We start from the raw sequence: 55,343 nt of genomic DNA, 5'->3' as shown, positions 1-55,343 counted from the left end.
GACTCGGCCCCTGGCCCTGGACCTGTTGCAGGTCCTCCAGCGCGAGTGTGCGCTCACCGAAGGACTGCACCAGTTCGGCCCTGCCGCCTCCCGGAGCAAGGAGCAGGCCGAGGCCGTCCAGACCCAGCATGTCGGCGCAGGCCGCGAGTGGCAGCGATGCCAGGCCGGGGCCTGTGTGAGAGCTGAGGGTGCGCAGGTAGTCGGCCATCACCGGATGGGTCACCGAGGTCGCCCCCTTTCGGGCGCAGCGCAGATCGTCCGGCGGTCGGCCCACCGGTCAGCACCGATGGGCCGACGCTTCACCGATCGCGCCGTGTGAGGAGAGACGCGTCGGCCGTGCCCTGCAAGACCTGGCGAGCGATCTCGGTGAGGCGCGTTCGGTGATCGCGTGCATAGTGGCGCATGAGGTTGAACGCCTCCTCGACGTCGGTGTCGCGGCGGTTCGCCAGATAGCCCTTGGCCTGCTCGATGATGACGCGGCTGTCCAGAGCGGCCTGCAGTTGTGCGGTCACCGTCATCTGCTCACTCACCGCCCGCTGCTGCAGTACGCCGATGGTGGCGGTGTCGGCCAGCGCCTGACCCAGCCGCAACTGGGAGTCGTCCAGCGGCCCCGGCCGGTCCCGGAACAGGTTCAGGGCTCCGATCACCTGGTCGTGCAGCCGGAGAGGCGCAGCCACCACCGAGGTGAAACCGGCTTCCACGGCCCGCGGCGCGAACCGGGGCCAGCGCACCTTCGCCACCTGCGTCGCCAGTGGTACGTCGGGAACCTGTTCCCTGGTCCGGAAGCAGTCCCGGCAGGGGCCCTCGCCCCACTCGATGCTGGCCAGCTCCAGCCGGCGGGTGCGCTCGTCCGAGGCTGCGGCGTCCACGAGCTGGCCGCTAGGAGTGGCGAGCAGGACACCGGCTGCCGCCACATCCAACAGGTTCACGCAGTGCTCGGCGAGCGTGTGCAGGAATCCGATGACATCGAAGTCCCGCACCAAGGTGTCGGCGAGATCGACGAATGCGGCCGCCAACCGCTCCTCACGTGGCAGCTCAGGCATACCCCACCCACCTCCAAGAGAGATCCGGGGACACCCTCCCACAGGCTGCTGTCTCCTGCTGTCACCCAGTTTCGTCCTGATCGCGCGCTTTTACGAGGGCACCTGTGAAGCTTCCGTGCCGACACAGCCGGAAACCGGGCGGGAGCTGCCACGCCTGTGGGGTTCGCGGTTCTCAGGTTCGCCGGTCCTGTCGTGGGCTGGACTGACCGAGTGGGTGCAGCCCGTCGTGGGCCGGAGTCAGGTGATACGCCGGCGGGTGGCCGCCCCCGGTCAGGGGGATGGTGAACCCACCCGCGAGGTCGGGAACCAAGGTGCCGGAGAACAGGGTGCACAGGCGGACGCCGACGGTCCGGTCCGGATTCGGCGTCCGTCATCGTGCACCCGCCGACAGGGGCGCAGGGTAGTCCTGGACTCGCCGGTGCGGGAGACGGGGAAGAGCCCTCAAGTCCCGTTTCCGCGCCAGTAGTTCAGGTCCGGCGGGCCGCGACGCGATCCGGCGTCGGCCAGCGTACGTCGTGTACCCAGCCGAGGCGCTCAAGGAGGCGGATGACGGCGGCGGAGGGGTCGATCTGGCCGCGGTCCACGCCGTGGCGGGCGCTGGTGGGGTCGGCGTGGTGGAGGTTGTGCCAGCTTTCCCCGAAGGAGAGCAGGGCCAGCGGCCACAGGTTGGTGGCTCGGTCGTGACGCCGGGTGCGGAACGGGCGCCGTCCGATCACATGGCACAGGGAGTTGACGCTCCAGGTCACATGGTGGAGCAGGGCGATGCGTACAAAGCCCGCCCACAGAAGGGCGGTTGTGGCGTGCACCCAGGTGCCGCCGATCGCCCAGCCCAGGGCGAAGGGGAGGGCCAGGGTGAGGACGCACAGGGCCGGGAAGGCCCGGGAGACGGCGCGGATGTCGCGGTCGGCGAGCAGGTCGGGGGCGTAGCGCTCGGCGGGGGTGGGGTCGTCGCGGAAGAGCCAGCCGACGTGGGAGTGGGCAAGACCGCGCAACTGGCCGCGCAGGTGCGTGCCGTAGCGGTAGGGGGAGTGCGGGTCGCCAGGACGGTCGGTGAAGGCGTGGTGGCGGCGGTGCGTGGCGACCCAGCCGATGACGTCGCCCTGGAAGCTCATCGACCCGGCCACCGCGAGGGCGATCCGCAGGGGCCGGGCGGCCCGGTACCCGCCGTGGGTGAGACCGCGGTGGAAGCCGACCGTGACCCCGAGCCCCGTGACGACGTACAGGGAGAGGGCGAGCAGCACGTCAGTGGAGTGGATGAGACGTCCCCACAGCAACCAGCCGACCAGGCCGAGCGCGAGGAACGGCAGGACGACGATCGCCGCGGTCACCACCACGTACAGCCGCTCGCCGCCGCTGCGCGCAGGCGCCGGGTGCTCGTCGACGGGGAAGGGGGCCGTCCCGTCGTACGTCTGGGATGCGGTGACGTCGTGCGGCGGGGCGGGGGCTCGGGAAAGGGGGGAACTGGTGGTCATGCAAGGCTCCTTGACCTCGGTCCGGAAGAGGTGGCCGGGGTCCGGGGCCAGGGAATCGGTGGTGGGCGGCCCGGGAGTCACTCCGTTTCGCCGGCGTGGACGCGCCGTGCCCGTGAGCGGCTTACGGCAAGCCGGGACCTGGGCGCCGGGCCGGGCACTCGGGTGGGCAGGGTGTCCACTGTCCGGCGGGGCCGGGTGCCGCCTCTGTGTCGGGGGCGGCGACGACGCGGGCCTCGACGCACCCGTCGGCAGGCTGTTCCTGGCAGCTCGGCCCGGTCGGGCCGAACTGCGTCGCCGTACGTCTGGTCATGTCCTGCGCCCCTGCGCGGCTCTGTTGGTCCTGCGCCGCGGACGGAAGCGCCCGCGCCCACCGTCCCGGTGGTCGCGGCGGGGGCGGACGGCGGGTGGTGCGGTGCCGTCGGGTTGCGGCCGAGTGGGGCTGTGGGCGCCACGGCGTCCGGACAGACGACGGCTGTACTGGTGCAGTGGGATCCGTTCGGAGTGCTGGTCGTCGAGGAGGTGGATCACGAATGCCCCCGGAGCGATCATCGCGAGCATGACGGCGACGGTGATGCCGGTGTCCATGGCCCCTCATCTCCCGCCGTCGGCCGCGCCGACGGGCGTGGCCATGGCGCCGCCCTCCGCCTCCCACGCCTCCTGCGTGCGGCCCGGAGGGTCCGCCTGGGCCGGGGCTGCGGGGTGACGGCCCAGCTCGTCGGCGATGAGAGCGCTGCCGGTGCGTACGACCCGAGGATCGCAGGCGGCGGCCATGAGGCGCCCGGCGGCCTCCGCACCGGTCTCCGGGGGAATGATCAACAGGTCCCAGCGCCCTACATGGTAGGAACGCAGCATGAGTTGGTGCGGGTCCTGCTCGGCGCGGAACCAACCCACCTTGACCACATGTCCGTTGACGGAGACCTTGCGCGGTATGACGGGCCAGTGCGTCGGGTTGACCGTGGCGCGCGTGATGCGACCCCACAAGGGATCCAACAGGTCGGTCAGAGCGGGAAGTTCACGAGCGAGATCTCGAGAGCGCGGCCACCAGGCGCCGTCGAGCAGACCGGAGGGCGGGCCCGGAGGTTTGACGGACAGCCGCAACGGCGTGTCGTCGGAGGGTTCGGCGGTCGGTGCGGTCGGCGGGGGTCGTGCGGTGAGCACCGTCATGGTGTCGACCTGTCCCCGGGCTGTCGTGCCGGCCCGGTGCGATGGAACCGAGCGAGAAACCGGCGCGGAAGCCGGTCAAGAGATTCTCTCGGTGCTGCCGAGCCTACTCCTGCGGCGGCCCCGACCGCGACTGCCCGGCTGCTCGCCAGGCAGCGGAGGCAGCGGAGGCGGCGTACCGGCGTCGTTCGGTTCGACGGAAGGTCGGCGGGCGCAGGACGAGCCTGGCGGTTGGGTACGTGGCGGGTCGTCCGGGGTCGGCTGAACTGCGGTGGACGATGGGTGCGTTCATGACGCACGCCCCTCTTCGGGCCTGTGGCGGTGCGGCCCGCTGTCATGGTGCGCCGGAAGCGACGCCGAGCGGAGTCGGCGTACGAGGAGCGTCCGGCGGCCCCAGCGTACGTCCCGGTCGTTTTCCGCCCGACAGGAGTACGGTGAAGGGGCGAGGGCGTTCACATGCCGGTGCCCGACCGCTTGGAGCACTCCTCCCTCGCCGTTCGTCCACTCAGTGGCAGCCCTGGACCTTGGCCGCGCCATCCGCAACCAAGGCGAGGAGCCCGCGCATGTCCCGGACATCCGCCACGTGTGCCTCCCCGAATCCCCGCAGGACGCAGCCCCGTTCCTGGGCTCACGACGGGAACCGTTCTTGTCCACAGGGGAGTTCGATGCCTCATGGGACGGTGGGGAGCGCCGGCAGGTCCTCGCGATCGCACCCGACACGGTGTGGAACGTGGTCGGCTCGACGCGTCGGCCACCCGCATCCGTCTCTCTGGCGCGCCTCGGCCGCATGCGACGGCCTCCATGAACCACCCGCGAACCACCCGTCACGCCCCCGTGAACGCCCCGTCTGAGCACAGCAGTCGGCAGGAGCCGCACCCATGACCCTCACACCGCAACCCCTGGTTCCCTCCCCACCTCTGCTCCGCCTGTGCCTGGCGCCTCACGCTGGCGGGCCCCGCGCCATCGACGGAGCATGGTGGCCGCGCTCGTACGACCTGCTCGCCGAACTCCCCTGGCTGCTCGCCGGGTTGCCCCGCACCTGGGGGCACATCACCAGCGTCATGCTCAACGGTGCGGTGTGGTCATCGGCTCCGGGACGGATGTTCGTCGCCGGCCAGGTCGTCCGTCTGCGCAGGAGCCTGACGGCCACGGCAGCGCACACCGTCGTCCTTCTCGCCCCCGGCCATGGGCGCTGGGACCTGCTCGTCGTCCCGCCGGACACGACCGAGGAGGCCGCGAAGCCGATCATGGAGAGCGTGGCGGGAGCACGGAGCGTCGTGGCGTCGGCACCCCTCAGGGCGGTCCCTCGGGCGCGGTCCTGAGAACGGCCGGGCCCGCGACGCCGACACGCGCGGTTCCGGTCCGTGAGCGGCCCGACCCGTCGCCATCGGGTCATTCTCGGGCGCGTCGGCGGTGTCGCACGCTGGGCACCGGCGCGTCCCACCTGGCAGAGGCCGTGCGAGGGACGGCGCAAAGCGTGCCGTGCGGCGGTGTGGTCCGCCGCACGGTGTGTTTCGCTCGGTGCCGGGTCCAGGGTCATGAGGGGAAGGGACCGTGAGGGGGGGGCACCCGCATGTCCGTACGTCCATGGCTGTCGCCGGGAGCGTTGCGGCCCGGCGCCCGTGCCGCGCTGACGGCCGTGTCCTGGCTGACCAGTCCGCTCTCGCCCGACGACTATCTCGGCCTGATCGATCCTCTGTGGTCGGCGCGGCATCCCGCGGGCCGGGTGAGCGCCGTGCGGCGGGAGGCGGCCGGCGCGGCCACGCTGGTGATCCGGCCGGGCAGGGGCTGGAACGGCCACCGGGCCGGGCAGTATCTGCCGCTCGGAGTCGAGATCGACGGCGTACGGCACTGGCGTACGTACTCGATCACCTCGCCGCCCGGCGACACTCCGGGCAGCGAGATCACCGTCACCGTGAAGGCCCGTACCGACGGCCGAGTGTCCCCGCACCTGGTACACCGGACCGCCCCCGGCGCAGTGCTCCGACTCGGCCCGGCACAGGGAGAGTTCGTGCTGCCCCGGCCGCTGCCCGGGCGGCTCCTCTTCGTGACGGCGGGCAGCGGCATCACGCCTGTCGTGGGGATGCTGCGCACGCTCGCACGGCACGGCGGTGTCACTTCGGACACCCTGCTCCTGCACAGTGCGCCGTCACCGGCCGAGTGCCTCTTCCGCGCCGAACTGGTGGCACTGGAGCGCCGGTTGCCCTGGTTGAGCGTCCGCCTGACGCATACGCGTACGGAGGGGCGGCTCACCACCGGGCGGATCGGCGAACTCTGTCCGGACTGGCGCCGTCGGGAGACCTGGGCATGTGGTCCGGCCGGACTCCTCGACGCGGCCGAGAGGCAGTGGGCCGCCGCGGGCGTGCGGGAACGGCTGCGGGTGGAGCGTTTCCACCTGGTACCCGTGCGGGCGCCGGGGGCGGGTGCCGTCGGCGGCCGGGTGCGGTTCGACCGCAGCGCCGTGGAGGCGGACGCGACGGCAGCGTCGTCCCTCCTCGCGGTCGGTGAATCGGCGGGCGTACCCATGCCCCACGGGTGCCGGCGCGGCCTGTGCTTCGGCTGCCTCGTCCCGCTCCTCGACGGCCGCGTGCGCGATCTGCGGACCGGTGAACTGCGAGGTAATCCGGGCGAGTTGATCCAGACCTGCGTCAACGGTGCCGCAGGGCCGCTCGTCCTCGACCTGTGAGAACCAGAGCTCTGCGAGGAGACTCCCATGCCCGTACCCATGTCGATGCCCGCAGCGGCTGCCGCCGGAGCCGGCGGAACTTCACCGCCCGTGGTGTCGCACGCCGACCGAGCCGAACAGCTGGGCCGGGAGCTGGACCGGCTCCGCGCCGAGATCGTGGCGGCCCGCGGACCGGACGACGCCCACTACGTCCGTACGGTGATCGCCGTGCAGCGCGGCTGCGAACTCGGCGGCCGCCTCGCGCTGGCCGTCTCCCTCTTCCCACCCGCCTGGGCGGCGGGCACCGCCCTGCTCGCGCTCGCCAAGACGCTGGAGAACATGGAGCTGGGCCACAACATCCTGCACGGCCAATGGGACTGGCTGGGCGACCCGGCGATTCACTCGACCACCTGGGAGTGGGACTTCGCCACCCCCGCCGCCGCATGGAAGCGCACCCACAACCACCTGCACCACACGTACACCAACGTCGTCGGCCGCGACCGGGACCTCGGCTACACGATCCTGCGCATGAGCCCGGAACAGCCCTGGCGCCCGGTCCATCTGCTGCAACCCTTGTACGCCGCCCTCCTCGCGCCCGTCTTCGAGTGGGGCATAGCCCTGTACGACCTGGAGGCCGACGCGGTGCCGTCGGGCCGCAAGAGCGTGCGCGCCTTCCTGAGTGAGGCAACCGGTCTGGCACGCAAGGCGATCAGGCAGGCGGCCAAGGACTACGCCCTCTTCCCGCTCCTTGCCGGCCCTTCCGCCCTGCCCTGCCTCCTGGGCAACCTCACCGCCGCCACCGCCCGCAATGTCTGGGCCCACACGGTCATCTTCTGCGGCCACTTCCCCGACGACGTGCAGACCTTCACCGAGGACCGGCTCGACGGCGAGAGCCGCGGGGAGTGGTACGTGCGCCAGATCCAGGGGTCGGCGAACATCGAGGGAGGCCCGCTCCTGCACATCCTCACCGGCAACCTCAGCCATCAGATTGAGCACCACCTCTTCCCCGACCTGCCCAGCAATCGCTACGCCCAGCTGGCACCGCAGGTGAGGGAGATCTGCGACCGCTACGGCCTCCCGTACGTCACAGGGCCGCTGTGGCGCCAGTACACATCGATGTGGAAGCGCGTACTGCGTCATGCCCTGCCCGCACGGGGGCACCCGAACCCGGCGTGCCAGAACTCGGCTCCCAAACGGCTCCCGAACTGGCCCCCGAACGCAGGTCAGGCCCGGCACTGATCTCTCAGTACCGGGCCTGACCTGGTGTTTCAACTGTCGGGGTGGCGGGATTTGAACCCACGACCTCTTCGTCCCGAATGAGGTTCGGCAGAGATCGTCACCGGCTCTGATGGAATTTACCTAGACCGGGACGAACTAGCAAAGGGATCAGCAGCGCTCAGATCACTGACCGGTTCAATAAGGCGCTTGAACGCCTTGGCTCCGAGCATGAGTACGTGCGTATCGGAGGGGTCCTCAACCTGGAGCAGATTGTGCAGGATGCCCCAGAGCAAGCTGCCCCGGACGCTGCCCGCGTCCTTGTGTATTTCATTCGTGACAGGGCGCCGAAGGCAAAACATGGCAGTCGCAACTGGATGGCGCGCATACGCACTGGGGGTAATGTCTCCCTGCCCCTGGAACCAACAGCTGATGTACAAGCTGCCCTCACGGCCCTGACTAGCGATGTGATGCGCCTTCATTCCGATCCGCGTGTAGTCGTTCTCGACCTTCACGGCTTGCACCCGGCGGGGGCCCGGCTGCCTGGCGTCGATCTCACGGATGTCCACTTGGAGGGTGTCGACCTGACTGGTGCTGACCTGAACGGTTCGACGCTGACGATAGCTAACTTGAACGGAGCACGGCTCGCTTCTGCCAACCTGATTGAGGTGGATCTGACCTATACGGAGCGATTCGTCACTTGACTCCTCGAAGAGGGCCGAAATGCGATGGCGCATCGAGCCATTCATGATCTTCATGCCATTTGCAGCCTCCGGCGTAAATTTTCCCAATTCCGCCGTTGATCAGGAAAAGCTTGCATGGAACGCCGTACTCGATGGAAGCGCCTGCAGGTAGGTCCTTCTCCGAGACCGGGAGCTCGTCAATGGTGAGCTCATTCAATTCATACGGGAGCTCCATGTGGAGAACTCTCGAAAATAGCACGTCGATTCGGCTGTCCATGTCATCTCGCTGCCCACTTCGCAGCAAAAGCTGCGAATAGCTGAATGTGTAGTGCCAAACCTGAAAGTTGCGTTCCCAGCTAGCGATCTGCATTCTCGATGCTCCGTATTCATTCGCGCGCGCTCATTCGCGTGCTGCACGGACTTGCGGTGCCCTAAACTATCCCCGCGGCGCGGCGCGGCAAAGGTCCCTGTCGCCGCGTCGCACAGCTTCTCCCAGGATGTTCATCTCGCGCCGTGTCGTGATCCAATTTCCGCCGACTCGCCCAGCCTTATAGAAGTCCTCAAATAGCTCCTGCGGCGCCGCACTACGGCCAACACATCGTTTCTGTCAGGGCCGAGCGGGTCGGGTATGAGATAGCGGGCGGTGGCAGGGTCGTAGTAGCGGTGAACGTTGTAGTGATGGCCAGTTTCCCGGTCGAAGTATTGCCCCGGGAAACGCAAGGGGGTGTATGCGGAGCTCTGTCGAGACCATGTAGTAGTTCCCCACAGGCTGGTGCGCGTGTGCCACGCTATGTTGCCGTCGGTGCCGATGAGCTCAGTCGGGGTGCCGACGAGGTCTGTGGCTATCGCGAAGAATCGGGCGTCGATCTCTTCCTGCGTGATCGCATCCAGATGGCGTTCTGTCTGCCCGACCGGGTGCAGGCCATCGTGGTCCCAAGTGAGGGCGACGGAGCCCTGCCGTTGTTCCGGAGCGGTGGTGATTTCCTCGATGAGGACCGAGCCGGCCCAGGTGAACGTGGTCTGCTCGACGGTCGAATCGCCATTCTCAGCGAGACACAGCTTCGCCGTTCGCCGCCCGAGAGGGTCGTAGGTATAGCGCCAGCGAGTTCCGTCAGGTGTGGTGACCTCCGTAAGTTGGTTGTCGGAGTTCCAGACGTAGTGCCAGGCGTCGGGCTTGCGGGAGAGGCGAGTCTTCTGCCGCAGCGTAAGGCGGCCGGCGGCATCGTATTCGTAGCGGATACTCCCCGCAGTGATGAGACGGGTGCCGTTGTAGTTCCGCTCGCCGCGGGCGTCGTCGTCTGGGCGGGTATCCGGCCAGGCAGCCGAGGTTTGGTTGCCGACAGCGTCGTAGGCGTAGGTCTCGGACCACTCGCGTGCGCTCACACCCGTGACCCGGCCGAGCGGGTCGAGGTCGTAGCGGCTGGGGCCGCTGCGGCTGTCCTCCAGGAGCGCGAGGTAGCCATCGGCTCGGTAGCTGTAGTCGCGGGTGTGTGAGGTGCCCGTCCCACCGACCAGGCGTTGCTGGGTCAGGCGGCCGGTGGGGTCCCAGGACTGCGCAATGGTCAGGGTGCCATCGTCCAGGGTGCGCAGGAGTTCCTGCCCGGCGAGGTCGTGGCTGGAGCTGAGGGCATGCCCGGTGGGAGTGACCAGTTCGGTGCGGTTACCTGCCGCGTCGTACGCGTAGCTGGTCGTGGCACCCGTCGGCGTCGTGCGGCGCACGGGGCGCCCCACGGCGTCATAGGTGTGCCGGCCGGTACGCCCGTCGGTCGCCTCAGCGGTGAGGCGACCTGCGGAGTCGTACGTAAGAGCCAGCTCGTGGTCCGTGTTGGCGGCTGCCAGCATTCGCCCGGCCGGATCGTAGCTGTACCGAGTGAGGAGTCCGGCGGCGTCCTTCTCCGTGAGCCGACCGAGCGCGTCGTAGGTATAGAGGACGACGTCGCCGAGGGGAGTGGTGCGTGCGGTGGTGCGGCCTGCGTCGTCGTGGCTGTAGGTGATGGTGCGGTCGTCGAAGTCGGTCTCGGCCGTCAGGCGACCAGCCGGGTCGTAGGTGTAATCCCAGTTCAGACCCTGGGGGTTGGTGACCTGGGTCAGGCGTAGCTCGAGGTCGTGGGTGAAGGTGTAGCGGCTGCCGTCGGGGTCGACGCGGGCAGCCAGGAGGTCGAAGGAGGCGTATTCGAATGTGGTTGTCTGGCCGAGCGCGTCGGTGCGGGTCAGGCAGTTGCCTTCGCCGTCGTACGTCCACAGCTGCACCGCGCCGTCTGGATCCTGCTGCCGGGCGAGCTTGCCCTCGGGTGTCCATTCCAGGCGGGTCATCGAACCGAGCGGGTCCGTGATGGAGGTCGGGCGGCCGAAGGCATCGCGGGTGTAACTGGTCACCGCGCTCAGAGGGTCGATGACCTTCCGCGGCAGGCCCGCCCTGTCGCACTCGATACGAGTGGTATTGCCAAGCGCATCAATGACGGTGCTGAGGTGGCCTTCGGGCGTGTGGGTGCAGCGGATTGCGGCGCCGGTGGGGTCGGTCACCGCCGTCAGGTTGCCGCGGGTGTCGTACTCGCGGCGCCAGGTGGCGCCGTCGGCGTTGACAGCCTCGACGGGCAAGCCGAGATCATTGTGGGTGACCGTGATCGTGTGGCCGTCGGGGCGGATGACGCCGGTCGGATGACCGCGGTCGTCGTAGGTGTACCTGGCGGTGTGGCCGAGTGGGTTGGTGATCGCGATCCGCCGATGATCCCCGTCCCATTCCTGGTGTGTGGTGTTGCCCAGGGGGTCGGTCTCGCGGATCAGGCGGTATGCGTCGTTGTGCTCGTAGCAAATCGTGTGGCCGAGCCCGTTGGTGACGCGCGTCGTGTGCGCTGCGTCGTCGTAGGACAAAGTGCCGGAGAGGAAGCCGTCGCTGCCCTCAGTGCGGACAACGCGGCCCTGCTCGTCGTAGGTGTACGTGTAGGTGGTGTTGTTGCGGTCGGTCCACGAGGTGATGCGGCCCTCGGCGTCGTAGGTGAACCGAAGCGGCAGGCCGGAGGAGTTGGTGACCTCGGTCAGGTTCCCCTGGGCGTCGTAGCCGTAGGAGACGAGGGTCGTGCCGCGGCCGTCGGGTTGTTCCGGGTCGAGCAGGCGTAGGGCGCTGATGCGGGGCAGGTCGCTGTGGTGGTCGAGCGCGATGCGGTAGCCGCCGCTGTGGGCGACCTCCACCGGGGTGCCGTCGGCGGTGTAGTGGACGGTGATGCGTTGGCCGTTGCGGTCCACGATGGCCTGCAGGGGCAGATCGACCGCCTGGCCGTCATCGGCGGGGCACGGGGAGTGGAAGACGCAGGCGAGGCCGGTGTCGGGATCGGTGAGGCGCAGGGCGCCCTCGACCTCGGTGTCCCAGGTCAGGGGTATTCGAGGGCCGAGCTCGGGGTGGACTGGAGCCTCTCCGTCTGGCGCGGGGAGCGGGTAGCTCAGCCGGGCACCGTCGGGCGCGGCGTAGGTGATCCCGTCCTCGTCGACCTGGAGGCGTTGGTCGAGGGTGGAGGCCCAACTCGGGCCGAACCAGCCGCCCCAGCGGTACGACGAGAGGTGCGTGCGTTCCAGCACCAGGGGCAGGGTGCCCGGCAACTGGACGTCGGTCTGGGGCAGCAGCATGTCGCCGGTGGCGACGTCGATCGGGTCCAGGTCGCATTTCTTGAGGACTGCCTTGATGGAGGCGGGCAGCTTCTCCCATTCCGATGGGCGCAGCTTGAGCCGGGACAGCCCCGAGCCGTCGAGCCCCAACGTCTTGCCGAGCTTGGCGAGTTCGCTGGGCTTGAGCTTGCCCAGGCCCTTGCCGAGGACCTTGCCCAGGCCGCCCATGCCGACCCCGAAGGCGGCGCCCATGGCCAGGGTCTCCGCCAGTTTGCCCGGATCCTTGAACGTCCCCGGATCCTTCAGCAACGCATCGAAGGCGGAAAATTTCATGCCCTCGCCCGCGAGTTTGCCCGCCTTCGCGATGGTCTTGATCTCCCCGAGGGCCTTCAGTGCCCGCTCCAGGCCGCGGATCGCCTCCATCACGGTGCGGATCACCGAAGCCATGCGGGTCCCGGACTTCTCGATCCGGGCGATCAGTGCCGCCACCTTCGCGGCCCGCGCACCGGCGGCGAGACTGCTTGCGATCGCGGAGAGGCCGCCGGTGAGGACCGACAGGGCCAGGCCCGCGATCTCGAACTCGGCGATCTCCGCGAGGATCACACCGATCTCGGTGAGGAGTTCGTGGGCCTCGTCGGCGAAGTCGTCCAGTGCCTTGGCGCCGGTGCGCAGGGAGTCGGCCATGTTGTTGGCCTGCGTGCGGGCGGTCTTGGCCCGCTGGTGGAGGGCCTTGGCTGCCTTGCCCTCCCACTCCAGGTCCGTGAGGGCGCTCTCGGCGTCGTGGGCCGCGGCGTCGAGGCCCTTGGCCAGGGCCCGCCACTGCTTGGCTATCTCGCGGATGCCGTCCGGGTCGACGAGCGGGTCGGTGATGCCGAGGAACTCCAGGCCGCTGGCGAGGGTGTCACCGAAGGCGTGGTTGGCCTTGTTGATCCACTTCAGCGGGTTGAGATCGTCGGCATCGATCCCGGGGATGTCGAAGCCCATGGGCGGCTCAGCCCTTCTTGGCGCGGGCCGCGGCGGTCAGCAGGACATCGAGGAGGTCGAAGGCGTCGGAGACATCGCCCAGGAACTTCGCCTCCGCCTCCCACTCCTTGTGCAGGTCCTTGGTGAGTCTGGCGACGGTGTCCATGCCGTCCTGGATGTCACCCTTGGCGCCCATCAGCGAGCCAAGGACTCCGAACGCGGACAGGTCGTGCGACGCGGCCTTGAAGTCGTGCAGCGGCTTGCGCGTGTGGTGATCGACCTTGCCCAGCGCGGAAGCCGCCTTGTGCAAGGATTCCGCATCCTTCTTCAGGTCCGACATACTGCCCGCCCCCGTGGGTTGAGATGGTCCCGAGCGTGTTGCGTGTGCTGCGTTGAGCGCTATGTGTCCAGGGGCTGACGTCGCGATCAGCGGTTGACGGACTGGACTTCCTGGACGTTCATGTCCTGGGTCGTCTCGAACGTGCCGTCCGGCATGGTCCCCTTCGCATCACCCGTGCCACGCCAGGAGATCTCCCAGGTGACCGACGCCGTCAGCTGATGCGGCTGGCCCTCGGTGGCGCGCAGGTACGTGATGCCGCACGGCGGCTCCTGCTGCGCGCTGCCCTTCACGTACGGGGTGCCGATGGAGCCGTCCTTGTTGAAGGTGCACTCGCCGGATGCCGGATATGTCTGCGCGTCCTCCGTGCCCGGCTCCAGGTGGAGGCTGATCGGCTTGGCGGTGGTCTCCGCCCACAGGCCCGTGCCGGGCAGCTCGGCCCGCACCTTGACTTCCTGAAACGTGCCCTTGTCCAGCCACACCCACGTGGGTAGCTTCACCATCGACTTGACCTCAGGCTTCAACTCGACCTTGGTGTCGGGCACTTCGGTGCGCTGGTAGGCGAGGGCAGCGAGGGTCTTGGGGTCGATGGCCTGCGGCACCTTCGGGGGCTTGTCCTTGTCCGCCCAGAACGGGGGACGAGTGCATGCGCCCGCGGCCGGGTCATCCTTCATGTCCTTGTTCTTGACGGCGACCCACCACATGCCCTTGCCGTTCTTGCCGGCGTTGAAGTCCTTGTAGGGGTGCCCACTCTTGTAGCGTGCCTTGACGTCCGCGAGGTCCTTGGGGTTGCCGCCCGCGGACTTGTGGATCGACCACTTCGCTTCCATGAACGTCTTGAAGTCCTTGGCCTTCCAGTACGGCTCGTACCAGCAGGCAGGAGCCTTCCAACCCACCCCTGTCGGAGTCAGGGACCCGGTGTGCCGTGCCTTCGAGGGTGCGCCCTCCGTGGCGAAGGCAACCCGGGACAACAGCTCCTGTCCGAACGACTCGCCCGATGTCTCCGTCTCCTGGGAACCAGCACCGCCTCGGCCCGCGGCGAGAGCCGCAGGCGTGCCGAACAGGCACGCTGCGGCCGTCAGCACCGCTACCGCCCTGCCCCGCGTCACGACCGGCACTTCTGCGACCCCCGGTCCTCGCTGAGGCTCCAGGTCTGCCAGACACCGTCCTTGTTCTTCTTCAGACCGGTGTTGTAGAAGACGTAGTTGTCCGGGTCGTTGGGCGGGGTGTCGCTCTTGATGACCTTGTTCGTCTTGCGGTTCTTCAGGTTGGTCTTGCTCTCGTCGACGCAGTACGTCACCGCCGCCGAGTTCTTGTCGAACACCGTCACCTGCCGCTTGAAGTAGCGTGCGGTGCCCGTCCAGCTGATGCTCTTGTCAATGTTGTTCTTCGTGTACTTGTAGAGACCGCCCAGCGCTTGGTCCGTTGCGTAGAAGGCGACCGCGGAGTGCTTCAGATCCCCACTCGCGAGGGCCGCGTCCACAGCACTGATGCGCCGCTCGTTGTCCGCGAGGATCGCATCCTTCACCGCGTCTCGGGTCTGGCGGCCCTCGAAGACGTTCTTCATGTCTGTCGGCAGTTCGATCTTCGGGCGGTCCACCCCGTCGGTTGTCGCTGACGATGACGGTGACGCCGACTTGGAGCTGTCGGTGTCAGCCCCGGCGATCTTCCGGTTGTCCTTCTCGTCGTCCGAGCTACCGCCGCAGGCGGTCAACAGTAGGGCGGCGGAAGCCGTGAGCGCGGCCGCCACGAGCCGGGTCGAGCGGTTCACAGTTGTCTCCGGTGAGGTGAGGGTTTACCCGAGCGAAGCAACGCTATCCGTGATCATCTGGTGACCATGACGGCGGGGCTGACTCTGGCTGAGGCAGATCGAGGCATGCCCGCCAGGGCGCCGTACGGAATGTCCGGCTTGCTGGGCGTTGCGCCGGCGAGACGACTAAATGCGTCGCCTGATATCGGTAAATAGGGGATGAGCGTCTACGTCGAGGTGGAGCTCAGCAGATCTAGCGTGTTGTGGTGCCATGTACTCGTACGAGTGGCTTGAAGTGCGTGGCTCGTGCGGGTTCGCAAGTATCCGGGCCAACATGGGTCCGCTCCTTCGCCGACATCCGCCGAGGCCCTGATCTCGATTGGGAACACTCCTCAGCGATGCCTGCCTATACGGCTCCACGTGAGGTTGGCCCAGTTATGACTCCTCGTTGAGCGCTTCCTGGATCTCGGTGGTGCGACGCTGCGTTGCTGCCGCGTCCTTCTGCTGACGAACCAGCATCGCCTCGGCAGCGGTCAACTCCCGGGCAGCCGACGTTCCAGGTGTCGAGGTCCTTCTTGCGCTCCTCGCGCGATGGCCCAGAAGTGAGGATCCTGGCGACGTCCTCGATCTGCTTCGGGCTCATCGGTGGCGGCGGGCAACAAGAACGTCCGTGCCCGCCCACACCAGCGACGTCGAAGAGGAGACGGCCTGGGTGCAGGCCGTCTACGAGCAGGCGCAGGTGTGCGGAATCGTCACCGGACGGATGTGGGACCGCACCACCTGGAACATCGCCCTCGCACCCATCAAAGGCGACGACCACTACGAGATCCACGAACACCTCTTCCGCTCCGGAAACTTCGTCACCGCAACCGCAACCGCAACCGCAACCGCAACTGCGGACGTCAGCGACTTCCGCCGGGGCGAGCGGGCGGCGGACTTCTGGCGCCCGATGATCACCACGCTGCCCCGCGTCACCCGCACCACCGTGGTGGAGTACCTGCCGCTGGACTGGCTCAAGGCCGAGAAGCGGCTGGAGACCGGGGAGATGCTGCGCACCGCGACCGCCCGCGATGAGCAGGACGCAAGGCGGGAGAAGACCTCCACCCGCACTGGACGGCGGGCAGCCGAGCTGCACGAGCAGGACATCTCCGATGGCGCCGCCTACGTGAAGGTCGCCGCCCACGTCATGATCCAGGCCCGCAACCAGCGGGAGCTGAAGGCGTTTCGCCGCGATGTCGAGCAGAGCGCTGTATCGGCCGGCGCCCACCTGATGTGGATGGACCGCGAACACGAGAAGGGCTGGCACGCGGCCCTGCCCATCCCCGGAGGGGAGATCACATGCTGACCACGACCACTCGCCAGGCCGCAGGCCTCTTCCCCGGCTACGCCTGCAAGCCGGTCACCGACGGGGCGCTGATCGGCGCCTCCCTGCTCGACGGCTCCCCCTTCCGCCTGACCCCAGTGGACTGCGACCAGGAGGTACTGCCGTCCACCGGCATGGCCCTGCTGGGCACGCTGGGCAACGGGAAGTCGACCAACACCAAGGTCATGGCCTTGCGGGACATGGCCCGCCCCCGCCGCCGCTACGCCGTGCTGGACGCCAAGGGCGAAGACGGTGTCGGCGAGTGGGACGCGGTTGCCGCGGCCCTGGGCATCACGCCGGTCCGCTTCGGCGAAGGGGTGTGCATGAACCCCCTCGATGAGCGGATCCCCCCGCTGCACCGCGTGCAGCTGGTGGCGGTGCTCGCTGAACTCGGCGGGCACCAGCCACTGTCACCCGGCGCGCGGATGTCCTTGGACGCGGCGATGGAGTCGCCTGCCGCCCGCACCCTGTCCGGGCTGATGGGCGCGGTCACCACACTGGACGCGGACGCGATCCCCGGCCGCTTCAACGCCGGACAGCTGCTCGGCTTCGGGCAGGAAGTGGTGCAGGCCCTCTCGCCGTTCATCCGCTCCGCCACCCGCGGCATGCTCGACGGACAGACGTCGGTATCGCTGGACGAGAAGCTGACCGTCTTCGACTTCTCCCGCATCGACCGCACCTCCATCGCGCTGCCCGCCCTGATGTCGGTGGTCGGAGTGTTCCTGGAATCGGTGTGGCTCGCCCAAGGCGGGGCCGATCACGGCATCCACTCGACGCTGATCGTCGAAGAGGCCTGGCAGATCCTCAAACACCCCGCCACAGCCGCGCTGTTGCAGCGGATGATGAAGTACCTCCGCCGCGAAGCCCTCTCCGTCACCTCCGTCGCGCACAGCGCCAAGGACGCCACCTCCGAGGAGGCCAAGGACCTGCTGCGGCTGGCCTCCACCCGGGTCCTGCACCAGATGGACGAGGGCGAGGCGGAGCAGTGCCGGGGTCTGTTCTCCCTGCCCGACTGGGCTGTACGGCAGATCCCGCTGCTCGGTCGGGGACAGGCCATCTGGCAGACCGGACGGCACGTCAACCTCGTGCAGCCCCTGGTCACCGACTACGAGAAGCAGCTCTGCTTCACCTCCCGGCGCCGTGACGCAGCCCAAGGCAAACCGCCCGCCGCCATGCCCGCCGCGAGCGAGGAATGGGCGTGGGAGATGCCGCCCAACGTCATCGACCACGCCGCCTGAGCCGAAGACTGAACGGGATCGAACTGAGTTTGGATCTCCGCACACTCTGAGAAGTGCCACACCCCGAGGTGAAACAGGACGTTTCACCTCGGGGCTCAAGTTAGCGTCGGCCTCTAGTTGCAACCCAGAGGACCAAAAGGGCGCCCGGTACAGCAATGGCCAAGTAGAACAGGGCCGACTGAGCGACGCTTCCGTCATCAGCCACGAACTCGCTACTGATTAGCAGAATGAAGAAGAAGGCGAATGCTGCGACGGTCGTACCGATAGCCGATGGGGCTGGTGTGCGCATGCTCTCCTCCTAGGCGCTTAGTAGCACTTGGCACCCTTGAACTTGGCAAGATAAGTGAACTTAAACTCTACACCCTTCTTGCACTTGTCGATCTTTTCATTGCCCATGGAGACAACTGCGGCGTAGACGCCCGCAGCGACAGCCCCGCCGATCCCTCCGGTGATGGCGCCGATGAGACCGGCCGCAGTGGCCGCAGATCCGGCATTGACCGCTTTGGCCTGCGACTTGTTCAACTTCACGTAGACGTACCAACCAAGGCTGACGCCACGCGGCATGACCTCGGTCGCGTCATCCTCCGGCACTTCGCCCCTTACCACGGTGACGACCGGTGAATCCTTGAATGCCTCGACAGCTTCTTCGTAGGTGTACCCCTGCGAGGCGAGGTCCAGGTAGGCGCCACCATCGTCAACTGCCGCTACTGCGGCGGGCTTTATATCGGGCTGTCCAGCAGTCGAGGCAGACGCCGCGGGAGCAACCGCAGTCAGCAGCGCACCAGCCATGACGGCCGAACAAGTTGCCTTAAAAGTACGGGACTTAATCACTTTTAACCTCCGCGTTCACAACGCATGGGAATTTGCGGGCCACTAGGACCAAAGGACCGTAACATGACCAAATCTTTGCCAAACTGCCCTCAATGATGCGAGTTGACGGAACATCAAAGTCGTCTCTTGCGGGGCCAGTTGCTGCACTTTGCGGTGCGTGCGCATGCGCCAGAGCCGGAGTGCGATTTCATTCCGCGTTGCCCATTCGAGATCCGATCGTCATCTACACGGATGTAGAACAATCCCAAATGGCCTGAAAGCGCTTGGGGTTGAGCTAGTCACGCTTAAGGTGACTTCTAGTGACAGAAGGCAGCTAACCGGGCGTTTACGCATGAACAGGATGCACAGGAACCGATGCGCGATCACTGCGAGCGCGTCAGGTTCGAGGCTCCTGGGCTCGCTGGCCACAGCCCGCCAGGACGCCCGGTCTGGTCCGTGTCCGCTACGACGCCAACGACCGCACGCAGCGGTCCTGAACCAACTCCGGCCGCTCCGCCTGACCTTCGCCCACCCCATCGAGGGGCGAAGGCGGGCAGACACCTCAGGTACATAAGTCGTCAAGCCAGGCCGGTCATCATTCGAATGGACATCGATAGCATCATGGACATGCCTGACATGTGGATCGGCTTCAACTCTGATGACCGCCAGAGAGCTTGGTGGCAGAACGGCCTCGTGACGCTGGCCTTCACTGGTGCGGTGGTCGTGATGATCCTAACCGCGCACGAACCGAACAAATGGTGGTTTGTGAGTGGCCTTGGAGTCCTCGCTGTGGTCGCGTTCGTCGGCACGGTCAATCTGATCTATGGCAGGGTCCTCCTGACCGCAAGGGGATTGGAGTTCCGCACCTTCGTCAGCAGGCGGATCATCCCTTGGAGCGAGGTCGCCGGTATCGAGACGCGGCGGCGGGTGATCCGGAGCAGGATTTTGTGTGATCTGCGAGTCGTCAGGGTTCGCGGGCGGGCGCTCACGATTCCGGGGACGGCCACCAGCCGGGTGATGGATGCCGAGCTTGAGCGGAAGCAGGTAGCCATCCAGGAACGCTGGTCCCGCGCGGTCAACGGCTGATGGACTTCATGCCGCGAGAGCCTCGGCTGCTGCGGGGAAGGCTATGGCCTCGTCGAAGCGGGCCCCGCGCTGGAGGCAGTGGTAGAGCTGTCCGAGCAGGCGGAGGGCGCTCTGCCCGTGCTGATCGGGCAGCTGCGACAGGCCATCAGCGACAACCCGGGATCGAGCGACCTGTCCGGTCTCCTCGCCACCACGTTCCAGACTTCGGCGAGCCTGCTGCTGAAACAGAGCGACCAAGGCAATGCCTGGCTCGCGGTCGGACGCGCCACGGCCGATGGCGAACGCTCCGGCGATCCCGTCGTCCTCGCCTCCAGTGTCCGGGTTCACGCCCACGCCTTGGCCCGCGACAGGCACACGGCCGAGGCCGTCACGCGAGTCCGCCACACTGCCGTCCAGCTCGCGGGCTCGTACGACCAGCGCTCCCCGAAATATCTCGGAGCGCTCGGACTGCTGCCTCTGCGCGGTGTCACGGCCGCCAGCAGCGGCGGGGACCGCGCCGCCACCCAGGACTTCCTCACCGAGACGAAGGAAGTCGCCCGTTACGTCGCGCTCGACAGCCAGGACGCCTGGGCCAACTTCAGCCCGACCAACGTCGCCCTGCACGGCCTCAGCGCGGCGGTCGCCTTCGGTGACGCGGGCGTCACCCTGGACACCGCCCGGCCTCTCATGCGCCGGCACATCCCTGTACCTGAGCGCCGCGCCGCCCTGTGGATCGAGGCAGCCCGCGCCTACAGCCAGCAGGGCCGACTCGCCGACGGGTACCAGGCCCTGCGTATCGCCGAGAGCTGCGCGGCCCAGGACATCCGCCGCCCGGCTGTCCGCGAGCTGGTCGCTGACATGGCCGCCCGAGACCGCCGCCGTACGCTGCCGGAACTGCACCGCTTCAGTCGCCAACTGGGAGTCCCCGCGTGAGTGATCAGCCAGACCAGCAGACCGAGCCGACCCAGAAGAAGCCCTTCCTGTACGTCGTCGTGTGCGCCTCCGGGATCGCCGGCGATGTCGGCAAGCTGATCACCGCGGCCCAGGAGGCGAACTGGGATGTCGGCGTCGTCGCCACCCCGCAGGGCCTCGGCTTCATAGACGCCGAGGCGATCGAGGCCCAGACCGGCTACCCGATCCGCTCGGCCTGGCGGCTGCCCGGTGATCCGCGGCCGCTGCCGCCTTCGGACGCCATCGCGGTGGCGCCGGCCACTTTCAACACGATCAACAAGTGGGCGGCGGGGATCTCGGACACCTTGGCGCTGGGCATTCTGTGCGAGGCGTACGGCATGGGCATCCCGATCGCCGTCTGCCCGTACCTGAACGCGGCGCAGGCCGCCCACCCCGCGTACGCACGCAGCCTCGACGTGCTGCGCGAGATGGGCGTCCTGATCGGCTCGTACGAGCCCCACAAGCCGAAGGCCGGAGGCGGTGCCGACCGCTACCGCTGGGAGGAAGCGCTGGAACTCCTCACTCCCGAGCTGCCCGTACCTGCCTGATCAGCGCCGCCGTGCCGGTGGTGCAGGGGATGGCGGAGGAGTAGCCGCCGGGTGGATCGGGGCAGCGGTGCGTTGTACGGCGCTTCGGGCCCTGGCTGCCTGGGCGCGAGGGCCGGGGGCATGGCGTTCACCGAGGCGGCGGATGCGCCAGGTCAGCGCCCGGGCGGGGCTGTGTGCGTCGTCGGGCGTGCGCTGGCCGAGCGCCTGGTCCAGGACGGTGGCCGCGTTGTGCCCGGCGGCCTCCGCTTCGGCGAGCACGGTGGCGAGCGCGTCCCATGAGGTGTCCCTCAGGATGCGCTCAACGTGCTCCGGCGCTGCCTGCTGGAGGTGTTGGGCGAAGCGGCGCTTCGTCTGGGCGCTGGGGGCGCGTTGTGCGAGGCCAACCAGGACGGGCTCGGCGACCTGCCCGTACGCGATCTGGAGGTGGACGAGGGCCTGTTGGGCTGCCGCTTCCTGCTGGGCGTGCTGATGAGTGCGGTGCCAGTGTGCGGCCATCGCCACCGCAGTGAGCACGGTGTTCAGGAGCATCGCGAACCCGGACCCGTCGCCGTCCGCGGGGTTCTCGCGCCAGATCGCTTGGACGCTGCGGCGCAGGACGCGGGCGCTGTCGAGGTCGGCCGCGATGCGGGAACGGGTGGCGCGCTCGAAGGCGGCGGCGGCTGCGGCTCGGTGAACTCGTAGACGGAGCACGTCGCGGGTGGCTGCCTCCTGGCCCAGGCGCTTGGCCTTGAAGTGCTCCTGGCTGGTGGGGCGCTTGGCGCCTGTGCCCTCGCCCTGTTTCAACCGCCGGAGTCCGTAGTCGACTTCGAATTCGCGGGCCTCCTTCTGGACGGCGCGCTGGTCGTAGCCACGATCGGGGCGGCGGCCGTCCTGGCGTACGAGGGTGGCGGCGATGTGGATGTGGTCGTCGGCGTGGCGGACGGCGACCCAGCGGCAGGTTTCCTCGTCCCCCTCGGGGGGCGATGCCGGCGGCGGCCACGATTCGGCGGGCGATGTCGGCCCACTGGGCGTCGGTGAGAATCGGGTCCTCGGGTGCGACGCGCACGGGGCAGTGCCACACGGTGTCCCTGGGCGCCTTGTCGCCCAGCATCTTCACGGGCTGGTCGAGTTGGGCGACGAGCTGCCGCTCCACCTCCTTCGGGTCACGGTGGGGACTGCGGCCGGGGTCGGGAGCGAAGCCGTTCCAAGAGGCCACCAGGTGTGGGGCGATGTGTTCGTTGGCGCGGCCCTTGCCGAAGAGGTAGCCGATCGTGCGCCGCGTGGCCTCCGGGCCCGCACTGAGGATGATCTTGGGTATCACCCGCTCACCGCCCCTCGGTGACCTGAGCGATGGCGGCGTCCGCTTCGGCGATGACCGCCTCTACGCGGTCCAGGAGACGGAGGGCGACATCGGGGTGGGGCCAGGCGCCGTCCTTGTTGAGATGCCCGGCGAGCTGGTTGAGATTGCTGCCGATCTTGCCGAGCTGCCCGTTGGAGGCCATCAGCGCCTGGATCATGGCGCGGTAGTCAGCGACGGCTGCAGTGGGGTCGTCGGCGCGGGCCGCGGCGAGCGAGCAGTCGGCGACGTAGCCGCCGACTGCCATGCCGGTAAGGGCAGCGGCGTTCTGGACGAGGGAGAACTCGTCGTTGTTGTAACGGGGATGGACGCGGCGCTCGCGCAGCTGCTTGTCGCGCAGACGGCGACGTGGCGCAGGCTGCTGCGGGGTGATCGACGACTTGCTGGTCCCCGTCTCGGCTGGCACCCCCGGGCCGGCCGACCCCGGCGCCGCCTCGGCGCCGGAGACCTCCGCCCCCTGAGGGGCGGAGGTCGGGTAAGGACTCCTTACCCGACAACTTGCTGCGCTGTTGAGGCCGTCATTCATCTCCTGCTGGTGGACGGGGAGTTCGTGGTGCGGGTCTTGCATGGACTGGTTCTCCGTGGGGTGGCAGGGGCGAGAGTTCGTCGGACGAGGGTCCTGTGTCTCCCCGTGCTCGTCGGCACGGGGAGACACAGACGGCGATTGGCGTGAACGCGGGCGTCAGGCGGTGCCGGACGGAGCCGTGGCGGGCTCCCCCTGCTGCGGGGAGGCGTCGTCGTCGAGTACGTCGAGAGGCTCACCCTCGGAGCTGTCGTACGCGACGGGCTCGGGCAGGTTGGTGCGCTCGGCCCGAAGTTGGTCGCGCACTACGCGGGTGCGGTTCTGGCCGACGCGTAGTTCGTTGCGCAGACGCTCGGCGGTCAGCGAGTCGTCGCTCCAGTCGGCGGTCAGGAGCCGTGCCTCCTCCAGGACTTCGACGTTGGTGCGGAGGCGGTCGGCGGTCGGCTTGGGCGCAGCGGGTACCCGACCGGTCGCCTGATGGCGGGCCGTTCCGGTCGACTTCGCCACGGCGGCCGACCGGAGCGACCGGGCAGCGCGTTCCACGAGACCCGGAAGGCCATGAGGACGACGGCCACCAGGCCGAGGACGAGCGTGGAGCGGGCGCGTGCCCGGCGAGCCTCTGCAGGAACGGTGACAGGGCGAGGTCGAGGGCAGGGCGTAGCCGCTGTACGGAGTGGTGTCTCGTACCACTCGTCGCGTGCCTGGTCAGGACAGGTACGAGTGGCGCGGTGATGTCGACTCGACTCGTTGCGGTGTGTTCACTCGTCCCTGCGCTGACCTGCGCGGGGACGAGTGATGCGAGTGGAGTCGGGTCAGGCGGCGGTGCCGGGCAGCGGCTCGTCCGCTCTCTGGGCGGGCCCGTCCACCGGCTTCGGGCTCGTGGCAGTAGCGCGCCCACGTGTCGAGGAATTGGTTGCGGGCGAAGCCCTTGGCCTGGGTGCCGTCGGGGAAGCGGTGGTTGGCCGAGCCGATGCCGTAGGGTTTCAGGAGCAGCTGCAGGCCGCGCGGAGTCAGGCCGTTGGCGCCGTACTCCGCCCAGGGGGCTTCCTTGTCCGCGTTGAGGGATTCCAGCAGCTGCTTCGTGCTGAGCACGGCAGGGTCGCTGACGGCGGCGAAGGCGCGGCGGATGCCGACCAGGAGGCGGGTAGTGCCCATCCTCGGCGAGCCCTGGCCCGGCGTCCCCCCACGGCCTGCGCCACACCCACCGCACGATGATGGAGGACCTCGGTACCGAGAAGGTCCCCATGGACGAACGCATGGGCCACATCGACGGCTCGGTCTCCGCCCGCTACGCCCACGTCACGCCCGGCATGCGCAAGCGCCTCATGGCCGGTCTGACCGAGCAGTGGGAGGCGGCACTCGACGCCCGGCTGGCCATGAGTCCCAGCTCGCCGGTCGCTGTCCTGGACGCGTTGTTGCAGAAGCGTCGGTTGATGGCTGTCACACCGTCCGGCGATGGACCCACCACACGCACAGCGCGGTGGCTGCCGCAGTGAGGCCGAGGTAGATACCGGCCTCGGCCCACTGGAGTGCCCAGAAGTTGCTGGCGGGTTGGTAGGTGACGCGCTGGTGATAGCCCGCGTCGGCGAGTGCTTTGGCGCAGGCTTTGATCGAATCGCAGTCGGCGTACGTGGTCGGCATGCGGGATGCGGTCTGGCCGGAGGCGTTCAAGGTGTGCTCGGTGGTGACCCAGGCGCCGGGCTTGCCGATGTCGACGTGGGACACCGAGCTGATGCCGTAGTTGGCCAGGGTGCCGGGCGTGAACGCGATGTCGGTCGTCACGGGCGTCGCCAGGTGGGGTCTGATCCACAGGGGCATGGTGATCTGCACGGCGGCGAAGGCCGCGAGGGTGGCGCCCATGGCGGGTACGGTGCGGCGGATCATGACGCCGAGGGTGACGCCGAGCAGGAACGCGAAGAGGGCGTAGCCGAGCGGGACGATGCCTCGTGCGCCGAACGTGACCGGGTCGATGCGGGGCAGGAAGTTGTCGGTGTTGTCCGAGCCACCGGCGTTCACGGCCTGGTCGATGGGGTTGCTCCACCAGGTGACGGCGAGGCTGGCGAGGCCCGTGGCCGTCATGGCTGCCAGGCCGGTGAGGCTGAGCTTCGACAGTAGCCAGCGGGTGCGGGTGGTTCCTTGGTTCCAGGCCAGGTGGTGGGTGCCGGACTCCAGTTCGCTGGCGATGAGGGGCGCGCCCCAGAACATGCCGATGAGGGCGGGCAGGAGCAGCACGGCAAGACCGCCGACGAAGTACACGGTCTGGTCGGCGCCGGTGATCTGGTGCATGAGGTCGGGTCCTGCTGCGTCGTAGAGACCAGCGAGGTGCGGTCCGGTGGCGGCGAGCAGGACGGCAAGTGCGGCGACCCCGGCCGCGGCCAGTGCGGCCTGAGTGCGGAATTGGCGCCAGGTCAGCCAGATCATCGGGAGGTCTCCAGGGCGGCGGGGCGGGGTGTAGGGGCTGCGGTGCGGCTGCCGGTGCGCATGTAGGCAAGGACGATGTCCTCCAGCGAGGGGCGGTTGATGCTCCAACTGGTGGTGCGGGCCGCCGCGTCGCCGCGTACGAGGACGGTGGTCTGCTGGTCGGTCCGCTCGAAGGTGACGATGTGGCAGTCGGCGGGCAGGTCGGGCGGGGCGGTGACGGCGCCGGGGCGGGTGAGCCGGTGATGGGCGGCCTGCAACTCCTCGATCTCCCCAGCGACTTGGACGCGGGAGTCAGTCAGGACGATCACGTGGTCGCAGACACGTTCCACGTCGGAGACGAGGTGGGAGGAGAGCACGACGCTCGTCTCGTGTTCGGCGACGGACTCGGTGAGGTCCTGCAGGAACTCGCGGCGGGCGAGTGGGTCCAGTGCGGCCACCGGCTCGTCCAGGATGAGGAGGTCGGGGCGTTTGGCGATGCCGAGGGTGAGGGCTAGCTGGGCGCGCTGCCCGCCGGACAGACTCCCCGCGGTGGCGGCCGGGTCCAGACCGAGGCGGCGGATACGGTCCTCGGCGAGGGTAGTGTCCCAGCCTGCCCTGTTGAGGCGGGCGCCTAGCGTGAGGTGGTCGGCGACGGTGAGCGCCGGGTAGGTGGGGGTGTCCTGGGCGACGAAGCCGACCTTGGCCAGTTGCGCGGGTCCGGCGCCCGGTGTGCCGCCGCAGACCTCGATGGCGCCGACCGTCGGGGCCAGCATGCCGGAAGCGAGTTTCAACAGAGTGGATTTTCCTGCCCCGTTGGGGCCGACGAGGCCGACGATCCGGCCTGCGGGCACATCGAGGGTGCAGTCGGCCAGCGCCCAGCGTTTGCGGTACCGCTTGCCGAGCGAGCGGGCGCGGAGGATGGGGGCGGTCATGCGGGGGCCTCGCTCTTCGAGTTCGTGGCAGCGAGGTGTGGTGTGGTCAGCATCAATCGGCTCCCAGGTCTCTGCGGCAGGTCTGGATGTCCGGTCGGCGTGACCGGCCCGAGGGACGCTATGAGGGATGAGCATGCTGGCGCGTCCGGCCTCAGACCTCTTTGTGGTCCTGCGCCAGAAGGACCCGCGGGCTGTGTCGTCCTTGCGATGTAGACGAGGGATGCAGGGCCCCCGACGGCAGGGATCTTCGGGAGGACGTCAGGGGAACCGATGGCCTGTGACAATCGGTGCATGGAGAGTGGATCGGCGGCGGACTGGCTGCGGGACGGGGTCGCGGCGCTGAGGCGTTCGTCGGGTCCGCTGCCCCGGCCCTCCAAACGGGGCTTGATCTTCGATGCGGTGTTCGCCGCGATTGCCCTGGTGACCGCGGTCAACTCTGGCCTCAGCGTCGGCATGGACCGTACGTACAAGATCGTCGACGGCACGGTCCGCGTGGTCGAGGGCTCCGGCAACTACGTCGGCGCGCTGGCGCCGATGGTGCTGTGCACGCTGCCGCTGGTCCTGCGCCGCCGCTACCCGCTCACGGTCCTCTGGGCCGTCATGGCCGCCGGCCTGATGGCGCCGGGCAGCGAGGCCCGGGTGATCCTCTACATGACGCTGGTCGCGACGTATTCGGCCGTCATGCACAGCCCGTACCGGATCCCGGCGCTCGTGAGCGTCGGCGTGGCGCTGCTCGTGCTGAACGGGGCCAGGACGCCGGACGTACCGACCATCCAGAACGAGTACGTGCCGCTGCTCATCGTGCTGCCACTGGCCGTGGTGGCGGACGGCATGCGGCAGTGGCGGATGCGCGCCGACGCTCGGGCCGAACGGATGGCCGCCCTGGAGCACGAGCGGGCCGAGGAACTGCGCCGCGCCACCGAGCGCGAGCGGGCCCGGATCGCTCGCGAACTGCACGACGTGGTCACCCACAGCGTCAGCATGATGGTCATCCAGGCCGGCGCCGCCCGCAGGGTCATGGGCGCCGAGCCGGGCATGGCCCGCGAGGCGCTCCTCGCCGTGGAGTCAGCGGGTCGCTCCGCGATGGGTGAGTTGCGACACGCCATGGGGTTGCTTACCGCTGAAGCCGAGGCCGGGACACAGGTCCGGGAACTCGCCCCGCAGCCGGGGATCGGTGAGCTGGATGCGCTCGTCGGCCGGGTCCGGGAGTCGGGGCTGCCGGTTGAGCTGACGGTGACCGGAGAGCCGCGCCCCGTCTCCTCCGGCGTCGGTCTCGCCGCCTACCGTGTGGTGCAAGAGGCGCTGACCAACACGATGAAGCATGCGAAGGGCGCCCACGCGAGGGTGCTTCTCGACCACTGTTCCGACGCCCTGCACATAGCGGTCACCGACACCGGCGGCACCCCGAGCGCCACCGCGGCGAGCGGCAACGGCCACGGCCTGCTGGGTCTGCGTGAACGCCTCGCCGTCTACGACGGCACCCTCACCACCGGCCCCGCCCCCGGCGGCGGCTACCAGGTCACTGCCCGCATCCCCCTGGAGACGTCATGACCGACGGCCCGCTGCGTGTCGTCGTCGCCGACGACCAGGCACTCGTCCGCACCGGCTTCCGCATGATCCTCATGTCCGACGGCATCGAGGTCGTCGCCGAGGTCGCCAACGGCATCGAGGCCGTGGAGGCCGTGCGCCGGACCCGCCCGGACGTGGTCCTCATGGACATTCGGATGCCCGAACTCGACGGCCTGGAGGCCACCCGCCGCATTCTGCGCGACGTGCCGCCGGACGCCTCGGACAGCCCGCGCGTGATCATGCTGACCACGTTCGACCTCGACGATCTCGTCTACGAGGCCCTGTCCGCCGGAGCCAGCGGCTTCCTGCTCAAGGACGTCACCCCGGAACACCTGGTAGCCGCTGTCCGCCTGGTCCGCACCGGCGACGCGTTGCTCGCCCCGGCGATCACCCGCCGTCTTGTCGAGCGTCACGCCCGTCAGGTCCCTGAACCTGCATCGGCCCCACCGCCCCGGCCGCACCCCGGACTCGCCGCCCTGACCCCACGCGAACTGGACGTCCTGACCCTGCTCGCACAGGGCCTGAGCAACACCGAACTCGCCGCCCGCCTGCATCTGTCCGAGACCACCGTGAAGACCCACGTCTCGCGCATCCTCGCCAAACTCCAGCTGCGTGACCGGGTCCAGGCGGTGGTCCTCGCGTACGAGACCGGACTGGCCAGAGCAGGGGACGGCGTTACGGCTTCGCCCCCTGCCTCCGAGGCGCCGGGGACAACGTCACCGTCTCGTCAGGGATGACCCGAGGCGGCGCTACTTCACCGACGTCTACCTCGGCCTCGGCGACAAGCCCGCGGACTGGACCGGCCTGTCCTGGCCCGACCTGCATTTCGGCCACCTCTGGTTCATCCAGAACCTGCTCGCCTACAGTGCCCTATACGTGCTTTTCCGCCAGGCGGCCCGCCTGCTGAGGCGCCGCGACAGCCGGACCCGCATTCGCCAAGTGCCGGGCCACAGTGCTCTGTTGCTGCTCGCCACTGCTCTCGCTGCAGCAACCTTCCTGATCCGGATCAAGTACCCCCTGGACACCTGGATCCCGGTCCTCGACTTCCTCCAGGTCGAACCCGCCCGCCTCCCGCAGTACGCCACCTTCTTCACGCTCGGTGTCGTTGTCCATCGCCACGGCTGGCTGCGCCGATTCGACGCCCGCACCGGCTGGATCTGGCTGACCGCTGGACTGCTCGGCGTCGCCCTGCTGTTCGCCGTCGGGGCGGACGCACCGGCCTTCGGGCCCGGCGGCTTCAACGCAGCCTCGGCGCTCTGGGCGACGTACGAGGGCTTCCTCTGTGTGGCGCTCAGCGTCGGCCTACTCACCCAGTTCCGCGAGACACTGACCGGCACGAACCGGCTCACCCGAGAACTGTCCGCCGACTCCTACTCGGTGTACATCCTGCACCTGCCCATCGTGGTGGCGGTGCAGTTCTTTCTCGCGGATCGCGGCCTGACGGCGGCCGGGGCATGGCTCATTGCGTCCGCCGCCGGTGTGAGTGCCGCATTTGTGGCCGCCGCCGGGCTTCGTAGGCTCCCCGGAGCCGCAAGGATTTTGTGACGCGAGGCGCTCGGCTTCGCGAACGCGCAGGCTTAGGCGGTGGAGCGCTACGGCTGGCGGGCATCGTCGGCATGAAGGTACTGGAAGACCCTGACCAAGATCTTCTCCCAGATTTCTCCCAAACGATCTCCGGAGACACAGCAAGGGCCTGACCCTCAGAGAGGATCAGGCCCTTGACCTGGTGTTTCAGCTGTCGGGGTGGCGGGATTTGAACCCACGACCTCTTCGTCCCGAATGAGGTTCGGTAGCTGATCTTGCCTGCGTGGATGGCGTTTTGCCCGGTCAGGGACGTGGCCTCGATTGGCCTCGCATGGTGTGGACGAGATTCCGGGGGCGAGTCGGCTCCCAAATGGCTCCCAGGTTGCTCACGTGAGGCCCACGCTCCGCCACGTGCTGCAGCGCGATGGGTGCGGCCCATCTACTTGGGGGAATAGTTGTCTCCTGGTGGTCAATCGAGGCGTTGACAGCAGAGGGCGCGTGCGGGAAGCGCGCTGCAACCTCATCAGTTGACAGGCCAGTGGACACCGGCTAGGGCCCCGGCGACAGCGACAGCACTCGCAGACAAGAGGACCAGCAGACGCCTCGGACGCTGACGGAGGCTGATACGCAGCGCGCCGATTCGAACCTCCAGGTAGGGCGCTTGGGCGGTCAGCGCCCCACGATGGAACGGGCAGGTCCCGGGTGGCTGGAAGCACTCAGGAGCAGGCGGGGCAGGATTGGGCAAATGGCGGGGCTGGTCACCATTGCTGTGCAGAGGCACGGTCGTCTCCTTGAGGTTGCTTGTGTGCGTGACGCCGTCGAACCTCCCTCAGTGACCGTTCAAAAGGGTGCAAGTGAACAAGAATGAACATGCAGACGAGAGCTACAGCGGGGAGAGCGAACCGTGAGTGATGAGGCATCACTAGATCCGGCTGCTGCGCTTACAGAGCTTCGCAATCGACTGCGGACCGCCAGTGATAGACGTCGGCTGAAGCAGAAGCACCTGGTGGCGTGTACCGGGTTGTCGCGCACGACCATCAGCCGAGCCTTGAGCTCTGCCGCACCGGCACCAACCAGCGCAACGGTGCACCACCTGGCGGACGCCCTGAGGAGCACCAGCGCGGAACGGCAGACACTGCTTGACCTGCTGAACACCGCGGCAGGAACAGCCACTGCTGCAGACGTGGGCCAACCCATCGGCGAGCATGATCCGTATGACCGGGGAGTACACCCGGCCATCGACTCGCCCGATCTCCAGATGCCGCGAGGCCGGGCGGCCCCCTTGACCACTTATGTATCGCGTGCGCACGATGAGGATCTCGCTGCGGCCGTGGACAAGGTGCAGGTTGGTGGCAACCAAATGCTAGTGCTGGCGGGCGCCTCGTCAACGGGAAAGACTCGTGCCTGCTGGGAAGCCATCCAGCCACTGGCAGAGGCTGGATGGTCGCTGTGGGAACCATTCACTGACGGCGAACCCGCACGGTTCATCGAGCAATTGGGACGGGTCAGGCCCTGCACAGTGATCTGGCTTGACGAGGCCCAACTCTGGTTGGGAACTTCCGGGACCGGGGAACAGGTCGCTGCCGCGCTGCATGCCGTACTCAGCGATTCGCGGCGCGCACCAGTCTTGGTGCTGGGCACACTGTGGAACGAGGACGCCGAGAGCTACCTTGCCCCGCGGTCGCCAGGCGAGCGGGATGTACACCTCCGGGTGCGGAAACTTCTGGAAGGCCGCGTGGTCAGCGTGTCACCGACCTTCAGTGGCAAGGAGGCCAGGGCCGCCACGGAAACTAGCGACGCGCGCATGCATCAGGCTGTGATGCGCACCGAAAATGACACGAGTGACAGCACTGGCGAATTGCCAGTCGCTCAATTCCTGGCTGGCGCACCGGAGCTGGTGCGTCGCCACCAACAGGCATCTCCGGCAGTTCGGGCAGTGCTGGACGTGGCAATGGATGTCTTCCGTCTTCCCCGTGAACCTTGGTCACGTCTTGGCCTCCCGGCAAGGGAACTTCCCGTGAAATTGCTGGCCGTAGGTGCCTGGGATTACTTCCTCGGCCATGATTTGAATCAACTCCCCGAGGATTGGCTAGAAGGGGCTTTGGCTGATGCCGGTCGGCCAGTACATGGGGACATGGCCCCACTAAGTCGTTTCAAACCCCGCTCGGGACTCGCGAATGGCGCCCGCGATGAGAACTCGGCCTACCGGTTGGCCAATTATCTTGAGTTTCGCAGCATTAAAAATCGGGCGCGAAGGTGTCCGCCAGAGTCTTTCTGGCAAGCCGTTTATGACCATCTTCCCCCGCATCAACTGGGGGCACTCGGCGAGGCCGCCTACGTCCGCCATCGGCTTCGCTGGGCTGACCGGCTGTGGCGGAAGGCAGCCACTGGTGGGAGTGTGAAGTTTTTGACCCGCCTTGCGCACCTTCGCGTTATGGTGGAAGATTTCTCCGGCGCGGCAGGAATACTTCAGCAGGCTGCCGAAGCGGGGAGTGTGGAAGCGGCTTCTCTGCTTGAAGGTCTCCATATGGGGCGCCGCCATTTCGACAGACGCTTCCTGGTAGATCATTCCCATCCCGGATTCGACCCAGACGAGGGTCCGATATTTGAGTTCTGGGGCAACTTCGACGTTCAGGAATTCCTGCCGCAGGTAGCGTCGTTTCTGCAGATCGAAGCCGAAACTAGCCACCCTGAACAGTTAGTTCGCCTCGCGACCGTTCGAGAATATTTGAGAGATCACCAAGGGGCCGAGGTCGTCGCCCGGAAAGCCGCCGATGCGGGATACGCAATCGCCATCCGTGAGATCGAGTGGATTCGAGAAAGCGAGAGTAGTCTTTCGAGGGGACCGCGACGCAGCACTGATGCTGATGGGATTAGTCATCGGGTATGGCGCTACGGGTTGGAGGCTGATGGCACGCCCTCGACTCCGTGGTAGCAGGGGACTGCTCCATCCCAACCGCTCTTGAGGCCGCTGAACACTTGGGCTGGGCGGGTCGGCACCATCGCGTCGTGGGCGACGTGCGATGGGTGCAGGGCGACATGGCTTTGGCTGCAGAGGCTTTCGGGGCAGCCCGCGCGGAGGGTGAGGCACACGGCAAGAGCGGGGAGGCGGCCATGGCACAGGCCATGCGTGCCTTCACCCTCGCGTTCACGACCGAACCCACCGTCGATGATGAGATTGACCTCGGCGAACACCTCCTGGCCCAGGTCGACCTGCGGGCCGCGACCCTGGACGTACGGATTGCAGCGCTCCTGCGCGACGCCGGAACAGACACGGGAGTTGAGGACCGGGCACAGGTACTGGCCGCTGAGATCAGTACGTCGGGGCTGCTCTTCGTCCAGGCCAAGCTTGAGTTGGCACGAGCCTTCCACCACGCCATCCGTGGCGACCAGGCGGGCATTGCCTCCAGGATCAGCCGACTCCGTGAGCTGACCCGTGAGGGCTACTACGCCTACTGCGTCGACATCGCCCACTTCATGGCTGATCTCCGGCTCGACAATCCCTCCCGCGCACGGTGGCTCGACGAGCAGCAGACGGTACGCCAACGCTGGCGCAGCATGGTCATCGATCGACGCGCTCTGCACGCGTCACGGTCGGCCACCGGAACGTCGTAACCAGTCAGTACGAATCGGTAGCTGTCGGACACTTCGATTGGGGTGCGGGAAATAGCAGTTGTCCTTCGTCGTACGAGCTAGTGGCTGCCAGCGAGTTCGCCGCTGGGCTTCTCGTAGATCTGGATGCTCGGGTTTGTTCAGGCCGATGATCTCGACGGTCTTGCCGCGCTGGTCGTGCTTGGTCTCGAGGGCGGCGACGGAGGAGGCGTCCCAGATGTGGGCGGTGGTGAGCTCGATGACGACCTTGTCGGGATCGGTGGCGTAGTTGAACTGGCCGACAACCAGCTACAGGAACACCGCCGGTACACGCCCTAGCTCATCCCTTGCCATCGGGCAGGGAGAGGACGAGGCGGACGTGTTCCTTCATGACCATCAAGCCCTCCGAGGACTTGGCGGCCGGGGCTTTCACCGAGTGCATGCTGATCGTCGGACGTGCTTCACGGTCCATATCCCAGGCCCGGATGTCGGCCATCAGGCGCTCCGCAAGGTGTTCCCCGTCCGGCCCGTGCCCGATCGCCCCCAGCTCCCACACTGGACGCCCGGCTCGGGTTGTGCTCTACGTCGCCGGTGCGCGTACTTAATGATCTACTGTGTGCACGCCAGTAGGAGGCGATGGCTCGTCGCTCGGGACTCTTAAACGCCCCGAGCGACGAGAAACCGGTCAGGGTGTGCTCCGTAAACGGAGCACACCCTGACCAGCCTTCAGCGCAACCAGTTCGCTGCTCCCATGGCAACGGCCGTCATCGTGCTCCCGAACGCCAGCAACTTGAGCGGTGCGTGATCAAGTGTCATGTGCAAGGGGCCGCAACGAAGTTCGAAGGCCGGCGTGCGCGGGGGCGGCTCTGACGGGTGGGCGGCTTGAGCGTCAGGAACAACGTGAGAGTTGAGGTCCTTGGCCATGGCTTCTCCGATTCTTCGGGCCTACGGCACAGTCGACCGTAAGCAAGTGGATGGATCGGTGATTCGAGCGCGCCCACCTTCGAGCATCTGATACTTAGCGCTGCAAGTCGCTCCGCCCGCTTTCCGCCCTTGCTGTCGAGGCTGGCCACGTCCTGCAAGCCAGGTCATACGGGCGTGACCTGCAGTTTCTTTCTCCGCTCTGCGGCTTCGGGTCGAGTAGCCGAACACATAAATCTTTGAAGTCCGCTCTGCGACGGGCACGTTGCGACAACCACGGTTGTCCTCACGGGGCATGCTGTGACAACTACGGTTGTCCTCATGCGTTCAGTGAGCGATGACGAGTTCTGGTTCGATTCGGACGCCATGGCGGATCCATGGCGTCCGCTTTATGCTCCCGAAGTGGCGCGCATGCAGGACCAGTTGAGGGAGCTTGCCTGCAACATCGCGGGTCGGATCTCGGCACGTGGTCAGGAGTGTCTGGCCAACGGACACGAACCCTCGGCTATGGCGGAGTTGTTCGGAGACTGGCAGCTCGCCTACCTGCACGCCTTGCGGCGGGTGCATGAAGCCGCCGAGGCACTTGCCGCCGAGGCTGCGCTGATGGGCGGGGGAATGGGCGCTACCTATGGCCATCTGGGATCTGCCTGGGGGATCTCCAAGCAGGCAGCGCGTAAGAAGTGGCCTGGTGCGGTCGACGATGGTTCGGGGCAACCAGAGAAGATCACGGTGGAAAGGTACGGCGGGGTTGCCGAGATCACCTACCTTCCGGACCGATGTGCTTGGGGCTGGACTGCTCACGGCAGCGACGGAACACGCCGCGAGGCGGAGGAGGTGTATACCGTCCGGTGGATAGCCCTGAGCGCGGCCGAGTGCTTCCTTCGAGATCACGTCGTGCATTGGGCAGGCATCGAACCTCCGCGTGCGCTTGGCGATCCGAAGGACTGTTGGTGCTGGGATGGCGATGGCGACGCCTGGGCGCAGGAGCCGAGCAACGACCAGTGACCGCGGTGCCTTCGGCGGAGGATGGCGGTTGCTCCCTGTTCCGGATCCGGCTCCCAAACGGCTCCCAAGAGCGTCCCTGAAACCCAGTAAGGGCCTGACCCGCGATGCGGATCAGGCCCTTGACCTGGTGCTTCAGCTGTCGGGGTGGCGGGATTTGAACCCACGACCTCTTCGTCCCGAAGCAACTGGGGGTGGCGGCTGCCCTGGGCGTGCGGTGCCCTGCACCTGCGCTGATGGTGCGCTGACGTTCACGGTTGTTCGCGGCTGTGCGCCTGCGTTGTCACGCAGTTAGTCACTCGCCTGACCGCGCCCTCGTCGGTTGCGAATCCCGCGGCCGATGGCTGTACCCAGGAAGCGCGCTATGACTTGGGGAGCTCGGTGACGAAGGTACCGATGCCTGGCTGCATCTGTGCCAACCCTGCCTCCCGGAGTTCAGTGAGGACGCGTCGAGCGGTCATCTGCGCGATGCCGAACTCGCCCTGGATCGCGAGGACGCCCGGCAGCTGACTTCCCGGCGGGTACTCGCCGTCGGCAATCCGCTGCTCGATGACGGCGTACACCTGCTTCCATCGCGGGATATCCGGCTTCCAGTCCATGATCCGAAGGTAGGCAGTACAAGCCTGATCGGCGAGGCGAGATTGCCTGACTGGCCTAGCTACCCTAGCTACCTAGGTCTACGCTGCGTGAACACACATCACCCCTGCGGTCGCGCGAACGACCCAGGGGCGTGGACGACTGGGATGGAGTCGACGTGGACGAGGGTACGCAGGATCAGAACGCTTCGAACAGCCCGAGCATGCCCGTGCCGGAGCCTGTCAGCTACGGCTACTGCACATGGCACGGCGGCTTCAGCGAAGGCATCCGTGTAATCAACGTGGTGGAACAGGGGTCCGGACCAGGGGGAGTGCAGTCCGCATGCCTCCCCTGCCTCGAGGCGCATGACCTGGTCCCGTTCGCCGACCGGCCATGACCGAGACCTGGCGGCCGCAGCCACCGCCCGCCAAGACGCTCAACGGCTGGCAGTACCTCGGCTGGCACTGCTGCTGGTGCGACGTGCTCATGCGGGAAGGGGCCAGGTCCGCCGGTCGCGCTGAAGGGCACTCCGGTGCACACGACTTGTCCATCGAGGTGTACGAGTGTGGCTCACACTGCCCGAAGCGTCCAACCAGAGCCGAACCTGAGTAGTCGGCCTCGAAAGCCGTGGGGATGCAGGCTCTACGAGAACGAGTCCCGCTGCTGGAGGCCCGACCAGGGAAGCGACAGGCACACCGTCAATAGGGGCTACTAGTATTTGTAAGGTGCCTGACGTAGGAGATAGTTCCGGAGCGCCTGAGCCGGATGCCGCACCACTGTCCCGGTGGGAAAGGCTTTCAGCCTCCGCACTAGGGCTTGGCCTGTCGGGTGCCGGCGTTGCTGCTGTCTTCATGACCAGCAATCAGGCTGGCTCTGTCGCCCTCTTGCTCGTTGGGGTTGTGCTGCTACTGATGGCCATCAACGGGTCACCGCTGACTCGAGCGCGCTACCAGGACTATGAGTTGTTCATGGCGCGCAGACGTCGCGACGTGGTGGACAATTTGCGGGAGGACTCACCGGAAGAGGCGCGGCAAGCGCTCCATGTGCTGAGCACACTAGACCCCGGCGCCAGTCGTGACCCACTAGTAGCCAGAGCCTCCAACCACCTACTGGAGCTTGAGGTCGCCCGCCGTCTACAACATCTGTTCCCAGCGACGGAATTGTGTGACGGCCCCAATGATCAAGGGGTAGATGCTGTTGTTCCGACCGGCGGCTCCCGCATTGGTGTCCAGATCAAAGGCGGAACTGGGAGCGTCCCTCTCAGTGCCGTCGATCTTCGCCGCATCGTGAATAGCGCGTCCAGCAGCCGAACGAGGCTTGGCGGCCCTGTAATCGATGGTCTTCTTGTCGTGACGAACCGGGCGCTCCCTGGCCACATGGCCAGGAGGATCAGGGAGCTTAGCGCGGTCATACCGACTGGCGTGGTCCGGTGGGTAGACGAGCAAGATGATCAAGCTCTCGAAGCAGCACTCCGAGAGCTATCCGGAAGACTTCGCCCACCCAGTTGACCGCCCCTCGCCCTGAACCCACCACTCACCCCAGCTCCCATCCCGTCCGCCGTCGACCCACACACCGTGGAGTGGGCGTGGTTCAGGGCGTCAAGGTGGAGCGCGCCACTGTACGAACGACCTTGACGCCCTGGGCCTCGTCCGCTCGGCTCTGCCTGGGTCGATGGCGGACGGGATGGGAGCTCCCCCACGCACGCCACACTCGGCCGGCACTCGCCAGCGGCGCCCCCGCCATCCCAGAGTCAGAGCGCCCCCGCCGGAGGCATGTCCTTGACCGGGGCCGCGCTGGTTGCAGTGCTCGCCTCATGGCCTCGGCCCTATCCACGCGTGGGCGGGCGTTGGCGCAGCCGGGGCGGAGCGGGCCGAAGGCAGGAGCGTCGCCCCGAGCGGAGCCAGGAGCCCGCCCGGCGGAGCGGAGCGCAGCCGGGACTTGATGAGGTAGAGAAACTTGTAACAGCTCAGGCATCCACCGGCAGAGGATCAGACGTCTCGTCGGTGAGTCCGTGATCGACTACGGAGGTTGCGCGTTGGGCTAGCCAGCCTGAGACACGTGGTCCGCCGTTGACGGCGTTGCCTTGTAGGACAGTGCGCACATGCTGAAAGCCCTGGCCCAAGTAGTAGCGCTGAAGCGGCTCGTTCGTCGTCCACGCGTCGAGGCGAATCCACTTGGCGCCCGCTCGGTAACCGCGGCTGCTCGCCCAATCCAGCAACCGACCGCCCCAGTTCTCGCCCGCGTAGTCGCGTGACACCGTCAGCTTGTTGACGAACAACGACGGCTCCGCCAACTCCTCCTCCGTCCACAACCCTTCTTCAGCATCGGGGGTGAGGGTGAGAGTCCCGGCGGTCCTTGCACCGTCCCTGAGCATGAAGACGGTGCCCTGCTCAATGGTCTTCAGCAGGCGATCGGCGGGATAGGGGCGGCTCCACTGGTCGCTTCCGAGACGGCCTATCCAGGCTGCGGCCTCCTGACGGAAGGCAAGCAGGTGTTGCAGGTCATCGGGAGTGGCACCGGTGATCTTCATTCGGACTCGCCCTCGCCCCTGCCGGACAGGTCGCCGATCTCGTAGTTCATCCGGTTCAGATCCCCGCGCAGCGTCGTGATCGTGCACCGGATGGGGCGGTCGTGCGAGTAGCCCGTCCGGGTCCAGAGCATCACGGGTACGCCAGCGCCGATCTCCAAGAGCCGCGCCTCGTCGGGTGTGGGCATGCGCGTCGACAGCTCATCGCGATAGCCGAACTGCTCGAAACCCAAGCTCTTGAGGTAGCGCGTCGTGCCCTCGGCGATATCGCCCGGCTCTCCCAGGCGCGGGGCCTCGGCCAGGAGCCAGTCCGGATAGTGCGTGGCCTGAGTCGACCAAGGGACGTTGTCCACGAACCGGTGGCAGAACCGCAGCACCGAGCGGGACCCGGTCTCGATCTTCAAGCGCGTCGCCACGTACTCAGGTGTGGTGGTGAGCTCGACCCGGAAAGTCTGGTGAGGGCGTCGACCCGCGTTGGTTACATCAGTAGAGAACGCATCCCCGGTCTGCGGGAACGTCAGGTTCTCGAAGCGCGATGCGTTCAGCTCGAACACCTCGTGCTTGCGCACCTCGTAGCCAAGTCCCTGACTGGACGCGATGAGGCCCTGACTGACCAGCAAGTTCAGCCCTGACCGCACGGTGTTGCGCGAGGCATCGAACCTTGCCGCGAGCTCGGCCTCGGAGGGCAGCCGAGAACCAGGTCCGTAGGTGCCATTGTCGATCTCGCGACGCAGGGCGTCGGCCACCTGCTGGTACTTCGGCTGCTTGCTCATGTCTCCATCATGACGCACTCGGTCAACTTGTTGGTACATGTTCGCGCGAAGTGCTTGACGTCTCACGCTCGGTGGATCACTCTCTACGTGTCAGCTTGTACCAACAAGTTGAGCAAGAGGTCCAAAGGGCCTGAGTCTGCACTCAAGGGGACAGCTATGCCTTCCTTCAAGATCGACCTTTCGACCGCCGTGGTGTTCGTGGCGACCGCGCCGGAAGCGAAGATGGCCAACAAGAAGACCGGTGAGCGGGCGGTCGACCGCGAGACCAACGCGCCGCTGTCGACGGTGGGCCTTCTCGTCTCGGACGAGGGAGACGGCAACCTGTACCAGGTGACCGTCCTTGAGACGGGCCTCCCCTCCGAGGGCCTGACGCCGGGGACGCCGGTGAAGGTGGTCGGCCTCAAGGCCCGTGACTGGGAGAACGAGTTCAACGGCCAGAAGCGGCACGGCATCTCGTTCCGCGCGGCCGCGATCATGGCGGCCTGAGTCATGGCTGACGTGATCACCTGGTTAGGTGCGGGCGGCGCGGCATCGGTGACCGGTGGCGCCCTCTACGCCCGCGTCCGCGCGCCGCGCCTGTACTGGGCAACGGTGGGTCTGCCGATGACCTGGGGCCGGTTCTCCTTCTCGTACCGGAACACGATGGATGTGTGCGGGCTGACGGTGCAGCCGTCCGGCTTGCGGGCGTTCATGTCGCGCCGGATCGCTCGTGAGGTGCGGCCGGTCGCTCCGAAGATCCGCCGGGTGCGGTTCACCTCGACCGGTCTTCGGGTGACGCTGCGGCTGCCCGCCGGGATGGAACCCGCAGATCTGGCGGCGGCCTCCGAACGGCTGCGGCACGCCTGGGGCGTCCACGCGGTCCACGTGATCGCCACCAAGCCGGGCTACGTCGAACTGCGCATGACCGGCTTCGACGTACTGAGCCGGGTGCGGATGCCCCGCAAGACCGCCCCGCGCGAGCTGGTCGTTCCGGTCGCGCTTCGGGATGACGGCACCGCGTACGAGCGGGACTACCGCAAGATCCCTCACGCGCTCACGCTGGGCGCGAACCAGTCCGGTAAGTCGATGTACCAGCGCAACCTGATCAAGGGTCTGGCCCAACTGCCCATCGCGCTGGTGGGGATCGACTGCAAGCGTGGTGTGGAGCAGTCCCGGTACGCCCCGCGCCTGTCGGCGCTGGCCACGAATCCGGACGATGCCGCCTCGCTGATCGATGTCCTGGTGGCGGAGATGGAAGACCGCTTCGATCTGCTGGCCAAGCACGGCGTCTCGGACGTGTGGGAGCTGCCTGAGTACGCGCTTCCGGCGCCGGTCGTGGTCCTGGTCGACGAGATCGCGGAACTGTTCCTGATCTCCTCCAAGAAGGATGAGGAACGTCGCGAGCGCATCGTCACCGGCTTGATCCGCCTGGCCCAGCTCTCCCGCGCGGTCGGCATCTACCTGGAGATCTGCGGCCAGCGGTTCGGCTCCGAGCTCGGCAAGGGCGCCACCATGCTCCGCGCCCAGCTCACCGGCCGCGTGGTCCACCGGGTCAACGACAAGCAGACCGCCGAGATGGGCCTGAACGACGTGGCCCCGGAGTCTGTCCCGGCCGCGTGCACGATCCCCGCTGACCGGCCTGGACAAGCGGTCGCCGCTGATTCCTCCGGCGGCTGGGGTCGCATCCGCACCCCGCTCACCTCGGTCGAGGACACCGTTGCGGTCTGCCGGGCGACCGCGCACCTGATCCCGGACCTTCCGGCCCTGGAGCCCTTCCGCCCGGCCCTCGCTGCGGTCCCGGCGTCGAAGATTCCGCCGATGCCGACCACGGCTCCGGCCATTCCCTGACACCCCTCCCGCACCACGGTCGGCGTGACCGCCTCGCGCCAGGTCCCTACCCCTCCCATGCCTGAACACGAAAGGAGGTGACGAACCATGCATCGCTCGATCCGTCCGGACGCCGTGCTCGTCCAAGCCGTGATCGCCGGGGCCTTGTCCTTCTCCCACCTGCACGACCTGGCCGAAGCCGCCGGACAGACCGGCTGGCAGGCGTGGGCCTACCCGGTCAGCGTCGACCTGCTCTTGGTCGCGGCCTGGCGCCGTCTGCGGACCGCTCGCAAGGACCGCGCGGCCTGGACCTGGTTCGTGATCGCCCTGTTCGCCTCGCTCGGCGCCAACATCGCCACCGCCGGACTGCTCGACCTCGATGCCGTTCCTGCCTGGCTCCGCATCGTGGTCGCGGGCTGGCCTGCCCTGGCCTTTCTTGGCGGAACGCTCCTGGTCCACACCCCCGCCGATGCCACCCCGGACCCGGCGCCCGCAGCTGCTGAGAAGCCGCCCTCCGTCGACCTGCACCGCACCGCCACCGATCCTCAACTCGACCCGGTGGAGCAGCTGGAACCTTCCGTGGAACCGGCCGCCGCTGCCTCGGCTCCGATGCCAGACCCGGCCCCGGTGACGGTCCCGCCGGCACTTCTCGACCACGCCCGGCAGCTCGCCGAACGCCACCGCACGAGCACCGGCAGCACGCTCCCGGTCGCGGACCTGCGTGCCCAACTCGGGCTCCCCGCGCCGGTCGTCGACTCCATCGCCGCCCAACTCCAACTCGCCTGAGCAGAAAGGAACAGCCCCTCATGACCGCTTACCGCCGCTTCCGCGACGTCCGCAAGTTCGGACCGGTCCAGGTCGCCACCTTCTACGACGGCCGTGGGCGCGACCGCCACGCCGCGGCCTGCACCGCGCCCCGCTGCGACTTCTCGACGGAGTACGACAACCGTTCCGCCGCCGAACTCGCCGCCCGCACCCACCGCTGCACCGCCTAGGAGACCTCGTGGACGTCCCGCTCTGGCTCGCCCTGCTCGCCGTCGGAGTCCTCGGCATCAAGCTCGTCCGCCCGCCGTGGTGGCTGGTGACCCTGCTCCTGCTCGGCGGCTACCTCATCGCCGGAAGCTTCCTCGGCCCCGCCGTCGACTCGCTCATCAACTGACGCTCCACAGAGAGGAGATCACCGATGTTCACGCCCAAGGTCCCGGCCAACGAGATGCCGACCGGCGAGATCATCCCCATCATCGCTACTGCCGCGCACGGCCACCCGCAGGCCCCGGTTGCCTGCCACTGCCACCACCAGGCGCCCGCCCCGGCCCCGCCCTCGCGCCCGGCCGTGCGGGTCACCCCTGCCACCGTGCTCACCGGTGCCGCCGTGGTCCTGGTCGTCGGCGCCGTGCTCGTCTCCATGCTCCTGGCCGTCGCCATCACCGCGGGCTCGCTCGCCGTCGTCGCGCTCGTCGTCCGCTCGCTCATGAACAACGAGGCCAAGCGCCGCTAACGGCCCCCGGAGCGGCCTCAACCGCCAAGTTTCCGCCGCTCCGGGCGCCTGCACCACTTCCAGATCCAACGGACCCGAAAGGGAAAACCCATCATGCCGCAGCACGCCCCGAGCCGTCCGGTCTGCCGCAACTGCGACGGATTCCCGACCGTCGCCATCACCACCGGTACCCACCACCGCGACGGCTCCCGCGTGACCGTCCGCGCCACCTGCCGCGCCTGCAACGGCACCGGTCACACCGCCCCGTCCGCCACGCTCACCCGCGCCGGACGCTGAGCATGACCGACACCGCCACGATGGCGGGCCTGGACCCGGCCACCCTCGCCGATGTGCTGAGGGTGGCCGGGGCCCCGGGCTTCGACCGCGTCCAAGACCAGATCCGCCGCACCGGCGGCTGCTCCGACCCGATCCACCTGCACGGCACCACGGTCACCCGTGACCGCACCACCGGCCAGGTCCTCTACGCCTACTCCACCGACACCGAGCCGGGCGGCAAGCTCCGAGTGGCCTGCGGCAACCGCCGGGCCTCCCGCTGCCCGTCCTGTGCCTGGACCTACGCGGGCGACACCTACCACCTGATCCGCGCCGGACTCGTCGGCGACCCCGCCAAGGGCACCCCGCCCACCGTCCGCGAACACCCCCGCGTCTTCGCCACCCTCACAGCCCCGAGCTTCGGCCCCGTCCACAACCGCCCCGGCACCCGGCCCTGCCGCTGCGGCGCCCGGCACACGGAGGACGCGCCCGAGCTGGGCACCCCGCTCGACCCCGAGTCGTACGACTACGACGGAGCGGTGCTGTGGAACAACCACGCCTCCGAGCTGTGGCGCTTCTTCACGATCTACCTGCGTCGCGAGATCGCCGCCCTCGCCGGGCTCACCCAGAAGGCGGCCAAGGAACAGTCGCGTCTGTCCTTCGGCAAGGTCGCCGAGTACCAGAAGCGGGGCGCCATCCACTTCCATGCCGTCATCCGCTTCGACGGTCCGGAAGGCCCCGACACCTCACCCCCTCACTGGGCCACACGCCAGTTACTGACCGACGCCATCCACGCCGCGGCTGCTCGCGCTCGCGTCGACCTGCCCGCCTCCGGTGACCACTCCGCCCGTGTCCTGTGCTGGGGCGACCGACTCGATGTCCAGCCGATCAAGGCGTTCGGGGACGGCTCGGAGATCACGGAACAGGCCGTGGCTTCGTACGTCGCCAAGTACGCGACCAAGGCCGCCGAGACCACCGGCACCGTCGACCGCCGGATCGGCAACAAGGAAGCGCTCGACCTCCTCGGCGTGCCCGACCACCCTCGACGCTTGATCGAAGCATGCCTCGACCTGCACCACGCTTACCCGGACCGCAGGCTGCGCGACTGGGCTCACATGCTCGGCTTCCGGGGCCACTTCTCCAGCAAGTCGCGCCGCTACTCCACCACCCTCGGTGCCCTCCGCCAGGTCCGCGCCGACTACCGCGCCGCCCAGCACCGCGCGGCCCTCGGCCTGCCCGACCCCGGCGAGATCCCCGGGGAGACCACGCTCACCCTCGCCCACTGGACCTACGCCGGACACGGCCACACCTCCGGTGAGTCCTGGCTCGCCGCCAGCATCCGCCGCGACATCGAACAGAACCGAGAGATCGCTCGGCAGGAGCTGCCCGCACAACTCGACATGGAAGGAGCCCTCGCGTGACCACCGCAACTGCCGAACTCCTGACGGTTCCTGAGGCCATGGCTCGACTCAAGCTGGGCCGGACCAAGGTCTACGACCTGATCCGTACGAAGCGCCTGGTATCCATCACCGAGGGACGCGCGCGGCGTATCCCAGAGGTTTCGTTGCAGGCCTACGTCCGGTCCCGTCTGGAAGAGGCGGCCTGATGGCCAAGCGACGCAGCAGGGGAGACGGCGGCCTCCACTGGGACGACAATCGGGAACGCTGGATCGCGACGGCCAGCCTTGGCTTCGACCCCAGTGGCAAGCGCATCGTGAAGCGGGCCAGCGGCAGGACCAAGACGGCTGCCAAGGCCAAGCTCAAAGAGGTTCTGCGGGACTACGAGGACGGCTTGGCCATCGCGCCCACCGGCTACACGGTCAGAGATGCTGTGACTGACTGGCTCGCGTACGGGCTCAACGGCCGCGACGCCTCGACGGTCGGGACGAACACGATCCTCTGCAACACCCACGTGATCCCGGCCCTGGGCGCCCGCAAGCTCCGTGATCTCAGCGCGGACGACGTGGACAGGTGGCTCGCCGACAAGTCCAAGGTGCTCAGTACGCGCTCGCTGGAAGCCATCCGGTCCTGCCTGAACCGTGCGGTCAAGCGGGCCATGGCGCGGGACAAGGTGAAGCGCAACGTCGTCGAGCTGTGCTCGGTCCCCACCGGGCGTCCGGGGCGGCCGTCCAAGTCCCTCACGCTGAAGCAGGCCGACGCCGTGCTCACGGCGGCTGAGGACTCCCCGCTCTACGCCTACATCGTGGTCTCACTCCTCACAGGCGGCCGAACCGAGGAGATGCGCCCTCTCGGCTGGGACCACGTCGATCTCGTCGGAGATCCGACCGCGACGCCCGAGATTCCGCCGCACATCGCTGTCTGGCGCTCGGTCCGGAGCTCTGGAGACACGAAGACCCGGAAGTCCCGTCGCACGCTCGCGCTGCCCGGTCGGGCTGTCGACGCTCTGGAGATCCAGCGGGAGCGTCAGGGCTGGCAGCGCCTCGCGGCCGGTGACCAGTGGCAGGAAACCGGGCTCGTCTTCACCTCGGCCACGGGAACCGAGCTGGACGCCGCGAACGTCCGGCGTGAACTGCGAAAGGTCCTCGCTCGTGCCGCAGAGCTGCCAGGCATGGACGTCGAGCCCCACGTGATCAAGCCTGACGAGTGGACCACTCGCGAGACCCGGACGTCCTTCGTCTCGATCCTGTCGGACCGGGGGATCCCGCTCGAAGAGATCTCGCGGCTCGTCGGCCACTCCAGCACGGCCGTCACGGAGGAGGTCTACCGGAAGCAGATCCGCCCGGTGATCCAGACCGGGGCGACCGCCATGGACGGCATCTTCGGGACGCCACCGCCTCCGAAGCGGTAGTCACGCAGTTAGTCACGCAAAACGAGTCAGAGGCAGTGCACCACGTGGTGCACTGCCTCTGACCTTTTACTTAGCTGTCGGGGTGGCGGGATTTGAACCCACGACCTCTTCGTCCCGAACGAAGCGCGCTGCCAAGCTGCGCTACACCCCGATGTCGTTGCTCCACTGCCCCCGCTGAAGCGCAGGCCGTGGCGACATCGATTACTTTAGCGGACCGGCGGCCGGAGACGAAATCCGGTTTCTGGGCCTCGTACGTAGGGGCGGATCAGGTCGAGGCCGACCAGGAGCAGGGCCAGGGCGTAGAAGGCCAGGCCGAAGATGACCGCGTTGCCGAGGACCCCCGCGTAGCCGTGTACGTCGACGTCCAGGAACGGGTAGGGGTAGCGGGCCGTGGAGCCCGGGGCCAGGAGTGCCCCGCGGGTCAGGGCGAAGACCAGGTACGCCCCGGGGTAGATCATCCAGAGGCCCGCATGGCGTAGGCGCAGGCCGCCGGGGGCGACCAGGAGCAGCCAGTCCAGGGCCACGCCGATCGGCGTCACCGTGTGCAGGAGCTGGTTGGAGGCCGAGCGCCACCCGGAGAGGGTCTCGGCGCCGTCCGTCATGGCGAAGCCGCTCGCGTCGTTGGCCAGGACGAGGTGGTAGACGAGGCCCGTGATCGCGATGAACAGGAGCGTGCCGCCGGTCACCCAGGCAGGGAGCGGGCGGCGGCCCAGCCAGGCCCGCCACGCGGAGAGGCCGAGGACCACCGCCACCACCACGTTGCTCTGCACCGTGAAGTAGCTCAGGACGCGTGGCGGGCTGCCGACGGCCAGGTCGATGACGATCCCGGTCAGTGCGGCGAGTGCGATCAGGGTGCGGAGGGCTGCGGCGAGGGGGCGGCGCTTGTGCGGCACGACCGCCTCCGCCGGGACACCCGCGGAATTCGGCGCGATCATGCACCCCACCGTAAGCACGGTAGCTGTCGAACGCCCGCCACGACTCCGCCCGCTGTGGCGACGCCCTCAGACCACCGGCGCCAACGTGAGCAACGTCGCCTCCGGCGGGCACGCGAACCGCATCGGCGTGTAGCGGCTGGCCCCGCAGCCCGCCGACACGTGCATGAACGACGTACGCCCCTCGGACTCGTGCATGGAGAGGCCCTTCACGCGGGCCGTGTCCAGGTCGCAGTTGGTGATCAGGGCGCCGTAGAAGGGGATGCACAGCTGGCCGCCGTGGGTGTGGCCCGCGAGGACCAGCGGGTAGCCGTCCGCGGTGAACGCGTCCAGCGAGCGCAGGTACGGCGCGTGGACGATGCCCATCGAGAAGTCGGCCGCCGAGTCGGGACCGCCCGCCACGCGCGCGTAGCGGTCGCGTTTGATGTGCGGGTCGTCCAGGCCGGTGAGCCCGATCTCGTAGCCGTCGATCTTCAGCGAGCCCCGTGTGTTCGTGAGGTTCACCCAGCCCGCCGCGTCGAACCCGTCGCGCAGGCCCTCCCAGGGGTTGTGGATGACGCCGACCGCCGGTGCGTTGCCGTTCAGGCCGTGCCTGCCCTGGGCCTTCTCGAAGAGGTAGCGGGCGGGGTTGCGCAGCTTCGGGCCGTAGTAGTCGTTCGAGCCGAAGACGTACGCCCCGGGGAACTGCATCAGCGGCCCGAGCGCGTCCAGCGTCTCCGGTACGCCCTCCGGGTCGGACAGGTTGTCCCCGGTGTTGACCACGAAGTCGGGGCGCAGGCCCGCGAGCGAGCGCAGCCACCGCTGCTTCTTGCGCTGGCCCGACACCATGTGGATGTCGGAGACCTGAAGCACTCTCAACGGCCGCATCCCCGCGGGCAGTACGGGCACGGTGACCCGCCTCAGCCGGAAGGAACGGGGCTCGATGCCCACCGAGTAGACGAGGCCGGCCGCGGCCGTCGCCGTGATGCCCAGAGGTACTGCGTATCGCGCGCGCATTCCCCCATCGTGTCAGACACCGGGCGTCCCGAACCTGGAGGGGACCCGCGGCCAACCCCTGCGCGCCCCCGGGAAATCGGCGGGCAGGAAACCACCCGCACCTGCCACAATCAACCCATGACCACGCTCAAGTCGAAGCTTCAGGAAGACCTCACCGCCGCGATCCGGGGGCGTGACGAGCTGCGCTCCTCGACGCTCCGGCTGACCCTCACCGCGATCACGAAGGAGGAGGTCGCGGGCAAGGAGGCGCGTCAGCTCTCCGACGACGAGGTGCAGAAGGTGATCGCCCGCGAGGCGAAGAAGCGCCGTGAGGCGGCCGAGGCGTTCGCCGACGGCGGCCGCGCCGAGCAGGCCGCGAAGGAGAAGGCGGAGGGCGAGATCCTCGCCGAGTACCTGCCCAAGCAGCTCTCCGACGACGAGCTGGGGGCCATCGTCGCCCAGGCCGTCGAGGAGGCCAGGGCGGCCGGCGCGGAGGGCCCGCGCGCCATGGGCCAGGTCATGAAGATCGTGAACCCGAAGGTCGCGGGCCTCGCCGAGGGCGGCCGCGTCGCCGCCACGGTCAAGAGGCTCCTCGCGGGCTGAGCCGGGCCGCCACCAGCGGCAGGCGCGAGACCGCGCCGCGCGCGACCACCGTGACGGCCACACCGCCGCGCCAAGCGCGCGACCGCGCCGACCGCGACCGTCCCGCCAAGCGTGACCGCCGCGACACCACACGCCAAACGCGATGAGGGCGCTCCCCTGAACCGGGGAGCGCCCTCATCGTCGTACGACCGCACCGCCTGCCGCGGCGGAGCCGATCCCGTTACCGGGGCCAGCCCCCGATCCCGCCACCGTTCCCGTGACCGCCGCCGTCCCCGAGGCCGCCGATCAGGTCCGGCCAGGGGCTGCCGCCACCATCGCCGCCACCGTTGTTGCCACCACCGTTTCCGCCACCGGTCCCGCCGCCGGGCTTGCCGTCGTCGCGGTCGCGGCCCTTGTCCTTGTCCTTGTCGCCGCCGGGGATGTGGACCGTGTTGAAGCCAGGGGCGGGCTTGCCCGTGAGGGCGCCGCTCATCGCGTCACGCCAGATCGGTCCCGGCACCTCGCCACCGAAGACCTTCTCGTACGGGACTCCGCCGATGGTGATTTTGAACATCCGCCGCTTGTGCTGCGGGTCGCCGACCCAGACCGCGCCCGACATGTTCGGGGTGTAGCCGGTGAACCAGGCGGCGAAGCGGTAGTCCGTCGTACCGGTCTTGCCCGCGCTGGCGCGTGAGCTGAGGCCCGCGGTCTTGCCGGTGCCGTCCTCGACCACGCCCTTCAGGAGCGTGTTGACCGTGTCGGCCGTCTTCTGCGACATTGCGCGAGAGCACGTCGACTTCGGCACCGGCAGCGACTTGCCGCCGAGCGTGTTGATCGACTCGATGGCGATCGGCGTGCAGTACGTGCCGCGCGAGGCGAACGTCGCGTACGCCGACGCCATGGTCAGCGGCGAGACCTCCTGGGTGCCCAGGGCGATCGACGGGGTCTGCGAGAGCTTCTTGCCGTCGGCGCGCGCGACGCCCATCTTCGTGGCCATGTCCGTCACCGGGCAGATGCCGATGTCGCCGATGAGCTGCACGAAGTAGGTGTTGACCGACTTCGCGGTCGCCTCCTGCATGCCGTACGGGCCGACCTCGGCCTCGTTCTCGTTGACGAGCTTCTCGCCGCCCGCGTTCACCCAGTTCTTGCCGGTGCAGGTCGAGACGCTGTCCGGGTAGGGCATCTCGTACGGCGCGGAGTAGGTCTGCCCCGGGGACTTGCCGCCCTCGATGGCGGCGGCCGCGACGATCGGCTTGAACGTCGAACCCGGCTGGTAGCCGGCGCCGCCGCCCATGGCGTCGTCCACGGAGAGGTTGATCGTGGTCTCGTCCTTCTTGAAGCCGTAGGGCCGCGACTGGCCCATGCCGAGGATCTTGCCCGTGCCCGGCTCGACGATGGTGGCGGCGGTCGCCACTTCGTCGGTCTTGTACACGTGATCCTTTATCGACGCCTGCACCGATTCCTGGGTCTGCGGGTCGAGCGTCGTGCGCACCTTCAGGCCGCCGCGGTTCCAGACCTTGGCGCGCTCTTCCTTCGTCTTGCCGAAGACCGGGTCGTTGAGGAAGACCTCGCGTACGTAGTCGCAGAAGAAGCCGGCGCCGCTGACCGAGGTGATGCAGCCGTTCTTGGGGCGGCTCACCTTCAGGCCGAGGTCGGTCTTCTTGGCCTTGTCGGCGTCCGCCTGCGAGATGTCGTGCGTCTCGGCCATGCGCTGGAGGACGACGTTGCGGCGCTTGGTGGCCTCCGCGGCGTCGTTGACCGGGTCGTACCGGCTCGGGGACTGCACGATGCCGGCGAGCAGCGCGGCCTCCTGGACCTTCAGGTCCTTGGCGGGCTTGGAGAAGTACCGCTGGGCGGCCGCCTCGATGCCGTACGCCTGCTGCCCGAAGTAGGTGATGTTCAGGTAGTTCTTGAGGATGCGCTTCTTGCCGAGCTTCTCCTCGACCTGAATCGCGTACTTCAGCTCGCGGATCTTGCGGCCGATCGTCTGCTGGGTGGCCTCGGCGACCTTCGTCGGGTCGTCACCGGCCTCCTCCACGAAGACGTTCTTCACGTACTGCTGCGTCAGCGTGGAAGCGCCCTGCGAGACGCCGCCGCTCTGCGCGTTCTGGTTGAGCGCGCGCAGGATGCCCTTGAGGTCGACCGCGCCGTGCTCGTAGAAGCGCGCGTCCTCGATCGCGACGATCGCCTTCTGCATGTACGGCGAGATGTCCTTGAGCGGCACCACCGTGCGGTCACGCGAGTAGACCGTCGCGATGGATCCGCCCTTGTTGTCCAGGATGGTGGTGCGCTGGCTGAGCGGCGGCTGCTTCAAGTTGGCGGGGATCTCGTCGAATCCCTCGACCGAGCCCTTGGCCGCGAGGCCGAGCGCGCCCGCCGCGGGCAGCGCGATCCCGGCGAGCACCGCACCCGCCAGCACGCTGACCCCTAGGAACTTCGCGGCCTGTTGAGTCGGTGACAGGCCGCCGCCCGAGCGCTTCTTTCCCATGAGGGCAGCCTAATCCGTAGTCAACGGCGTTCCGAGGGAGCGAGTGTTCCTCGGGATGTTCATGTGCCGGATCGTGACATCTCGGGACAGCGCACGGTCCTGTCCGGAACCGGTTCGGAACAGGTTCGAGATCGGTTCCGAACCGGTTCCGGACCCGCCTGCCGAATTACCTGGTCGCGACTGTTTCAAGCCCCGCGGCTCCAAGATCGACCGAATTCACGCGCCGGGATGCGCATTGCCTACGTTCCGATTCGCCGGACAGGCCTCAATGCCTTGGCCTAAGCTGCTCTCAACTGTCACAGCAGTGCGGTTTGGCAACAAGCCCTCCGTCGCCCCCGAATCCGGCGGACCCCTGCCCGAATTGGCCTCATGTGACGCTTCGCGTCCGTTGTGACTCAACTGAACTGTCCCGGTATGCGGGATTAATCACGCATGTCGCCAGCTCACTCCGTCGGGTGATCTGCCGCTTACGCATAGTCCGTTCGGACCATTCAAGATTGGGCCCGAAGGGGGTGTTGCGCTGTGCCCACCTTCCGTAACGTCCTCAACTGGCGGCGGTGAATATGCCGCTGCCGCCGTGGGGGAGCCTCGATTCGGGAGAGGACGGCGCCGGTATGGGCTGGGTAACCGACTGGAGTGCGCAGGCGGCCTGCCGCACTACCGATCCAGATGAACTGTTCGTTCAAGGAGCAGCGCAGAACAGGGCCAAGGCGGTGTGCACCGGATGTCCGGTGCGGACCGAGTGCCTGGCCGACGCGCTGGACAATCGCGTCGAGTTCGGCGTGTGGGGTGGCATGACTGAGCGGGAGCGCCGCGCGCTCCTTCGCAGGCGCCCCACCGTCACCTCGTGGCGCAGGCTCCTGGAGACGGCACGCTCGGAGTACGAGCGAGGCACGGGCCTGCTGCCCGTGGACTTGGAGGACGAGGAGACGTACGAGAGCTACGCGGCAGTGGGCTAGCCCCCCGGGCCGATCGGCCCGGGAGAGTCAGCCTGCCAGCCGGTCCCCAATGGCCCGGAGGCCCGCGAGGTCGTGCACATCGCCCGGCAGCGCGGCCACTTCGGCCACCGCCACCTCGGGGTGGAGCGCGGTGAAGCGATCGCGCGTGTGCTGTTCACGCGCGAGCAGCCGCATGCGTTCGGCGTGCAGCCGGAGCAGCCCCGCGGTCAACTGCTCGACCGATGGATGAACCGACGGATGACCGGCCGACGCGCCGGGACCTGCGGGATCCGCAGTCTCTGCGGGAGCTGCGGAATCTGTCTGATCCACGTGATCTGTCTGATCCACGTGGTCCACGGGTTCTGAAGGGCCGGAATCGTCGGGGTCGCGTTGCTCGGGAGTCTGGAGGGCCTCGGGAGTCTGGGAAGCCTCGGAAGTCCGGGGGGCCTCGGAAGTCCCGTGATCCGTGGGGGAGTTACGAACCGGGTCACCGTCCGGGGCGTTACGAACTCCAACCTTCCCGTCCTCCTGATCCACAATGCGGCTCTCGTCAAGATTTTCCGCGGCGGCAAGCGCCCGCTCGGCCGACAGCTGGGCGGCGCCGCTGCCGTGCACACGGTTCAGTACGAGACCGGCCAGCGGCATGTCGTCGGCGGCCAGCCGCTCCACGAAGTACGCGGCCTCCCGCAGCGCGTCCCGCTCCGGCGACGCCACCACGAGGAACGCCGTCCCCGGCGCCTGCAACAGCCGGTACGTGGCGTCCGCGCGCGTGCGGAACCCGCCGAACATGGTGTCCATCGCGGCCACGAACGTCTGCACGTCGCGCAGCAACTGCCCGCCGAGCAGCTTGCCCAGAGCCCCCGTCATCATCGACATGCCCACGTTGAGGAACTTCATCCCGGCCCGGCCGCCCACCTTCGCCGGGGCCATGAGCAGCCGGATCAGCTTGCCGTCGAGGAAGGACCCGAGGCGCTTGGGCGCGTCGAGGAAGTCCAGTGCCGAGCGCGAGGGCGGCGTGTCGACGACGATCAGATCCCACTCGTCGCGCGAGCGCAGCTGCCCCAGCTTCTCCATCGCCATGTACTCCTGCGTGCCGGCGAAGCCCGCGGAGAGCGACTGGTAGAAGGGGTTGGCGAGGATCGCGGCCGCCCGCTCCTTGTCCGCGTGCGCCTCGACGATCTCGTCGAAGGTGCGCTTCATGTCGAGCATCATGGCGTGCAGCTCGCCGTCGCCCGCCACGTCCTTGACCTGCCGCGGCACGTTGTCGAGCTGGTCGATGCCCATCGACTGGGCGAGCCTGCGCGCCGGGTCGATGGTGAGGACGACGACCTTGCGGCCCCGCTCGGCCGCGCGCAGCCCGAGGGCGGCCGCCGTGGTCGTCTTGCCGACGCCGCCGGAGCCGCAGCACACCACGATGCGGGTCTTCGGGTCGTCGAGCAGCGCGTCCACGTCCAGCGCGCGTGCGGAGGCCAGCGACCGCGCGGCGTCGTCCGGAGTGCGGGCGCTGTCGGTGGTCCGTGCCGGGTCCGGGCTCATGAGATCCCTTGCTTCCGCAGTGCCGTGGCGAGCTCGTAGAGGCCCGCGAGGTCCATCCCGCCCGCGAGCAGCGGGAGTTCGTGCAGTGTCTGGCCGAACGCGGTGAGCACGGCGCGCTGGTCCCGCTCCAGGGCGTACCGCTCGGCGTACTCCGCGGCCTGTTCGAGCAGCGGGTCGACGAGCCGCTCGGCGGCGCCGCCCTTGCGGGCCCCGCCGAGCCCCGCGGCGGACAGCGACTTGGCGATGGCCGTACGCGGCGTCTGTTCGAGGCCGAGTTCGAGATCCGCCTCGTCGAGCAGCTCGGGCCGCACCATGTTCACGATGACGCGGCCCACGGGCAGCTGCGCGGCCCGCAGCTCGGCGATCCCGTCCGCGGTCTCCTGGACGGGCATCTCCTCCAGGAGCGTCACCAGGTGCACGGCCGTCTCCGGCGACTTGAGCACCCGCATCACGGCCTGCGCCTGATTGTGTATCGGCCCGATCTTGGCGAGCCCCGCGACCTCGTCGTTCACGTTCAGGAAGCGCGTGATGCGGCCCGTCGGCGGGGCGTCCATCACCACGCAGTCGTACGCGTAGCGCCCGCTCTTGTCCTTGCGGCGCACGGCTTCGCACGCCTTGCCGGTGAGGAGCACGTCCCGCAGCCCCGGCGCGATGGTGGTCGCGAAGTCGATGGCGCCGAGCTTCTTGAGCGCGCGGCCCGCGCCCCCCAGTTTGTAGAACATCTGGAGGTAGTCGAGCAGCGCGAGCTCGGGATCGATGGCGAGGGCGTACACCTCCCCGCCCCCGGGAGCGACGGCGATCTTCCGCTCCTCATAAGGCAGCGTCTCCGTCTCGAAGAGCTGCGCGATGCCCTGCCTGCCCTCGACCTCCACGAGGAGGGTCCGCTTGCCCTCCGTCGCGAGGGCGAGCGCGAGGGCCGCGGCCACCGTGGTCTTGCCGGTACCGCCCTTGCCACTGACGACCTGGAGCCTGCTCACGTATTCGAGCCTAACCAGTCGCCGCCCGAGCTACGCAGGAGCCCACCCTGAGCACCCCCCGACACCGGCTACAGTCGGCCACATGACCAAGTGGGAATACGCAACCGTGCCGCTGCTCGTCCATGCCACGAAGCAGATTCTGGACACCTGGGGCGAGGACGGCTGGGAGCTGGTCCAGGTCGTGCCCGGGCCGAACAACCCCGAGCAGCTCGTGGCCTACCTGAAGCGCGAGAAGCAGGCATGAGCGGGGCCGTCGAGGCGCGGATCGCCGAACTCGGCCTGACGCTGCCCGAGGTCGTGCCGCCGCTGGCCTCGTACCAGCCGGCCGTCCAGTCCGGCGTGTACGTCTACACCGCGGGCCAGCTCCCGATGGTGGAGGGCAAGCTCGCCGTGACCGGCAAGGTCGGCGCCGAGGTCACCGCGGAGGAGGCCAAGGAACTGGCCCGCGTCTGCGCGCTCAACGCGCTGGCCGCGGTCAAGTCGGTCGCCGGTGACCTGGACCGCATCGCGCGCGTCGTGAAGGTCGTCGGCTTCGTGGCGTCCGCCCCGGACTTCACGGGCCAGCCCGGAGTCATCAACGGCGCGAGCGAGCTCCTCGGTGAGATCCTCGGCGACAAGGGTGTGCACGCGCGCAGCGCCGTCGGCGTCGCCGTGCTGCCGCTCGACGCTCCGGTCGAGGTCGAGTTCCAGGTGGAGCTGACGGAGGCGTAGAACCTCTGACAGCGCCTGCCGGGACCTCTGTGGGCGTGGATCGTGGCCTCCGTAGGCACTGATCGTTGCCTCTCGAACATCAGCCCACTTGGGGATAGCCTCCGCCCATGGCAAATGGGCAGTGGTACCCCCCGGAGTGGCCCGACCGCATCCGCGCCCTGGCGAGCGGCGAGCTGACTCCGGCGACCCCGCGCCGCGCCGCGACCGTCATGCTGCTCAGGGACGGTGCGGAGCAGGGCGCCCCCGAAGTACACATGCTGCGCAGACGCGCCTCCATGGCTTTCGCCGGAGGCGCGTACGCGTATCCGGGCGGCGGCGTCGACCCGCGCGACGACGACCGCCTGGTGCGCTGGGCGGGCCCCACGCGCGCGTCCTGGGCGGCCCGCCTGGGCGTGGACGGCGAGGCCGAGGCGCAGGCGATCGTGTGCGCGGCGGTCCGTGAGACGTACGAGGAGGCGGGCGTCCTGCTCGCGGGCCCGACGGCGGACACCGTCGTCGGCGACACCACGGGCGACGACTGGGAGGCGGACCGCGAGGCCCTGGTGGCCCGCGACGTCTCCTTCGCGGAGTTCCTGGACCGCAGGGGTCTGGTCCTGCGCAGCGATCTGCTCGGCGCCTGGGCGCGCTGGATCACCCCGGAGTTCGAGCCCCGGCGCTACGACACGTTCTTCTTCGTGGCGGCACTGCCCGCGGGCCAGCGCACGCGCAACGCCTCCACGGAGGCGGACCGCACGGTCTGGATCCGCCCACCGGAGGCGGCCGCCCGCTACGACAAGGGCGAACTCCTGATGATGCCGCCCACGATCTCCACACTGCGGGCCCTGAGCCCCCACCCGACCCCGGCAGCGGCGCTGGCGGCGGCCCCGGCCCAGACCATGACTCCCGTACTGGCCGAGGCCCGAGTGGAGAACGGCAACCTGATCCTCTCCTGGCCGGGCCACGACGAGTTCACCAAACACATCCCGGGCAGCAAGGCGTGAGAAGCGCGGGACGCCCCGGGCTTGGCGGCCACGATCTCGCCCTGAGACCCATGCGGGGCGAGGGGGATGCCGGAGGCCCCACCGGCCCGCGGTCGCGGGTGCTCCTGAGGCGCCGGAGCGCGAGGAACGCTGCCGCACACTCCGGGGCCCGCGGCCGCGACCTCGCTCCGAGGCACATGCGGGGCGAGGGGGATGCCGGACGCCCCACCGGCCCGCGGTCGCGGGCGCTCCTGAGGCGCCGGAGCGCGAGGAACGCTGCCGCACACTCCGGGGCCCGCGGCCGCGACCTCGCTCCGAGGCACATGCGGGGCGAGGGGGATGC

General features: G+C 68.2%; 54 protein-coding genes, 1 tRNA gene and 4 pseudogenes (1 of these 59 cut by a window edge). 31 read left to right on the top strand and 28 right to left on the bottom strand.

Translation table 11 applies throughout. The features are described 5' to 3' along the window. From ACIO9J_RS25845 to ACIO9J_RS25825, 5 genes are all read right to left on the bottom strand, one after another. Window positions 1-223, bottom strand: partial view of an ANTAR domain-containing protein gene (locus tag ACIO9J_RS25845; RefSeq protein ID WP_402004118.1) — the start only. Its footprint begins 497 nt before the window's first position; 223 of the gene's 720 nt are visible here — the first part of the coding sequence; it begins with the start codon at window positions 221-223; the stop codon falls past the left edge of the window. Between the two features lie 76 nt (window positions 224-299). Next, the gene (locus tag ACIO9J_RS25840; protein WP_402004115.1) at window positions 300-1,043 is read right to left on the bottom strand and encodes an ANTAR domain-containing protein; all 744 of its coding nucleotides are present in this window, start codon (window positions 1,041-1,043) and stop codon (window positions 300-302) included. Between the two features lie 467 nt (window positions 1,044-1,510). Beyond that, a complete protein-coding gene (locus ACIO9J_RS25835; protein ID WP_402004112.1) occupies window positions 1,511-2,515 on the bottom strand; it encodes an acyl-CoA desaturase in 1,005 nt (334 codons plus the stop codon). Between the two features lie 306 nt (window positions 2,516-2,821). Continuing rightward, the gene (locus ACIO9J_RS25830) at window positions 2,822-3,100 is read right to left on the bottom strand and encodes a hypothetical protein (RefSeq protein WP_402004109.1); all 279 of its coding nucleotides are present in this window, start codon (window positions 3,098-3,100) and stop codon (window positions 2,822-2,824) included. 6 nt (window positions 3,101-3,106) lie between these two features. After that, window positions 3,107-3,679 (bottom strand): DUF5994 family protein, encoded by a 573-nt coding sequence (locus tag ACIO9J_RS25825; RefSeq protein WP_402004106.1) that lies wholly within the window; start codon window positions 3,677-3,679, stop codon window positions 3,107-3,109. Window positions 3,680-4,554: 875 nt separating this feature from the next. On the opposite strand from ACIO9J_RS25825, the gene ACIO9J_RS25820 reads away from it, so the two are divergent. From ACIO9J_RS25820 to ACIO9J_RS25805, 4 genes are all read left to right on the top strand, one after another. After that, window positions 4,555-4,998, top strand: a complete 444-nt coding sequence (locus tag ACIO9J_RS25820; protein ID WP_402004104.1) for a DUF5994 family protein — start codon at window positions 4,555-4,557, stop codon at window positions 4,996-4,998. Between the two features lie 251 nt (window positions 4,999-5,249). Then, a complete protein-coding gene (locus ACIO9J_RS25815; protein WP_402004101.1) occupies window positions 5,250-6,362 on the top strand; it encodes a ferredoxin reductase in 1,113 nt (370 codons plus the stop codon). Window positions 6,363-6,407: 45 nt separating this feature from the next. Next, window positions 6,408-7,580 (top strand): fatty acid desaturase family protein, encoded by a 1,173-nt coding sequence (locus tag ACIO9J_RS25810; RefSeq protein WP_402005392.1) that lies wholly within the window; start codon window positions 6,408-6,410, stop codon window positions 7,578-7,580. A 215-nt stretch (window positions 7,581-7,795) separates the two neighbouring features. Continuing rightward, window positions 7,796-8,260: a pentapeptide repeat-containing protein gene (locus tag ACIO9J_RS25805; protein WP_402004098.1), complete on the top strand. Its 465-nt coding sequence runs from the start codon at window positions 7,796-7,798 to the stop codon at window positions 8,258-8,260. On the opposite strand, the gene ACIO9J_RS25800 is transcribed toward ACIO9J_RS25805, so the two are convergent. From ACIO9J_RS25800 to ACIO9J_RS25780, 5 genes are all read right to left on the bottom strand, one after another. Beyond that, window positions 8,253-8,609: a hypothetical protein gene (locus ACIO9J_RS25800; protein ID WP_402004097.1), complete on the bottom strand. Its 357-nt coding sequence runs from the start codon at window positions 8,607-8,609 to the stop codon at window positions 8,253-8,255. The two genes, ACIO9J_RS25805 and ACIO9J_RS25800, sit on opposite strands and share 8 nt — an antisense overlap. Before the next feature lie 131 nt (window positions 8,610-8,740). Beyond that, on the bottom strand, window positions 8,741-12,823 hold the full coding sequence (locus tag ACIO9J_RS25795; RefSeq protein WP_402004094.1) for a DUF6531 domain-containing protein: 4,083 nt from the start codon (window positions 12,821-12,823) through the stop codon (window positions 8,741-8,743). 7 nt (window positions 12,824-12,830) lie between these two features. Further along, window positions 12,831-13,112 (bottom strand): hypothetical protein, encoded by a 282-nt coding sequence (locus ACIO9J_RS25790; RefSeq protein WP_402004091.1) that lies wholly within the window; start codon window positions 13,110-13,112, stop codon window positions 12,831-12,833. 116 nt (window positions 13,113-13,228) lie between these two features. Then, complete coding sequence (locus ACIO9J_RS25785) at window positions 13,229-14,248, bottom strand: hypothetical protein (RefSeq protein WP_402004088.1); 1,020 nt, start codon at window positions 14,246-14,248, stop codon at window positions 13,229-13,231. Then, window positions 14,245-14,910, bottom strand: coding sequence for a hypothetical protein (locus tag ACIO9J_RS25780; RefSeq protein WP_402004085.1), 666 nt, complete (start codon window positions 14,908-14,910; stop codon window positions 14,245-14,247). The genes ACIO9J_RS25785 and ACIO9J_RS25780 overlap by 4 nt, the downstream gene beginning before the upstream one ends. Before the next feature lie 691 nt (window positions 14,911-15,601). Between ACIO9J_RS25780 and ACIO9J_RS25775 the strand changes: the two genes are divergently transcribed. Both ACIO9J_RS25775 and ACIO9J_RS25770 read left to right on the top strand, forming a co-directional pair. After that, window positions 15,602-16,234: a hypothetical protein gene (locus ACIO9J_RS25775; protein ID WP_402004082.1), complete on the top strand. Its 633-nt coding sequence runs from the start codon at window positions 15,602-15,604 to the stop codon at window positions 16,232-16,234. Next, the gene (locus ACIO9J_RS25770; RefSeq protein WP_402004079.1) at window positions 16,228-17,490 is read left to right on the top strand and encodes a hypothetical protein; all 1,263 of its coding nucleotides are present in this window, start codon (window positions 16,228-16,230) and stop codon (window positions 17,488-17,490) included. The genes ACIO9J_RS25775 and ACIO9J_RS25770 overlap by 7 nt, the downstream gene beginning before the upstream one ends. 306 nt (window positions 17,491-17,796) lie before the next feature. Here ACIO9J_RS25770 and ACIO9J_RS25765 read toward each other — a convergent pair whose 3' ends face one another. Continuing rightward, complete coding sequence (locus tag ACIO9J_RS25765; protein WP_402004076.1) at window positions 17,797-18,279, bottom strand: hypothetical protein; 483 nt, start codon at window positions 18,277-18,279, stop codon at window positions 17,797-17,799. A gap of 648 nt (window positions 18,280-18,927) precedes the next feature. On the opposite strand from ACIO9J_RS25765, the gene ACIO9J_RS25760 reads away from it, so the two are divergent. From ACIO9J_RS25760 to ACIO9J_RS25750, 3 genes and pseudogenes are all read left to right on the top strand, one after another. Then, window positions 18,928-19,386 (top strand): hypothetical protein, encoded by a 459-nt coding sequence (locus ACIO9J_RS25760; protein ID WP_402004073.1) that lies wholly within the window; start codon window positions 18,928-18,930, stop codon window positions 19,384-19,386. Between the two features lie 102 nt (window positions 19,387-19,488). Beyond that, window positions 19,489-20,298 (top strand): annotated as a pseudogene (locus ACIO9J_RS25755) (transcriptional regulator); the annotation flags it as partial. After that, on the top strand, window positions 20,295-20,864 hold the full coding sequence (locus tag ACIO9J_RS25750; RefSeq protein WP_402004070.1) for a flavoprotein: 570 nt from the start codon (window positions 20,295-20,297) through the stop codon (window positions 20,862-20,864). The pseudogene ACIO9J_RS25755 and the gene ACIO9J_RS25750, both read left to right, overlap by 4 nt. On the opposite strand, the pseudogene ACIO9J_RS25745 reads toward ACIO9J_RS25750, so the two are convergent. The 4 genes and pseudogenes from ACIO9J_RS25745 to ACIO9J_RS25730 all read right to left on the bottom strand — a co-directional run bounded on the left by ACIO9J_RS25745 (window position 20,865) and on the right by ACIO9J_RS25730 (window position 23,878). Then, a pseudogene (locus tag ACIO9J_RS25745) lies at window positions 20,865-22,164 on the bottom strand (mobilization protein). Between the two features lie 4 nt (window positions 22,165-22,168). Then, window positions 22,169-22,606 (bottom strand): plasmid mobilization protein, encoded by a 438-nt coding sequence (locus tag ACIO9J_RS25740; RefSeq protein ID WP_402004067.1) that lies wholly within the window; start codon window positions 22,604-22,606, stop codon window positions 22,169-22,171. 276 nt (window positions 22,607-22,882) lie between these two features. Beyond that, the gene (locus tag ACIO9J_RS25735) at window positions 22,883-23,230 is read right to left on the bottom strand and encodes a hypothetical protein (protein ID WP_402004064.1); all 348 of its coding nucleotides are present in this window, start codon (window positions 23,228-23,230) and stop codon (window positions 22,883-22,885) included. Window positions 23,231-23,428: 198 nt separating this feature from the next. Continuing rightward, on the bottom strand, window positions 23,429-23,878 hold the full coding sequence (locus ACIO9J_RS25730; RefSeq protein ID WP_402004061.1) for a DUF3631 domain-containing protein: 450 nt from the start codon (window positions 23,876-23,878) through the stop codon (window positions 23,429-23,431). Here ACIO9J_RS25730 and ACIO9J_RS25725 point away from each other — a divergent pair. Then, a pseudogene (locus ACIO9J_RS25725) lies at window positions 23,844-24,219 on the top strand (LacI family transcriptional regulator); the annotation flags it as partial. The gene ACIO9J_RS25730 and the pseudogene ACIO9J_RS25725 sit on opposite strands and share 35 nt — an antisense overlap. Here ACIO9J_RS25725 and ACIO9J_RS25720 read toward each other — a convergent pair. Beyond that, the gene (locus ACIO9J_RS25720) at window positions 24,164-25,144 is read right to left on the bottom strand and encodes a transporter (protein ID WP_402004058.1); all 981 of its coding nucleotides are present in this window, start codon (window positions 25,142-25,144) and stop codon (window positions 24,164-24,166) included. The pseudogene ACIO9J_RS25725 and the gene ACIO9J_RS25720 sit on opposite strands and share 56 nt — an antisense overlap. Further along, complete coding sequence (locus ACIO9J_RS25715) at window positions 25,141-26,055, bottom strand: ABC transporter ATP-binding protein (RefSeq protein WP_402004055.1); 915 nt, start codon at window positions 26,053-26,055, stop codon at window positions 25,141-25,143. The genes ACIO9J_RS25720 and ACIO9J_RS25715 overlap by 4 nt, the downstream gene beginning before the upstream one ends. Before the next feature lie 291 nt (window positions 26,056-26,346). On the opposite strand from ACIO9J_RS25715, the gene ACIO9J_RS25710 reads away from it, so the two are divergent. From ACIO9J_RS25710 to ACIO9J_RS25690, 5 genes are all read left to right on the top strand, one after another. Then, window positions 26,347-27,606 carry a sensor histidine kinase gene (locus ACIO9J_RS25710; protein WP_402004052.1) on the top strand — a complete coding sequence of 420 codons (1,260 nt, stop codon included), beginning with the start codon at window positions 26,347-26,349 and terminating at the stop codon, window positions 27,604-27,606. Then, window positions 27,603-28,361, top strand: coding sequence for a response regulator (locus tag ACIO9J_RS25705; protein WP_402004049.1), 759 nt, complete (start codon window positions 27,603-27,605; stop codon window positions 28,359-28,361). Before ACIO9J_RS25710 ends, ACIO9J_RS25705 begins: the two co-directional genes overlap by 4 nt. Next, window positions 28,315-29,169, top strand: coding sequence for an acyltransferase family protein (locus tag ACIO9J_RS25700; protein WP_402005389.1), 855 nt, complete (start codon window positions 28,315-28,317; stop codon window positions 29,167-29,169). The genes ACIO9J_RS25705 and ACIO9J_RS25700 overlap by 47 nt, the downstream gene beginning before the upstream one ends. Before the next feature lie 883 nt (window positions 29,170-30,052). Further along, window positions 30,053-32,083, top strand: coding sequence for a hypothetical protein (locus ACIO9J_RS25695; protein WP_402004047.1), 2,031 nt, complete (start codon window positions 30,053-30,055; stop codon window positions 32,081-32,083). A 74-nt stretch (window positions 32,084-32,157) separates the two neighbouring features. Next, on the top strand, window positions 32,158-32,763 hold the full coding sequence (locus tag ACIO9J_RS25690) for a hypothetical protein (protein ID WP_402004044.1): 606 nt from the start codon (window positions 32,158-32,160) through the stop codon (window positions 32,761-32,763). Window positions 32,764-32,840: 77 nt separating this feature from the next. On the opposite strand, the pseudogene ACIO9J_RS25685 reads toward ACIO9J_RS25690, so the two are convergent. Further along, window positions 32,841-33,045: pseudogene (locus ACIO9J_RS25685) on the bottom strand (sodium-independent anion transporter); the annotation flags it as partial. Between the two features lie 34 nt (window positions 33,046-33,079). Then, window positions 33,080-33,235, bottom strand: coding sequence for a hypothetical protein (locus ACIO9J_RS25680; protein WP_402004041.1), 156 nt, complete (start codon window positions 33,233-33,235; stop codon window positions 33,080-33,082). Between the two features lie 746 nt (window positions 33,236-33,981). Here ACIO9J_RS25680 and ACIO9J_RS25675 point away from each other — a divergent pair. Next, window positions 33,982-34,665 carry a hypothetical protein gene (locus ACIO9J_RS25675; protein ID WP_402004039.1) on the top strand — a complete coding sequence of 228 codons (684 nt, stop codon included), beginning with the start codon at window positions 33,982-33,984 and terminating at the stop codon, window positions 34,663-34,665. 359 nt (window positions 34,666-35,024) lie between these two features. On the opposite strand, the gene ACIO9J_RS25670 is transcribed toward ACIO9J_RS25675, so the two are convergent. The 3 genes from ACIO9J_RS25670 to ACIO9J_RS25660 all read right to left on the bottom strand — a co-directional run bounded on the left by ACIO9J_RS25670 (window position 35,025) and on the right by ACIO9J_RS25660 (window position 38,538). Then, the gene (locus ACIO9J_RS25670; RefSeq protein ID WP_402004036.1) at window positions 35,025-35,261 is read right to left on the bottom strand and encodes a GntR family transcriptional regulator; all 237 of its coding nucleotides are present in this window, start codon (window positions 35,259-35,261) and stop codon (window positions 35,025-35,027) included. 1,943 nt (window positions 35,262-37,204) lie between these two features. Next, complete coding sequence (locus tag ACIO9J_RS25665; protein WP_402004033.1) at window positions 37,205-37,768, bottom strand: GNAT family N-acetyltransferase; 564 nt, start codon at window positions 37,766-37,768, stop codon at window positions 37,205-37,207. Further along, window positions 37,765-38,538, bottom strand: a complete 774-nt coding sequence (locus tag ACIO9J_RS25660; RefSeq protein WP_402004030.1) for a GntR family transcriptional regulator — start codon at window positions 38,536-38,538, stop codon at window positions 37,765-37,767. The genes ACIO9J_RS25665 and ACIO9J_RS25660 overlap by 4 nt, the downstream gene beginning before the upstream one ends. A gap of 156 nt (window positions 38,539-38,694) precedes the next feature. On the opposite strand from ACIO9J_RS25660, the gene ACIO9J_RS25655 reads away from it, so the two are divergent. The 10 genes from ACIO9J_RS25655 (at window position 38,695) to xerC (ending at window position 44,902) form a co-directional block, all read left to right on the top strand. Next, window positions 38,695-39,024, top strand: a complete 330-nt coding sequence (locus tag ACIO9J_RS25655; protein ID WP_402004027.1) for a hypothetical protein — start codon at window positions 38,695-38,697, stop codon at window positions 39,022-39,024. A 3-nt stretch (window positions 39,025-39,027) separates the two neighbouring features. Continuing rightward, entirely contained in the window at window positions 39,028-40,365 is a 1,338-nt protein-coding gene (locus tag ACIO9J_RS25650) for an FtsK/SpoIIIE domain-containing protein (protein ID WP_402004024.1), read from the top strand. 87 nt (window positions 40,366-40,452) lie between these two features. Beyond that, window positions 40,453-41,130, top strand: coding sequence for a DUF2637 domain-containing protein (locus ACIO9J_RS25645; RefSeq protein WP_402004021.1), 678 nt, complete (start codon window positions 40,453-40,455; stop codon window positions 41,128-41,130). Window positions 41,131-41,150: 20 nt separating this feature from the next. Further along, entirely contained in the window at window positions 41,151-41,339 is a 189-nt protein-coding gene (locus tag ACIO9J_RS25640) for a mobile element transfer protein (RefSeq protein WP_402004019.1), read from the top strand. Between the two features lie 8 nt (window positions 41,340-41,347). After that, window positions 41,348-41,503, top strand: a complete 156-nt coding sequence (locus ACIO9J_RS25635) for a hypothetical protein (protein ID WP_402004016.1) — start codon at window positions 41,348-41,350, stop codon at window positions 41,501-41,503. A gap of 24 nt (window positions 41,504-41,527) precedes the next feature. Continuing rightward, entirely contained in the window at window positions 41,528-41,842 is a 315-nt protein-coding gene (locus ACIO9J_RS25630; RefSeq protein ID WP_402004013.1) for a SpdD-like protein, read from the top strand. Window positions 41,843-41,935: 93 nt separating this feature from the next. Next, window positions 41,936-42,118, top strand: a complete 183-nt coding sequence (locus tag ACIO9J_RS25625) for a hypothetical protein (RefSeq protein ID WP_402004010.1) — start codon at window positions 41,936-41,938, stop codon at window positions 42,116-42,118. Between the two features lie 2 nt (window positions 42,119-42,120). Then, window positions 42,121-43,515: a replication initiator protein RepSA gene (gene repSA / locus ACIO9J_RS25620; protein ID WP_402004007.1), complete on the top strand. Its 1,395-nt coding sequence runs from the start codon at window positions 42,121-42,123 to the stop codon at window positions 43,513-43,515. Beyond that, complete coding sequence (locus ACIO9J_RS25615) at window positions 43,512-43,700, top strand: helix-turn-helix domain-containing protein (protein WP_402004004.1); 189 nt, start codon at window positions 43,512-43,514, stop codon at window positions 43,698-43,700. The genes repSA and ACIO9J_RS25615 overlap by 4 nt, the downstream gene beginning before the upstream one ends. Beyond that, window positions 43,700-44,902 carry a tyrosine recombinase XerC gene (gene xerC / locus ACIO9J_RS25610; protein ID WP_402004001.1) on the top strand — a complete coding sequence of 401 codons (1,203 nt, stop codon included), beginning with the start codon at window positions 43,700-43,702 and terminating at the stop codon, window positions 44,900-44,902. Before ACIO9J_RS25615 ends, xerC begins: the two co-directional genes overlap by 1 nt. A gap of 77 nt (window positions 44,903-44,979) precedes the next feature. Here the strand turns inward: xerC and ACIO9J_RS25605 are convergent. The 3 genes from ACIO9J_RS25605 to ACIO9J_RS25595 all read right to left on the bottom strand — a co-directional run bounded on the left by ACIO9J_RS25605 (window position 44,980) and on the right by ACIO9J_RS25595 (window position 46,830). Next, window positions 44,980-45,053: transfer RNA gene (locus tag ACIO9J_RS25605), tRNA-Pro, on the bottom strand. Between the two features lie 55 nt (window positions 45,054-45,108). After that, window positions 45,109-45,837: a Pr6Pr family membrane protein gene (locus tag ACIO9J_RS25600; protein WP_402003998.1), complete on the bottom strand. Its 729-nt coding sequence runs from the start codon at window positions 45,835-45,837 to the stop codon at window positions 45,109-45,111. A 66-nt stretch (window positions 45,838-45,903) separates the two neighbouring features. Then, a complete protein-coding gene (locus ACIO9J_RS25595; protein ID WP_402003995.1) occupies window positions 45,904-46,830 on the bottom strand; it encodes a metallophosphoesterase in 927 nt (308 codons plus the stop codon). 117 nt (window positions 46,831-46,947) lie between these two features. Here ACIO9J_RS25595 and ACIO9J_RS25590 point away from each other — a divergent pair, with 117 nt between their 5' ends. Beyond that, window positions 46,948-47,412, top strand: coding sequence for a GatB/YqeY domain-containing protein (locus ACIO9J_RS25590; RefSeq protein WP_402003992.1), 465 nt, complete (start codon window positions 46,948-46,950; stop codon window positions 47,410-47,412). Window positions 47,413-47,632: 220 nt separating this feature from the next. Here the strand turns inward: ACIO9J_RS25590 and ACIO9J_RS25585 are convergent, their stop codons facing one another. Further along, window positions 47,633-49,879 carry a transglycosylase domain-containing protein gene (locus tag ACIO9J_RS25585; RefSeq protein ID WP_402003989.1) on the bottom strand — a complete coding sequence of 749 codons (2,247 nt, stop codon included), beginning with the start codon at window positions 49,877-49,879 and terminating at the stop codon, window positions 47,633-47,635. A gap of 614 nt (window positions 49,880-50,493) precedes the next feature. On the opposite strand from ACIO9J_RS25585, the gene ACIO9J_RS25580 reads away from it, so the two are divergent. Beyond that, window positions 50,494-50,838 carry a WhiB family transcriptional regulator gene (locus ACIO9J_RS25580; RefSeq protein ID WP_016642765.1) on the top strand — a complete coding sequence of 115 codons (345 nt, stop codon included), beginning with the start codon at window positions 50,494-50,496 and terminating at the stop codon, window positions 50,836-50,838. A gap of 27 nt (window positions 50,839-50,865) precedes the next feature. Here the strand turns inward: ACIO9J_RS25580 and ACIO9J_RS25575 are convergent, their stop codons facing one another. After that, window positions 50,866-52,353, bottom strand: coding sequence for an ArsA family ATPase (locus ACIO9J_RS25575; protein ID WP_402003986.1), 1,488 nt, complete (start codon window positions 52,351-52,353; stop codon window positions 50,866-50,868). Further along, window positions 52,350-53,330 (bottom strand): ArsA-related P-loop ATPase, encoded by a 981-nt coding sequence (locus ACIO9J_RS25570; protein ID WP_402003983.1) that lies wholly within the window; start codon window positions 53,328-53,330, stop codon window positions 52,350-52,352. Before ACIO9J_RS25570 ends, ACIO9J_RS25575 begins: the two co-directional genes overlap by 4 nt. 82 nt (window positions 53,331-53,412) lie before the next feature. Here ACIO9J_RS25570 and ACIO9J_RS25565 point away from each other — a divergent pair, with 82 nt between their 5' ends. The 3 genes from ACIO9J_RS25565 to ACIO9J_RS25555 all read left to right on the top strand — a co-directional run bounded on the left by ACIO9J_RS25565 (window position 53,413) and on the right by ACIO9J_RS25555 (window position 55,021). Beyond that, complete coding sequence (locus ACIO9J_RS25565) at window positions 53,413-53,574, top strand: DUF4177 domain-containing protein (RefSeq protein ID WP_003975360.1); 162 nt, start codon at window positions 53,413-53,415, stop codon at window positions 53,572-53,574. Further along, window positions 53,571-54,041 (top strand): RidA family protein, encoded by a 471-nt coding sequence (locus tag ACIO9J_RS25560; RefSeq protein ID WP_402003980.1) that lies wholly within the window; start codon window positions 53,571-53,573, stop codon window positions 54,039-54,041. The genes ACIO9J_RS25565 and ACIO9J_RS25560 overlap by 4 nt, the downstream gene beginning before the upstream one ends. Window positions 54,042-54,148: 107 nt before the next feature. Continuing rightward, window positions 54,149-55,021 carry an NUDIX hydrolase gene (locus ACIO9J_RS25555; RefSeq protein WP_402003978.1) on the top strand — a complete coding sequence of 291 codons (873 nt, stop codon included), beginning with the start codon at window positions 54,149-54,151 and terminating at the stop codon, window positions 55,019-55,021. Window positions 55,022-55,343 lie beyond the last annotated feature (322 nt).

The sequence above is a fragment of the Streptomyces sp. NPDC087300 genome, from assembly GCF_044744425.1.
In the GTDB taxonomy this organism is placed as follows: Bacteria; Actinomycetota; Actinomycetes; order Streptomycetales; family Streptomycetaceae; genus Streptomyces.
The sequence above is the reverse complement of the archived record's forward strand: the minus strand, read 5'-3'. Positions and strand labels throughout refer to the sequence as shown.

Coding starts and splice junctions, on each gene's coding strand:
- repSA (WP_402004007.1), top strand. CDS start 42,121: ATGACCGACACCGCCACGATGGCGGGCCTGGACCCGGCCACCCTCGCC.
- ACIO9J_RS25820 (WP_402004104.1), top strand. CDS start 4,555: ATGACCCTCACACCGCAACCCCTGGTTCCCTCCCCACCTCTGCTCCGC.
- ACIO9J_RS25575 (WP_402003986.1), bottom strand. CDS start 52,353: ATGAGCCCGGACCCGGCACGGACCACCGACAGCGCCCGCACTCCGGAC.
- ACIO9J_RS25565 (WP_003975360.1), top strand. CDS start 53,413: ATGACCAAGTGGGAATACGCAACCGTGCCGCTGCTCGTCCATGCCACG.
- xerC (WP_402004001.1), top strand. CDS start 43,700: ATGGCCAAGCGACGCAGCAGGGGAGACGGCGGCCTCCACTGGGACGAC.
- ACIO9J_RS25815 (WP_402004101.1), top strand. CDS start 5,250: ATGTCCGTACGTCCATGGCTGTCGCCGGGAGCGTTGCGGCCCGGCGCC.
- ACIO9J_RS25580 (WP_016642765.1), top strand. CDS start 50,494: ATGGGCTGGGTAACCGACTGGAGTGCGCAGGCGGCCTGCCGCACTACC.
- ACIO9J_RS25795 (WP_402004094.1), bottom strand. CDS start 12,823: ATGGGCTTCGACATCCCCGGGATCGATGCCGACGATCTCAACCCGCTG.
- ACIO9J_RS25585 (WP_402003989.1), bottom strand. CDS start 49,879: ATGGGAAAGAAGCGCTCGGGCGGCGGCCTGTCACCGACTCAACAGGCC.
- ACIO9J_RS25760 (WP_402004073.1), top strand. CDS start 18,928: ATGCCTGACATGTGGATCGGCTTCAACTCTGATGACCGCCAGAGAGCT.
- ACIO9J_RS25710 (WP_402004052.1), top strand. CDS start 26,347: ATGGAGAGTGGATCGGCGGCGGACTGGCTGCGGGACGGGGTCGCGGCG.
- ACIO9J_RS25810 (WP_402005392.1), top strand. CDS start 6,408: ATGCCCGCAGCGGCTGCCGCCGGAGCCGGCGGAACTTCACCGCCCGTG.
- ACIO9J_RS25800 (WP_402004097.1), bottom strand. CDS start 8,609: ATGCAGATCGCTAGCTGGGAACGCAACTTTCAGGTTTGGCACTACACA.
- ACIO9J_RS25825 (WP_402004106.1), bottom strand. CDS start 3,679: ATGACGGTGCTCACCGCACGACCCCCGCCGACCGCACCGACCGCCGAA.
- ACIO9J_RS25625 (WP_402004010.1), top strand. CDS start 41,936: ATGCCGCAGCACGCCCCGAGCCGTCCGGTCTGCCGCAACTGCGACGGA.
- ACIO9J_RS25670 (WP_402004036.1), bottom strand. CDS start 35,261: ATGGACTGGAAGCCGGATATCCCGCGATGGAAGCAGGTGTACGCCGTC.
- ACIO9J_RS25600 (WP_402003998.1), bottom strand. CDS start 45,837: ATGATCGCGCCGAATTCCGCGGGTGTCCCGGCGGAGGCGGTCGTGCCG.
- ACIO9J_RS25595 (WP_402003995.1), bottom strand. CDS start 46,830: ATGCGCGCGCGATACGCAGTACCTCTGGGCATCACGGCGACGGCCGCG.
- ACIO9J_RS25660 (WP_402004030.1), bottom strand. CDS start 38,538: ATGAGCAAGCAGCCGAAGTACCAGCAGGTGGCCGACGCCCTGCGTCGC.
- ACIO9J_RS25630 (WP_402004013.1), top strand. CDS start 41,528: ATGTTCACGCCCAAGGTCCCGGCCAACGAGATGCCGACCGGCGAGATC.
- ACIO9J_RS25705 (WP_402004049.1), top strand. CDS start 27,603: ATGACCGACGGCCCGCTGCGTGTCGTCGTCGCCGACGACCAGGCACTC.
- ACIO9J_RS25645 (WP_402004021.1), top strand. CDS start 40,453: ATGCATCGCTCGATCCGTCCGGACGCCGTGCTCGTCCAAGCCGTGATC.
- ACIO9J_RS25655 (WP_402004027.1), top strand. CDS start 38,695: ATGCCTTCCTTCAAGATCGACCTTTCGACCGCCGTGGTGTTCGTGGCG.
- ACIO9J_RS25555 (WP_402003978.1), top strand. CDS start 54,149: ATGGCAAATGGGCAGTGGTACCCCCCGGAGTGGCCCGACCGCATCCGC.
- ACIO9J_RS25665 (WP_402004033.1), bottom strand. CDS start 37,768: ATGAAGATCACCGGTGCCACTCCCGATGACCTGCAACACCTGCTTGCC.
- ACIO9J_RS25765 (WP_402004076.1), bottom strand. CDS start 18,279: ATGGCTGGTGCGCTGCTGACTGCGGTTGCTCCCGCGGCGTCTGCCTCG.
- ACIO9J_RS25680 (WP_402004041.1), bottom strand. CDS start 33,235: ATGGCCGACATCCGGGCCTGGGATATGGACCGTGAAGCACGTCCGACG.
- ACIO9J_RS25560 (WP_402003980.1), top strand. CDS start 53,571: ATGAGCGGGGCCGTCGAGGCGCGGATCGCCGAACTCGGCCTGACGCTG.
- ACIO9J_RS25770 (WP_402004079.1), top strand. CDS start 16,228: ATGCTGACCACGACCACTCGCCAGGCCGCAGGCCTCTTCCCCGGCTAC.
- ACIO9J_RS25840 (WP_402004115.1), bottom strand. CDS start 1,043: ATGCCTGAGCTGCCACGTGAGGAGCGGTTGGCGGCCGCATTCGTCGAT.
- ACIO9J_RS25590 (WP_402003992.1), top strand. CDS start 46,948: ATGACCACGCTCAAGTCGAAGCTTCAGGAAGACCTCACCGCCGCGATC.
- ACIO9J_RS25720 (WP_402004058.1), bottom strand. CDS start 25,144: ATGATCTGGCTGACCTGGCGCCAATTCCGCACTCAGGCCGCACTGGCC.
- ACIO9J_RS25835 (WP_402004112.1), bottom strand. CDS start 2,515: ATGACCACCAGTTCCCCCCTTTCCCGAGCCCCCGCCCCGCCGCACGAC.
- ACIO9J_RS25730 (WP_402004061.1), bottom strand. CDS start 23,878: ATGGGCACTACCCGCCTCCTGGTCGGCATCCGCCGCGCCTTCGCCGCC.
- ACIO9J_RS25675 (WP_402004039.1), top strand. CDS start 33,982: ATGCGTTCAGTGAGCGATGACGAGTTCTGGTTCGATTCGGACGCCATG.
- ACIO9J_RS25830 (WP_402004109.1), bottom strand. CDS start 3,100: ATGGACACCGGCATCACCGTCGCCGTCATGCTCGCGATGATCGCTCCG.
- ACIO9J_RS25650 (WP_402004024.1), top strand. CDS start 39,028: ATGGCTGACGTGATCACCTGGTTAGGTGCGGGCGGCGCGGCATCGGTG.
- ACIO9J_RS25640 (WP_402004019.1), top strand. CDS start 41,151: ATGACCGCTTACCGCCGCTTCCGCGACGTCCGCAAGTTCGGACCGGTC.
- ACIO9J_RS25715 (WP_402004055.1), bottom strand. CDS start 26,055: ATGACCGCCCCCATCCTCCGCGCCCGCTCGCTCGGCAAGCGGTACCGC.